Origin of the sequence: Ornithinibacillus xuwenensis, assembly GCF_039614845.1 — a bacterium.
Classification (GTDB): Bacteria; Bacillota; Bacilli; order Bacillales; family Amphibacillaceae; genus Ornithinibacillus; species Ornithinibacillus xuwenensis.
Genome location: NZ_JBDIML010000001.1, coordinates 173,015 through 226,032, shown reverse-complemented (window position 1 = coordinate 226,032; position 53,018 = coordinate 173,015). Strand labels below are relative to the sequence as shown.

Here is a 53,018-nt window from a genome sequence, read left to right as displayed (position 1 = left end):
AAACCTTGTGAGAATATATTTAACATAGGTGTTTCGAAAGATGTTACAAAATCACCCCAAAAAGATTTGAAGCTATTTAATGACTTAATAAAACCTTGTTGGCTTCCACTTAACTTGTCATAGACTGCATTTAATTCCGCCTGTGCTTTGGCTCGTTCTTCTGCAGTATCGGCTTTAGCTAGTTTCTCCTCGGCCTTAGCTATTTCGTTTTGCGCTTTTGCTATACGAGACATAGTTGGTATTGCGATTGTTCCAAATGCAGCCAATCCTGTTCCCGCAACACCAAAGGCAGCTGCCAAACCTAATGCACCGCCTCCCATTACCGCCAACATTGGTCCTAACATAGCAAGTGCTGCTGTTAATCCTGCTAATACTGGTATAGCACTAGGACTTAATGCAATTAGTCCACCCTTTGCCATGTTTCCACCTATTGTTTGTAATGTTCGTATAGAATTAGCTAAGCGATCAAGTCTTTTCTGCGTTTTGTCTACCCTTGCTTCGACTTCAATCACAATATTTTTTGGTAATGCCATAGCAGTTGCCTTTACTTGCGCCATTTTACGTCTAAATTCACTTATTTTAGCACCTACTATGGCATTTAAACGCTCATTCATGGTTATCCCCCTTTCTTCTTGGGAATAAAGTTAGGTTCAAAGCCTTTTAGTGCTTTATTTAATCGTGAAGAACGTTTCATTTGTTCTAAATCATAATCCTGACCGGTTTCTAATTTCTTTCTCATTCGTTTTGCATCAAATATGCGTTTCTCTTTTGGTCGTTTTGCTCTAGAAGCATACCCAATAGCCATTGCACTTTTAGCCATGTATTCGTAATCATCTATTTGTCGGTATTGTGCACCTTTCAAAAATGCTCGATACTCTTTCGGTGTCCAAGACAGAATAAGGTCTGTATCAAAAACACCTAAATATCTAGCAGAATCCTCGAAGACTTTTTCTATGCTAGTAATTGCTCTCTTTTGCTTTGGTACATTTCCTTCGCTACTTTCGCTTGTTCTTTTTCTTCCTCGTTCTTCGCTAATCTGTCGATTAAATCTAGATTGTTCCAAAATTCTCTTAGTTGTAGTCTGAAAAAACCCGATTCATCAATCGTTCGGAACGCATCTTTAAATAACTGTTCCACGTCTCCATTTTCGATTTGTTCCTCAAGTGCATTTTCGATTTTTTCGACACTAGGTTGATTCTTTCCATGATGAGAAGTAGCACAATCCCAAAACTTAAGTAATGCGCCTGTCTTATATGCCATTAAATCTTGATATATCTTTTCTAACGCAGAGTATTCCTGTTTATCATCACGATATTTCTTTTCTGCGGTGCGTTCGAATTTAAAACTAGCTTTAGCTTCAACTTGTTTTCCATCTATCTCTAAATACATTAGTCATCCTCCTAAATTGAATTGAGGGGATTTCTCCCCTCTTATACTGCTGGTTTTCCTGATTCTCCTGGAGATTCAAATGGGTAAGGTGCATCTGTTAGTGCAGTCGGTAAAGTTGTGATTGTTCCTTCCTGCGATTCTCCACGCACTTGTAAGGTAGCTGTTACTTCTTGGAATGAATCATTAGGGTTTGACTTTTCAACAGATTCCACTAAGCAATAAGCAAATACTGCATCATACGTACCTGTTCCATTTGCAAGCGTATCAACTTCCCATACTTTTAATTCAGTTTTATTCTTAATTGCATTCAAGATTGCCTCTTGCCCAGGATCTCCTTTTTCTCCATAAGCTGTTAACTCGAATGATTCAGAGTTTTGCCCATATGCAAGAATACGACCCATTTTTGTCATTTCATCAATTAGTTCATTCTCAATTGAATAACTGTTTTCTGTAAGGTTAGCTACTACTAATCCTGGGTCACCTATTGTATTATCAATCGGCTGAACTAGTAGAACTGTGTCTTTACCATTTATCATGCAATTCCCTCCTAATCATTAACATAGAGCCTCAGTTGTAAGATTCCATGTCTTGTTTCACCATCGATATCTGTTATGACATTCATGTTGACTATTTCCATACGAAAAAGAGTAAACCCATCCACAGTTAAGGGGGATTTACTCATTGCTTGAAGTATTAGATTTAGTATTTCATAAGTTTCCTTCTTACCTTTATAACTGGACCAACAATGCAACGTCCATATAATATTTTCACCAGTTGAGGTTTTCGTATCAAATGGGGTCACATTGGGTTCTCCGATAGTTACATATGGTTTTATTGCCTTCTTTGATACATCGTCATAAATACCTGTTATCTTATCCATTAAAGCTGTATCTGCTCTTAATGTATCAATAAACATCTTTTGCAAGGGCAAGAGTGATGTTTTCATAATTATGCCCCCAACTTGTTCAATTCGCTTTTAAAGTGTTGTGCTCCCACTTCAATAGAAGGGCGATAGAAAGGCTGTGCACTCATTCCACGAGTCCATATATAGCGGTTTAATTTCGTATCAAAATACACCCATGGAGTCTTGCGTCCTTTTCCTTCTTCAGCGTAGATACCTGTACCAAATTCAACATAAATAGCGTATTCTGCACCTACAGTGACAATAGCAGTAAGACCATGATTGTAATATCTAACATCAATAGATCTTTTTAGGTTTCCACCGTCGATTTCAGCTACTGGTGCAAGAGCAACCATTTGGCTTGCTATTATTTCAGCAGTTTCAGCAACTATTTCTTTAATACGCTTGATAAAGCGTTTCTCGAACTTATCTACTGCATTTTCAAATCCTATAAATCCGTAATCTGTGATACTCATTTGAGTTCAGCCTTAACAAGAAGAATTTCACCCATACCGCCCTGGTCCAATGGTTTGGACCGTAATACCAGTGTTTTCCCATTCCATAACACTCTCATGGAGTCTGTCACCCCTTCTCGAAAGGGATAAAAGATATTGTGGTCAATTGGACTGGTTAACTGCTGTGCTTGAATTTGTTGGTCAGAATTAATTGGCTGTACATTTGCTTCTGTAGTAATTAGGTCAATCCATTGTTCTGTATATCCTCCATATCCATCATCTACTTCTGTGAGTTCTTGAAAGATTATTGTATGTGGAAATTCATCCATCAGTTGAACCTCACTTTCTTATAAGGTTTCAAATGATTCATTACCCTATCTGGTAGATCTGTATCATAGGAGTAAGAAATTTCTCCCATAGTACGTGAAGCCAATCCTTTTGAAGATAGTTTATGCTTGATAGACTCACTGATAAATAGTTTTACACCCGCTGGAAGATTCATTTGATCATTATCATCTAGCTGACTGAATGTATTATTACAATTATGTTCTGCATACTCGACAAGAATCGGAATCATAATTGTTAAATAATCCATGTATTTTGTCTTATCTATTTCACCCATCTTAGCTATTTCATCGATTAGAGTCATGGAATCACCTACTTCTTATCAGTCTCTTCCTCTACAAGGTGCCAACCATTACGTTTATAGACAGACTGATAAGTTTTCTCTAAAACTTGAATAATCTTATTGCCCTTCTTGATTTTAATGAGCTTTTTAGCTATTTTATTCTTGGCCATCTTGTTCACCTACAATCAAAGCAATAAGTTCGTCTTTGTTTGCATTAGATTCATATTCAATTTTCTGTTCATCAAGATATTCTTTGATATCATCCTTATTAATCTTTTTTAAATCTTTAGCATCCATACCAGATAAATCGACAGGATCCTTAGCTTCCTCTTCTTCATGAAGAAAGCCTAATTCTTTTAAAATAATTTGCTCACGCTTAACATCTGTATTATATTCTCCGTCTTCAAATCGGCATAGTATTTTTTTGTTTTCTTTGTCCCATACAAGACCACTACCTTTAAAAATCATTTTACCCCTCCATTAATCCTGCATCACGCAGTTTTTGTAATAATGAATTAAAATCAGCGACTAGTGTTGCCACATCAGCTGCAACCGAATTATCTTGTGCTGGCATTTTAATAACTTCTTTTAAAATTGGATCAATGCGCACGTCTTCTTGTAACTTACCCAAAGTAATCACTCCCTAAAATAGATTAAGAGGGCGTTCTCGCCCTCTATTAAACTGCTAATCCAGTGATGGAACCGTGTAGCGATGCATGACCATGAGCTAAACCAATTTGACCAAATAATTGCCCTTCTTCTGCAGCACCTGTTTTCGCTAATTCTTCATAAAAGAAGTTACCTTTCCCTGGTACCGGTTGAAGCACAGGAGCAATCTCGCTCATTTCAAATAAACCAATTGAAGAAGCTGGTACCATTCGGTCAAGCACAATTCCAATGTTTCCGAAGTCTGTTTCAATTTGTTGAATGTTTACCCCACCTACATTACGGTCTTGTGGTGCATACCCGTATACACTAGAGATACGCTGTTTTTGTGAACCGTTAGTGAATAGAACCATATTTTCAAACTTTGCACCGTTATTGAACATTTCTAGAAGTAATTGGTCAATTAATGCTTTAGAAAGATTTGCACCAGCTGCTGCTAATGTATTGATGGTTGCAGCTAATTCGAACATACCGCGTGTTTTATTTGCAACGTTAGCAGCTGTTGCTTTTTGGAATGTTCCGTTTAAAAATGTGTGGTTTACATCACGTGCAACTTTTTCTAGTTTACGCGCGATTTGGAAGTCTTTTTCAGAAGGTACGTTGTTTTGTTGACCTGCAGTATTAACTCCTTCTAAACGACCTCCATTCGCTTGTTTTACATAAGAAATAGAAATCTTCTCATGGAATATTTGTGTTACGTTTGTTGCTTGGCCCCTTGTAATTTCCTCCGCTTGTGGAGCAGTTAAAGACTGTTGCTCTGTGATAGCTGGTTGCTCTGCAGCAGGAAGATCATAATCAGAGTACGTAGGGAATTCAAAGTTTGCTGTTTGCTTTCCTCCGTTTGTTAATCCTCCAATCATTGTTAAGAAAGGTGTATTAATTTGTGAAGCAGTAAATAGTTCTCCTGAATAGTTTGGTAGATTCCAAGTTGTTCCTGTTCCAGTTACGTTCGTTGGCATTTATAATCACTCTCCGTTTTGATTTAGTTGAAATAATTGATTTTTTAACGAAACAGCCATAGCCATATTTCCACTTTGCATTGCTTCATCATACTGTTTCTGTAAGTTTTGAGCTCTACTTGGCTCCTGTTTACTTGCTGGGTGTGGCTCCCTACCTTTTAACCCTGCTGGTCTATCATCACCAAATAGGTAGGACTCCTTTTCTTTCAATGCTTCCAATTGTTCTTCTAATCCTAATAACTTATCACCATCTAACTTGATATTTTCTGTATCAAGTAAGGCTCTTACAGCTTTAGGATTACGTGCTTGAGCTTGTGTAATTGCTCTATCTAGTGCATAATCAAACGTCTGCTTTTGTAGCTTTTCTTTCCACTCATCAGCAACCTTTTTATTAGCACCCTGCAATTCTTCAATTTGCTTTTGCAGATCGTCATTCCCCACCGCTTTCTTTGATAAGTCTTTTAATTGCTTGTCACGTTCCTCAATTTGTTGTTGATAATCTTGAATCTGAATTTCCAGCCCATCAACTTTATCAGCCTTATCTTTAATGGAATTCACGGACTTGCCATGTTCTTTCATGATTAATTCAATATGTTCCTCTGTAATCTCTAAACCTTTTAAAAACTCTCTATTCATCTATACCTCTCCTTACATTGTTTAACGTGGTTAAGTCCACGATAGGATAGTTATTTAACGCATAACTGCGGACGATAAAAAAGATAGTTTAATGACATATCCAGGTCATATAAAAAAGCCACCTCATCTTGTTAGATGAAATGACTTTAATCTTTATATTTTGTCATTATTTTGTAGTTCTTTTCTACGATGTCGTATAGCTCTTTTTCATCGTAATACCAACCCGAATAATCTTCTCTTATTCCTGGGTGAGGTTCATACAATCCACACGCTTCAGATACATCACCTATCGCTTCAAGTAATGTGTCATCATAACCATGAAATTTTCCTTCTCGAACTAAGTCAGGGAAATCATACGAAAAGGTCTCTGGATCTAATTTTTTATTAAGATACTTTTCTATAGTGTTAAGCATTTCATATAGCTCATTCATCAATTTCCCTCCAATTCGATTTAGGATTTGGTCTATCTACTATAGTGATAATCTGATTGTTATCTATTGCTTGAAGAACTGCTACATTATTCTTATAAAAAACTCTCGCTGGAGGTTTCTCTGGTCTTTCCTCTAAGTATTGTTTACCAGTTCTTAGAGTATCCAAGATGTCCTCGTTTGTGAATTGTTTTTTATTTTTCCCCTTCTTTTGACCAAGACTTCGATTAACAGCATGTTCAGTAAGTAAATACCCTTCACTTTTAAAAAAGTCAAATTGTGCTTGCAATTTCTTACGATATGACATGGAATAACGTTTCACATCTCTAACAGATAATTCATTTCCGCTCTCTACTTCATTAGTATACCATTCCTCATAACTCTGATAAGGTATAACTTTTGTTTGGCCACCTACTAATCTAACTCTTCTGAGCTGTGGCTTTTTACCATTCACCAAATAATTTAGTGTACAACGACAGTTTATATTTTCTCCTGCAGATGACATTAATCCAGGTGCTGGACCACTGCCAGTTAATCCATTAAAAATACCATGTAATTCTTTAACAGCTCCATCAAGTTTACGATGTGACAATCTTGTGTGACTATCGAGAGTTCCATCCCACATTTTCTTTAGGCTAGCATGTTTTGAAGCTTGTACTGCACTATCCATTCTCCCTTGTACTTGCGCTCTATGTGCCTCAGTTCGCGCTACCATCTTAGCCTTATGGGAGGAAAATTCTACCGAATACTTAATACGCTTGGCCATCTTGCTATAATCTTCTCCAGCTTGTAAACCCTGTGTTATTTCTGTACGTATACGCCTAATAATCTGATTGCGGTTATGTTCCATCAATTTAGGTAATTCCAAATCTGGAATAGGATTTGATATTGCTGCTTGTATGGTTGCCTTACTTAATGCTCCATACCCTAAAAATTGATGTGCAGCAAAACCATATAAATAAGCACTTTGAAAATAGTTATCCGAATATTGTTGTTGCATCAGCTTTAAAATATCTTTAGCTAAGTATGAATACATCGTAATAAACTCTTTCGCCATGAACTCTAACTCTTTTTCGATACGGTTGTATTTCACCATTTCCGCATATGTTAGCACACCATCTTTGGTATACTCTCTAAACATCTTTTCAAGCCTGTTTAAGAGTATTTTCATCCGTTTGGCATGAACAACTTCTATATCTTCTTCGGCTTTGTCTATGATATCGTCTAAGTTTTTATCAATATCATTCTGATTCATCTTCATTCACCTGTATCTCTGGATAGGTGGATTCTCTTTTTTTCGCTTCTTCTTCCATTTGTAATTCCTCTTGTTGTGCATCTGTCACCCATGGATGGTTAGCACGAATGGTTTTGTTACTGATAACACCCATAGAGTCTTTCGCCATGGTTACTTTTTCAGCTTCATTCGTAATCATGGACTTATTAAATGTGAAAGAGTAGTTTTGGAAATCCACTTCTGTATTGTTAGCGATACTCAAATACTCACATACAAACCACATAAGCTGTTTTAATGATTTGGTGAACTTTCTTTCTAAGATGTTCGCTTTCATGTTCAATAAAGAGTATAAAAACTCTAAAGCAACACCAGAAGGACTGTTCCCAAACTTATCCGTATTCACATTAACACCTTGACCAGCTTGATAAATCATATCTACCAATCTGTTTAACTGTGCTTCTACTGCTTCGATAGGAATCTCTGCTTTTACTGTATCTACACCAGCGCCTTGTTCATCTGATACGGAAATAACCTTGTAACGCTTCAATTCGGTAATAAATTGGTTTAAGTCTGTACCTTCATATCCTTTCAACACGTAAATAAAAGACTGAATATCCTCTAAAGTGTTGGTAGTATCCGATATGATAAGTTCAAAGGCATCTATAAGCTGTTTGTAGAAGGTTAGATCATTTACTTCTTCTTCATTGTTCGCGAACTTAATAAATGGTATTGCAACTTTCCCATCCTTACTCCATGGATAGCCTGTATCTCCATAATAAAAATGCGCTTGCGGATTCACCTCCACAGACGCATCTATTACAATTTCTCCATCTATTTTTTCGAAGAATGTTACTTGTTTATCATCCCAAAACTCAATTTTAAGCGTATCATCATCTAGTGGAATTAATCGTATCCCCGCAATTAGATTCTTACGCTTTGTATTGTCATATATCGGGATAAACTGCTGTGCTGGGATAATCATGTAATCAAAGTTACCTTGTTCATCTACATAAACGTGCAACCACTCTTTCCCCTTATTACTAGCATTCTTTACTAACTCAGGCAATGTGTCATCTAACTCATCACCCAATACCTCATTTATTTCTTCTAATGAAGGATCATTTTCTTCTTTACTGTTAATTGATATAGGTTGACCAACGAGATAAGAAACCTTTTGATCCACAAGTGTCTTATGCCATCCTGTAGGTATTTTATTATTTGTTGCATCTTCATCCAAGACTTTCTGATCATTTTCATAGGTGTATATCTTACGTCTTGTAATATCACTCTTGTTAAAGTAATAACGTACACCTTCTTCCATTTTCGATGTGTCGTGCTTATCAATGTATTCCTTTAGGATATCTGTAATCTTTGGAGAATTGGACTTGATTAATTCAATTAGTTCTTCTGTATGAGTCGAGGTATCTGGATACATGGTTTCACCTACCTTATTTTAATATTCCAACTCCAGGTCGACGTTTTGGTTCAATTGCGTATCTAAGAGCTGCCATTGCATCGTCAAAAACATCTACTGGTTCATCTGTATATTCATTTAATTTCTCATCTTTTTTCCATTTCCACTGTTGAATTTCTTTAATGGTGTTAACACAAGAAGGATGGATGTGTATTTTCATTTGTTTTAAGAAGTCAATCTGGGCATTCACGCTACCTGGTTTCTTTTTAACACCCTTCGCTCGATAACCAGCACCTTTCCACATTTTAATGCGATCAGGTTCAGCAGAATCACACCACATTTGTAACTTCTTATCAATTCCTTTTTTATTGGCCATTTCTATAATTTCATTCGTATCTTTCTCATGAACATAAAGTTCATCGCAAATAAAAAGCTCACCATCTTTATATCCAACAGTGAGTATTGCATTCGCATGGTTGAAACCAAAGTCTTGCCCATGGTTCATAGAATCAAATCGTTCAAAGTTTGTATCGAACTCATGAATAGTAAAGTTTTTGAGAATCAATCCCCCAACTTCTCCCCATTCACCAAGTCCGTATATTTTATATCCTTCAGGATCTTGTTCTTTTCTTCGCATCATACGTCTATGATAAGCATCATCAATAAATCGATTTTGTAAATAGGTGGAATGATGCGTATATATATCTTTATCTTGATAATCAAAATATTTCTTCTTAATCCAATGCGTGGCGCTAACTGGGTTAAATGTGAATGTTATCTGGTAGTACAGATTGGAATTTTCTAATATCCCACGTAACCGGTCATCTAATATGTCAATATCAGCTTCATATAGTTCAGTAGCTTCTTCAATCCATATCCAAGTAAGTTTACCCTGTTCAAATGTAATAGACTTTAATTTTTCTCTATCCTTTTCATGTTGCACACCTCGGAAAATCACGCTATTTCCTGTTGGAATACATTTCAAGGTCATAGTTGATTCATTGATTTTCCATACATTTTCGTATTCAGCACCAAACAATCGTATTATAGCTGCCTTTAGTTCAGAAAAAGTGGAGTGTCGATTGGTTACATCTACTTTACGTACACATAGCAAGTTTGCACCTTTATATTTATTGTTAGACAACTTTTTGATGTAGTCTTGAGCTATGTTTGTGGACTTTCCACTACCAGCAGAACCCTTTAACACTCGATAACGTTTTTTACTTTCGTTTACTTCTCTAAAGGTTGGATTCCATTTTATTTTAACTTTCTTCTTCATCACCGTAGTCATCTTCAAACACCAACTCTATATTTCCTTCATGTTGTACTTTGTTAGTCCATAACATATAGCGTTTACCTAGTAATTCAGCAGCTTTTGTTCTAGCTACAGTATCAGATCGCTTCTCATGCCTTTCAACTTCTGTCCCTATTTCATCACCAACAATCATTAGCATTTCATCTTGAGTTTCCCCACGCATAACAGCTGTTAGGTATTCCATTACTTCTTGTTGATCAGCAACTTTTTCAGTCTTGATTTCTTCCAATCGCTCATTGATATATTCTTTGATACTCACATTTGCAACTAGTTTATGTGCATTACCTCTTGCGTAAGACTTACTATAACCAGCTTTTATTGCTGCCTTCTCAATATTCCCAGTGATGATGTACTCATCAGCAAATTTTTGTTGTTTTAATGTTAACTTCTTCTTACTCATGGCATATCATCACCTCACTAAAGTAATATTATAAAAAAGTAAAGGACACCCATATAGGTGTCCAAAAAATTATTCATTATCTTTACTATCAATATTGACTTTCATCTCTATAACTTCGTCTAACAAGAATTTTAATTTCAGGGATCTACTGTATCTAATATAATGCCATAAATAATAGATACCTATAATAATTACAACCGCTCCGAATAAGCTGAGATGGTCTTTTAAATTATTAAAATATAATGAATCAGATAATTGATCAAAGTTATCGATAAATTCCTTATCAAAATTCTCTTCGAAGAATCTACTAGATTGAAACATTTCTAAGTACAAGTTAGTTTCTCCATATAGTTCTTCCATATCATTAATTTCCATATCAATTGCTTTAGTAAGTACATGCGTACCTAAATTAACGCTAGCCAGAACGTACATTGCGATAATTGCAAAAAAGGTAGTGAGGATTAACGTTATCATTGCAGATTTTGGTGCAAAATGTTTAAATCGTTCATTTTCCGCTGAGAGAATGGCTCTTAACACTCTTAAAGTGTTATAATCTTCTTCTAATAATATATTATACATTTCTTTCATATTTTTATTGTCGGTGGTTTTAGAAAACATTCCTCTTTTGGTAATCTTAAATATTTCAAGCCTTCCACCGTATTCGAAATCATTCAAGTTCAATTCTATCCCTCCCCTCATACATTATCGGTTAAATATCATATTAATTAAGTTATTGATTACGTTAAAAAATTGAACTGATAGGATTAAAAAAAGCACCTCAGAGGGTGCATCATTTTGGAAAATAATTAACCTTTTCAACTATTTTATTTATGGCTTCTAATTCTTCAATACTATAATCCATTGTACTATTTAACAATTGACTTTCTAGGAAGTTACATAAATCATTCTCATTATCAAATACCTGCGGTGAATTAGTTTCAGTGAAATCTTTAAATTTTTTTTCTTTATGTCCAAAGTAAATAATTGGTGTAATAAATATATTCATATTGTACTCTTTCAACAGTTGATTTAATGTCCAAGCAGTCTTTTTAACTTGTTTGGCAGGATCATCATAAGATACTACTTTCATTTCTCTATCATTCGTTTCACTGTTAGAGTCTATAAATACTATTGTTTTTTCCTCAGTATCATTAATTTCAGGGTATAAAGAATCTAAAATAAACCCAAAGTCCATAGAATGTTTCTTACATAAACCATACATAATATTCCCTCGCCAATATTTACTCTCTATTATATATATTCCTTTATTCATAATAATTAAGTGATCAATTTGTCTAGAATGAACCTCTCCATTATTCGCTCGAAAAGGTACAAATACATTACTTAAAATCCTCATCTGAGAAGATGTTATTTTATTTCTATTAATTAGATCTTTTTTTAAATCAGTTAATATTTTGTGGGTATTTATTTCCCCGAAATTTCTAAATCTTGCCTCAATATTTTTGATATAACTATTTAAATCAAAAATCTTTTGCTCGTACTCGATAATAGTATTATTTTTTTCTTCTTTCAATTTATTTAAGGCTTCTATTACAACTTCCTTAGGATAAAATTTTTCAATTTCTCTATTAAAATTTTCATTTTGCTTTTCTAAAGCTGCAGTCATTTCACCCTTAGCATCTTCGAACATTTTGCCGGTTCTTTTACGTTCTTGTTTGTGTTTTACTACTATGTAAATAAGAATCATAATTAAAATACAAATAATTGATATATAATATATCCACATAATTCATTCCTTTTCTCCCCATCATTCAGATAACGGAACATTTTCCTGCTATTAATAAACAATTTTAGATTATTCAAGAGCCTATGTTATTGCTCCGTTTCTTCTTAAGTTTGCCATAATATTTGGATTATCGTTTTCTACACTGTAAAAGAAAACTTGATCTACATGATTTTCAATGTCCCAGTTGTCAATACTCCATTCGTTTGTAGTAATTAGAATAATTTTTCTTGAATCAGTTTTCTTTAGCTCTTGAAGAAATTTATCATACCTTTTGGGATTACCTAACACTGTCTGAACAGGATGGAATAAAGTAAAGGTATTATCGTTACCTTTAGGGTTAGATTTTGTATGAGTTACATAACTATTTATATTAACCTTCATTCCTCCTAATTTGTAAGTGGTTGTAGACTTTACGTTATAGGGTAATAAATCTCTATTAAAAGCACGATTAATATGATCGGATATATCTGCCATGGAGCTAGTTCGAATAATCCCTAAACTGAATACTTTATTCAAACAAGAAATTACTGCGTTCACCTTCGCATCATTATCAAAACCTCTAACTAAAAAAGTTCTCTTCGTCTCATCGTGTAGAAAATTCATTATAGCGTCTATTGCGTTTTGTTTATCTATCACTTACAATCCCCCCTTTGTATTTATTTTACACTAAAAGGAGATTTTTTCCTGCTACTATATAACATTTTTATTATTGCTTATATCGTTCTAAAAATAATTACTTACTATTAAAAAGAGCTCTATATAAGAGCCCTTTCACTAACTAAGAACACTGTACGACATTTGTACGACAAAATATTTTTTCCTTTGCACGTTCGATATGTTTTTGAACAGTGCTTCTGCCAATCTTTAACTCTCTTGATATATCGGAATATGATAATGCATAAACAGTATGCAAAAGAAAGCATTGCCTTTGTCTTGGGGTCATTTCCGCAAGAATATTAAAAATAACACGCTTTTCATCTTCTCCGAGTACTCTTTCCTCTGGAACAATATCCAAAGATGGAAACATATCCATATCCTGCATTGCTACACGTTGATAAGCTGCTCTTTTATCAATTCCTCGCATTTTTCCAGTTTCTCTTCCAGTCGCCATCCAATCTATTGCTTCTGATACGGTACCGATCATGCTATTGATTTGCGATTTATCTAATTTATCAATTTCGGAACTTCCTAAGTTGTTCTTCATGTTGTATAATTCTCTCTTGCTTTGCTCATATTCCATGATCAATTTGTCTGCCCAGTTTTCCATATTACCGCCCCCACAGCGTTTGTTATTTGAAACTAAAAAGGACACCAAACAATAGCAATTAAGCTATCATTTAGTGTCCTCCAGTTGGCTGGTAGAACATAAATATTATACTCTTTTAAATTGTAAATAACCCCTTGTTACTAAATTATCTTCCGTTAAAAATTGACTGTTTATATATGTCTCCCCTATAAACTCAAACCTTCTTCTTATTCCTTCAATATTGTCATATCCAATTCTAATTATTAATTTTGGTATACACTCTTCATAATCAAATTCTCTAACCTCATTGTTTTTTAAAGAATTCCAACTAATATTGAATGCTATAAGAGAAAAAACTATGAATTGGTCTAGTATTTGAATGTTTATTCCATCATTTTCATTCTGTAATGCCATTACATAATCCTCATAAATCATTTTATTCTCATTAGAGATAAATTGATTATCTATTTCAGTGAAATAAGCATTATAATTTAATTTTATGTTATTCATTGGGATTTCGTATTTATTAATTAATTCATGAATTTTTGTAACATACTCATGATTAACTGAAGTAGAAACCTCAATATTTATATCTTTTGCAACACCTTTTCCTATATTTTTAATTTCCGTACTTAGTTCATTATCACTCCAATTAAGTGGTAATACTCTTTCTGCTTTTGATTTCATTTCAAAACTTACTCTTTTAATATGAAATACTGGATTATTTTCCAGTGAACTATTTTTAACTAGAAAATTAAATTGTCGCTCATTATAATCTAGAGCGTTCTTGGTAAATCTAATGTTAATAATAGCTATAATCCCTACTACAATAGTGGATAATGATACTAATATAGAAAATACTTTAATAAAAATATCAAAAATAGCACTAATCGAAAATAATACTGTTAGAAGATCAATCAAAACTCCTCCCCCTCATCAAACATAACTCTCTTCACCTTCCCCTGATGAGTTATAACCTTCGTTTCACCATGTTCAGGTAGATACGTTATTTTAGCTTCTCCCTGACAATATACGACAATAAAGGGGGATTTTCCTTCTTTTATGTCAATATCTAGTTGTATTTTTCCGATTTCCACATCCACCGGAATAGGTATTAATCTCACTTGACCGCCCCCACTGTTGTAAGTTATAAAGCTTTCCTATAACAAGAATCACACAAGCAACTTTTCTTATTCTGTGGCTTTACCCTGCACTCTTTACATGGTTTCATTCCTCAACCCTCCCCTTCGCTCTCTTATAAACTGCAACATAACCTCCAATTGAAGCTACGAATAATACGGTTAGTGCTGCATAGAAAATAATTAGATAGTTCATGATGTCACCTCGCTAGTTTCTTATAGTTATTGTTAGGTTTCTTAAGTTTGTTTAACTCTTCTAATTCAATCCAGCCACCGAAACGTTGGTCATACGTCATTAATTTCAGTGGCATGGAATATTTCTTATCGAACAACTTACGCTTGATAGCAAAATCCTTCGTAATCATTCCCTTTACATCGATTACCTCTGTAGATCCGTCATTCAAATAAACTTCAAAGTCTGCGACGTACTCGATTTTCCGATGTGTTTTACCATACTTTTTGAATGATTCTTGGAGTATGTATCTAGGTTGTAAGATGAATCCTTGTATTTCTCCAGCTCGTTCTAGTAGCTTTAAGTGTTGGTAATATCGTGCCTCTCTTTTGCTATCAAACTTATGTCCATCTACCGTTACTTTCTTGTTGCTGTACTTGTTTCGACTCATACGGTTTCCCCATAAGCCTTTGCAGCTTTATTAATCTCCTCAACATACATCCACTCCAAAGAGTATAAGGATAAATCACCTAGGCTTCGACCATCTTTCGCCTTTTCAATTCCCATTTTCCTAAGTTGGCCGATTAAATAATTCTTTCTAGCCTTAACCTCTGAATCTCGTAAACACTGGTCTATGGATTTGAGAGTATTCATTATTCACCCTCCCTTAGATCGCCTTCTTTAACAAATACACCGTTTACCATTTTCCCTTTACGGTCTTTGATTTCACCATATGCTTGTTCAATACAATCTCTAATATCTAAATCCATTTGCATTGCTAGGACTGTTAGAACTACATACACATCTCCAATTGAATCTACAACTTGATCTAGATTTCCTTTGGCCAACCCTTGTGACAACTCACCAACTTCTTCTACCATTTTCAGCATTTGCTTTTCTGGTTGCGCTTCGTCCAAACCTTTCTCAATTGCCCACATTTCAATTCGGTCTGTTAATTTGCTTATATCGTTCATGGGTATCCTCCTTTACTTTCAATAATTTATAATTAATTGTTTCCAAGACAAGTGTATCCTGCATAAGATTAAGTGTGTCTTCCTTTCAATTAAACCCTCCAGAGATAAGAGCACTCGTGTTGAGTGTTCTTTTGCTGTAGATTTAAAATTTTTCACTTATTCGAAAGCCTAATTATTAGCAATCTGTATCGTTGTCTATTGCATCGTGACAGTAGCATGCATAGATATAAGTAACATTCAGCTCACCACTGAACTCGGCACTCGATATGAGTGCTTTTATAAATTTTTAATATGTTGTATAAAATTGTTTAAATAGACACATTAATAAAGCAATAAAAATATTAGATTGGTGATAATGCCTTGTCTGGAAAATACGAAAACCTCCACAAAGTAAATGAACTCGAAAAAGAAGCACTACAATATGATATTGATGGTTGGTTGCAGTATGATTTATTCACATTTGATTGGTGGCTTCTAGTAATATTTTTTATCTTGCCATGGATAGTATGGATCAAATTAGTTGATCGCAATCGAATGGTTGAAATATTTTTATTCGGAATGTTTATTATTAAAATAACTACTATCACTGACATACTAGGAACAGAATTAGACTTTTGGCAATATCCAACATCTTTACTCCCTATGTTCCCAAGAGCATTCCCTTTCGATATTTCAATGGTTCCAGTTGCGTTTATGCTGATATACCAATTTTTTACTACTTGGAAAACTTACACTTATGCATTACTTACTATGGCTACTATATATGCTTTCGTTGGTGAACCATTTTGTGTATGGAAAAGGCTTGTCATATATCCGAATTGGAATTACTTTTATTCTTTTATCTTTTATTTAGTTGTTGGAACTGCTATAAGAGCATTCATTATAAAACTGAAATCATTAAGGAACTAATTAACTCTGATATTTATTCCATAATTTCCACTTCAAGTTCCTGAACTCTAAACTCCAATGCATCCTCTACATAAGGCATATAATCATCTATCCGATTGCCTTTGATTGCTCCACCTCGATCATGACAGATACGCTTTCCTAATCCTTCAATCTCGACTACTGTGTATAATGAAATTTCTTTCGGACATGCAGCAGTCACACCTTCTTGCACATATTCACCACTTACAGTAATTCCATATCCCGCATCACCAGGACTCTTTCCAGTAGATTCTGGTCCTGCAGTGTAAGCTGTAATCATGTATTTCTCTAATTCTATTGTTTCCTCTGCAATCATGGTTTCTGGTGCTTCTAACACGATTGGCTGCATATACATTGGGTACATGAGACTGATTAACATTATTCCTGCCATATTTTCACCTTCTTTTATCCTCTGGTTCATACACATACCTTCTACTGCTAACATGAAGCACGGTTGGTACTTTACCTTTAACTTTCTTAATGGTGACTAATGGACGATATTTGTCGTCTTTGTTGAATGTTCTAGTCATTTTCATTACTCCAAATATTCGTCTTCTTCGAGAATTTCAAACGCCATGCTTCCATCTTCGTTTTCTGTTTCTCCTAATGGTTCATCATCCAACATTGCAAAATATCCAGTTGGATAAAGCGATACACAATCTTTGTGGTAAAACTCGTTTTTCACTTCCACAACATCATCATCCCAATTAAAAGGTTCTTCACAAGCCTTACAACGCTTTATTTTTTCAGTCACCTTTAACCCTCTCCAACCTCAACATTTTCAATTGCTGGCATTTCACCACAAGTCTCTAAAGACTTCTCTTTCATTTGTTCAAGTGTTTTATTAAAGTCGAGTTGCGTAGTAATAATTTTCACGATTCGCTCCCCTACTTGATAAAAGTATTTAATCGTATCCTCTCTGGTTGACGTGATTAGATAAGTTGTTAAATCTACTGGGATATCGAAAAATTTCATTCCGGTGGTTACTTCGGAAATATTGATATACTCATCCCTTGGAATCGCACAGAAGCGATATTCCCCTACTTTGATTTCATGCCCAGCCATTTGTTTCCAACCATCATTAAAAGCTAGTGGAAACAATTGTGCTTGCTCATTTACTGTGATTTCCATCCTTACCCCTCCTATAAGCAAATGCTCTCGTAATCTTTTCCTCATCAGCTTGATGTAGTAGTGCCATGATGATCTCCATTACCGGCCGATTAAATGTTTCAGCTAAGTCCTCCACTTCATAGCCTTCTTCATAGAGTTCCGTTATTTCTTCTAGTAGACTTTCAGAAAACACATTTTCATATTTACCAAGTACGTAAACTAGACCACTACGTCCATTCTCCAAGAATTCCTTACGACTCTTTTTCTTACGCTCGATGATAGCCATTTAGCTACCACCAGCTCTTTGTTTATAACTTTCTAGCATTGCTGCCACATCTTCTTCTGTCTCTTCTGGTTCATTCGGTAACTTGTCAGATGGCTTTTTACGGTTAGCAAACCAATCAGGTACAACCTCTTTTGATTTTGGATGATAAGATTTCCTATTAGCTTGTTGGTTTTGAAAGTTGACTTCCTCAGCTTGCGCTTGTTCAATAGTTTTGATGTTCTTCTTATTCCAAGATTGAAGAATACTCTTGGCATATCCCCAACTAGTTTTGTTTCGTTCTAGAGTTCTACTTAATGCAAGAAGCACCATGTCCTCACCTAAATCATTTATCCATGAGATCATTTCCTCAGACACAAATGGATTTATTACTCCAAAGTTATTTTGATAAAAAACAATTGCATCTGAAGTAGTAGTTGCCGAGTCTTCTTTTTCTTCTACTTTCTCTTTACTTTCCTTTCCTTTACTTTCCTCTACTTTACTTTGTGTACTAATGTCATCATCTATCGAGTTAATGTTGACAATAACTAAGTTCTTGTATGCATTAACCTCTTTTTTGTCCAATAATAGGTAATTTGCATTTATTTCTACTTTCTTCCTTCTAGATGATGCTTCTAAATATCGCTTTTGAATCCCTTTAGAACTAAGGATTTGTTGTTTTTCATATAGCAATTCTGAAAACAATCCCCATTTAATACAATCATTAATGATGACATTAACTTGGTTTATGTTGACATTAACTCTTCTAGAGAATAATAATTGTTCCTTTTCTCCCCACTGATAGAAGTAACTGTTGTCATAGATTTTCATTAATATCTTAATCACTACACCAAAACCCTCTAGTCCATGGTTGGCTTCAATTAATGCGATTTTGTCGTCCTGATCTATGTCAACATCTAGTGGGAAGTAATCAAGACCTTCCTTTATTGGCCTAACCATTACCTCACCCCATTACCTGTTAATCTCACAAACTGCAAATCTACCTTTTACTTTTTTGATGGTATATCCTGGATAACGCTGCATATACTTTAGTACAAGTTGTTTCATATGCTCTTGGTCACGTGCTTGCTCCCAGATCCATTCTGGGAGCTTTACGTGTGATATGTTATTATTCATTGTCATCAAAGTTTATTTCTTCTTGGTTTGTTTCCTCAGTAAACTCTGCGTCAATAATATTGTCATCCTCAGTTGTTATCGTTGTAACTGGATCACGTTCATCTTCTACATATGCCTTTTGCATATCAATAGAAAGAATGCCCCATTTGTTCAGCATGTTTCGAATAACAGTTTTCTTTGCCATAGCATCCCAATCATTCTTCCAACCAAAATCAGACTTACTAAAGCGCTTTTTGTGCTTTTCTACTTCCTCTTTAGACCAGTAAACAGTCTTTCTAAAGCCATTTACGAGCTCGAAATATCCTGTATAACCAATTACCTTGTCCGAATCTCGCGCTTCAAAATCAAGCTCTATTTCTTCTGTAAGCCTGTTCCACTTCTTTAACTCACCTTCATAAACTTCAATGACGTTGATATTCTTGTATTGACCAGTTCGTAGAGCTAATTGAATATATCCTTTGTAACCAAGTTGAAAGCTTGCCTTACCACTGTATGGAACTATCCATGCATACCCTAAGTTTTTATCTACTGGTAAATCAAGCGTAGCTGCAACAAGCGCACTAGTTACTACAGACATTGGTTCGGTTTTTTGAAGGTAAGAGTCATTTGAATATAGATTCAACAAGGAAGACATGAATTGTGGTGCCTTCTTATCAAGCACATCTTCAAACTTCTTTTTCATTGTCGGGGCACTTAGTAATTGTTTTAATCCAAGGTTGTTAGGGTTAACTTGGTTACCCCCTTGACTTTTATTTGCTATTTGATTTTTAAGACTGTTGTTTGTAGCCAATTTAACCAATCTCCTTTACATTGAATTTGCGATATGACGAAGGCTTTAATACTTGTTCATAGATGTTAGGAAAGTCATTCTTTAATCGCTTGCTATCAACACGATTAGAAGTGATTTCCTTCCAACTAACCTCATAGTTTTGAACAAATCCAACCTCAGCATCCTTCAATTCATATTTGATTTCATTTTCTGTTTGCTTCGCTAATTCCTGCAGCTGTTTGATATTAGCTTTGATTTCCTGTAAGCTGTCAAGTTTCTCCTTATAACTGAATGATAGGTCAATCGTTTTACCTTTCTCGGCTTGCTCATATCGTTCTTTTAGAAACTTTTCAGCAGCACTAGATCCATCCAGTGCAGGAGGATTTTTCTCTAATACATGATGGTTCCAGAAGTGAATTTCGGCATCGAATATCATTTTGATTAGTTCGTCATCACGCTCGATTTCTTTCCAGATGAAGCGTTGTCCACCAATTAAAACTGCAATATATGCTTTGTTATATCCTGTTACACCCAAATAGTGCTGAACTTGGACCAGATAACTATCTGGTATTTCCTCGCTCTCCCAGTCCTTCGCTAGATATACACTAGCCGTTTTACATTCCAAAATTGCATTCTCGCCTACAACTTTACGGTCAATGTTTGCCATGATGAATGGGTGCTCTGGATGTTGTAACATGAAGTTGTTTCTTCGTACTTTTTTACCTGACCTAATTTCAAACTCTTTAGCAACCATATCTTCGAGAATGTTTCCAAAGTATGCAGCTTCTCTTGCCGAATCCTCTACTATGGATTGACCGGTTTTCTCAAGCCATAATTCAAACGGCGTTTTCCATTTATTAAGACCTAGTATGATAGAGGCATCACTACCACCTATACCTTTTGTTCGTTCTTGGAGCCATTCTTGATGGCTCATTTCTACTGTACTTTTTACCACTAACTGAACCTCCCTTGTCTTTATTACAAAAATTGCTTATAATAAAGGCATAAATCTAATTTGTTACAGGTAGACCATTTGTCCGAATGGTCTATTTTTATGCAGCAATTTTGTAAGTTGCTCCATACATTTCAAGAATCTCTTTGCTCTGTGCTGTAAGTTCTTCAACTAAGAAGAAATCATCCTCAAGCACCATAATCTCCTCACCTACAAACACTTCATTCCCTAATGCATCTGTTCCATACTCTTCTCGTCTAGGACTATATGGTGGCATGCCTGTCCTTTCCATTAAAGCTACTGCCGGATGATCCATACGCTACCCTCCTTTCCTATGTATTTGACTTTTAACAGCAGGTATCGAACGCGCTGTGGGTTAGTCAACCCTTCCAGAGAAGGAACGCGGGGGATAGATGCCAGTCTAAACGCTCCTATGCTCTGGAAGGAAGGACTAAAGTCCTTGCCTTTTAAGGGGTAGAGTAGTAAAATTAAAGTAACCTCTTGTCAGGTTAGCAATTTCCCTAGATTTAATAATTCGTGTTCCCGCACGAGTTATTTTTTTGTCTTTTTTTACTCATAACTTTGTCCCTCTCAATTTAAAGTGCACTCAACTTGCTACATATTAGAAAGAACACACATGCTGCGATAAATGCTCCTACAATAAACCAATCTCTATATTTTTCTATCACTGTAGACACTCCGCATTATCTGGAATTGAATAGCATCATGATGCATTTGTTTTACAATTTCTCTGTGACGATCTACAATCTGCTTTTTATGAGCTAATTGTGACATCTCATGTAGTGACCTAGTTAAGTCAGTAGAACGATGTTTTGCTAGTTCAATATCACCCTTTTGAATATCCTTGGTAATAACTTCGAGTAAATCAACGACACACCAGTACTCTTCACTAGCTTGTTTTAAATCTTGTGGTAAAAAATGTTGATGTAATTTCATTTCACTACCTCCGTTGCTTTCCACTTTTTTAATACTTGATTGTTCATTTCTCTAGGCGAGAAATCATAAGCTTCTGATAACCTAGCACATAGGTTATAAAGTATATCTGCAGCTTCTTTCGATTCCTTATATACTTTCATTGCACTTTCTCTTTCTTGATTTGTTGCTAAATTTGGATTTCGTAAAAACCTCTCTAGCTGCATTACTTCTTCTACTTCATCAATTTCTTTTCGAGCTGCGACCATTACTGCTAAGTGATTAGAGCGATCTATAGCATCTCCACTGATAACTGGCGCTGTATATCCGTTTGAAAATTCATGAGTTATTTCCATGTTGTATGTAGCATCTTCATACACTTCTAGTGAACGCTTCGCTAAGTCTCGTTGCATATTCCGTTTACTATGCTTCATGGCTGATATGTTCGAACTGCTTGTATACAAGTCCATCGCCATTTGTTCACCAGTTAATCTCGTCCTTTCCATTAGTCCTTTAATTGCCTTGCCTACCTTCATTCATTTTTCCTCCTCATTTTGTGAAACTTACTGTATTTAGTTTTACAAGCATTGATAGTATGCTAGATTTATACCTGTTAGATTGCCTTATAAGGAAATCTCATACTAATTTCTGCCGAATTAGCCGACCAGCTTAGCCACTCAAAAAAGTCTTTAGTTATAACTCTTGGGTGACCAAGCTCCCTTGTTACTGGGAAATCAGAACGGTTGAATAGCTCATTGCATTTTGTTGGACCAATATCGACTAGTTCCATAAACTGCTTCCTCGTGAGTAATGGTGGTAGGTGTTTTTGTTGTAATTCTTGAAGCAAGACTGGCACTACTTGTTTTTTAATTTCATTTGCTAGATTTTGTATTTCTTCTTGACTGAATGTTAGTGCTGGCATTAGATCACCTCACGAATGGTTTGTTGATTATTTGCATTCTGTATCTCAATTCTTAAAGTTGTTGATGGTTGCCACATACCGATAAAACGGAGAGCATCTTCAAAATTCTTTTTAGGTAGATCACCATATCTAGGTAAACCATAGTGATTCTTAAATTCACGCCAGAACTCTGAATATGCTTTTCTGCTTAATTGTTGGTATGCAGGTGAATTCTTACCACCAAGAGTTTCAATGACAATTTGGTTAACTTTCTTACGTATGTGGAATTCCTGTCCTCCATCAATTCGCATAGTGTTTTCTAAGTTGGTATTACGCTTGTCCTGAGAAGTTAATTCATTAACTGCAACTTGTAGTATTTCTAGTTGGTTCTTAGGCTGTCTGATTTGTTTTTCCATTTCTTCAAACCTTGTTACATATTCAGTTGTAAATAAAACGCCTTTCTGTCCAGTCATTTTGTTAGCAACCATATCGCAACCCTTACGAGTGATTAGAAAACATGGTCGAGATTGGTTGTTACTATCTTTGTATGAAGACTCAATGAAAAAATCGCCCAAGTGAAAATTCCCTTCGGCTAAATATGCCGAGTATTTTCTAATGTCCTTAAGTAATTCATAATGTGGCTTTCCAACCATTGCTGAGACTTCTTGACTATTTGTTACTAGTTGACCATTGATTGGAACTACTTGTAATTGATTCATTTGATTACCTCCTAAATAGCTTTTTTATTATTGGACACTTCGTCCAAATTAGAATTAAAAAAAAGTTCATCTACTGTATGATCTAAAATATCAGCTATTTTTTTAGCTAGGACAATTCCTGGTGTTCGTTTTCCTTGCTCGATTTTATAGTAATAAGATGCTGATATTCCAATTTTGTTGGAGATTTCTTCTACATCTTTATAGCCTTTTCCAAGGCGAACATTTCTTAACTTATGTCTCATTTTCTCACCACCTTGAACTGGACGTTTTGTCTTGTTGAGTTAATATTAATGGACATTATGTCCAATGTCAACACTTTTTTACCCGTTTTGTCCAAAAATATTTAAGAATTGGACAAATAGTGTAATATATAGGTATTGAGTGTTCTGGAGGAATTAATATGGGTTTTAGTAGTAGATTAACTAGTTTAAGGAAAAATAGAGGATTGAGTAGAGATGACTTGGCAGAAAAATTAGGAGTCTCCTATTCTACTATCTCAAAATACGAGTCTGGATCAAGGGAACCCGACTTTGGAACATTGCAAAAAATATCAGATATATTTGATGTTACGACTGATTATTTGATAGGTAAGTCAAATAATACTAATACATCTGATAATAACAACAATCCAAACAGAGCCTTCCACAACTTCGAAGAGATTTCAGAACAAGAGAAAGAGTATTTAGAAGAACAACTACGAATCTTCCGCAAAATAAAAGACAACAAGTAAAGGACCTGAAAGGTTCTTTTTTATAAATCAAAAACAGAACATACATTCGTTCAATGGAGGTAATCTATGTTTGACTCTTATCAAAAAACAGAATTAGAACTAATGTTAGAAAACTTATACAAAAAACATGCCATTCTGTCTCCATCAGATTTATCAATCGAAAATGTAGCGAAGAAATTAAGAATCAACATTGTATATATGGAAGGTGCAAGAGAAGTTGCACTATGGGATGAAGATGATGCAGTAATTTTCTTAAACCCTAATAAGCCTAAAACAATAATGAGAAAAATATTCTTTCATGAACTATGCCATCCTCTTAGGCATTATGGTGATCAAGCTGGGTTTGTTGATACGTTTATTACATTGCAAGAAAGACAGGCAAATCAATTTATGTTATATGCAGCAATGCCTTTTTTCATGATAGAACAATTAGATTTGCCAATTTCTGAGGAGCATATAAGCTCTCTTTTATCCTTTACGTTTGATGTTCCCTTGCAACTTGCGAAAAAAAGAGTTGAACAAATTAAACGAAGAATTCAGCAATCTCTATACGACAATGAAATAAAGAAGCAGCAATCTAATTATGAAAAGAGTTATGATCCAGCAAATTGGTCTACGGAAACCAAAAAAATAATGAACCAATTGTATAGTCAACTTCAGGGGGCTCAATAATGAATGATTTAACAGTCTACTATGAACATATTAACAATGAGAAAGTACCAGTTTGGCTAGTTGTTGAGAATGTTGACTGATCAAACTCGAATTTATACTTATCAACAACATCTTTTCATGAATGTGATATAAGTTATTTTCATAATGAAGACCTTAAGGTTTCTGTATTATTAAGCGACTTATTATTAAATTCTGCTACAGATGATAATCATTTTGGTATAAATCTAGCAAATATTGAGGGCCGCATTATCGAACATGGTTACGACAAGAGTAATATAAACGGATTGGTAATAAGAGTTGTTGATGTAAAAGAAGTTATATATATGGATAGAGTAATAGTTTAATAAGGGAGGTATTATTATGTATTGCAGACAAATAAGGATAAAGTCCGGACAAGTTCGATGGGAATGTGTTTCTGATGGACCGCCAAAAGCAAACGGAAGCAGAAATCAAATAACCAGACGCGGTAAAACAATGAAAGAGGCAAAAGTAAAAGTTCTAGATGAGATAAAAAGACAAGAGCATACCCAAATCGATAGCAAAACTGCTAAGACCTTCTCCTTTGAATCAGTTGCCTCACAGTGGTATGACCTATACAAATTAACAGGTATAAAAAAAGGCACACTTGCGAAACGAAGAAAGGAGATTAGAATTTTAAATCGTCATTTAGGAAAATTCATTATTGGAAATATTACTCATGATTTATATCAAAAGGTTATCAACCAATTATTCGAACACTATGAAAGTACTACTTTACAAGGAATTCATAGTGCAGGAAATATGATATTTAAGTTTGCTAAGAAAAGGAAGTGGATTATTGAGAATCCAGCTTCAGAAATTGTAATGCCTAAAAAAAGAAAAACAATAGATGAAATTAAACAAGATAGTATTGAAGAAAAGTTTTTAGACCATGACGAATTAGAAGAGTTCTTACTTGCAGCTCTTAACTATGGACTAAAATACGACAAGGAAAGATTTTACACATTAGCTTTTTCTGGGGTGAGACCTGGAGAATTATGTGCTTTACAAAAACAAGATATTCTATTTGAAACAAATGAAATTGATATAGTGAAGACTCTCTATAACGAAAATAACAATATGAGGGAATATGAATTAATTCCACCCAAAACTTATAAGTCAGTTAGAACTGTGGCAATGGAAAGATATATTATGGACATGCTCAAAAAAATAATTTTGGAAAATGACAAAAGAAAAATGAAATATCGAAATAAGCAAATCACCTATTTCAATGAAACACTTGAGTATCATGATGCAGATTTTGTGTTTTCGCGTTTAAACGGCTATCCCTTTACGACTATTTCTCTAAACAATAGAATGAACCGATTATTAAAGAAAACAAAGATAAAAAAGCCAGCTACTCCCCACATTTTCCGTCATACTCATGTAAGTATGTTAGCTGAAGCTGGTGTTGATCTAGCAACTATAATGAAACGTGTAGGTCATGAAGACGCAAAAACTACAATGAAAATTTATACTCACGTTACAAATAAAATGAAAAAAGAAGCTCCCGTTAAAATATCAAATTTATACGGGAACATCTTAGAAAAAGTATCTCTATAATATTTTGTGAGGTTTCTGTGAGGTTTTTGGAATAAACCAATATTTCATTAATCTCAAACCCTTTTATATCAAGATATTATTGATTTTTTTAAAAGGATTATAAATAGCCTTTTTCTTTTAGTGAGACAAATTTCCGGTCCCCAATAATCAAATGGTCTAATAATTCTATGCCAATCATTTTTCCAGATTCAGCTAGCCTTTTGGTGACATGAATATCTTCTTGAGAGGGAGTCGGATCGCCTGAAGGGTGGTTATGGGCAACGATAATTGAGGCTGCAGAGCGTTTCACTGCTTCACGGAATACTTCTCTGGGGTGGACAATGGAGGCGTTTAGGCTACCAATAAAAATGGTTTGCCTGTGAATAATTTGATTCTTCGTGTTTAAAAACAACACCCTTTACTTATTATAAATACAAAGATAAAAGAGCAGATTATTTTCCGCTCTCTATCTTTGTTAGGAACTCATCTATACTACTTACTTGAATCACATTGACAATATCGGAATTGATTTCATATTTCTTTTCCGTAATCATTAATACATATGGCAGTTTGTCGTAATGAAAATACAATGCTTCATAACGTTTAATTTTCTTATCCATAACCTTTTGTGCATACACATTGCGTTGTACCTCTATAAAGAAAGGTTTTCCTTTTATAACAGTGTATATATCCGGTTCAGCTAATCCCTTCTTGAATTTAGGTTCTAACTCGAATGTTTTAGGCTGCAACTTTACATATATATCAACTAGCGTTAGATAATGAGGAATTTTAGTGGAGTTTTTCTTCATGGTAGATCCAGCAGGAAAATAAACGTAGGGTGAATGATGATGACTCACTTCTATTTGACCATCACGTACAAGGCGTTTTAATACCGAGTTAGCGCTGCTATAAGGGTGTTTGGTGTGTTTGAAGTATAAATCAGCTATGTTATCCCTCGACATTACTCTGAACCGTTCTAAGTCTTTTATAATGGATAAATCACGTTTCTTCATTCCTTGAACAACTCCATAATATCTGGTTCTTTTTGAAATTGAACAACATTAGATTTCTTGTATGGTTCGAGTAACTTTTTCGCTATGTTATTTTCTAATAACGGTGCTTGAATCTCTTGTAGGTGGGAATTGATTCGTAATAACATCCTACCTGGTATGTCGAGTTCTTCGCTTCCGGGAGTACCGATTATTTTAGAATTTATTTTGTCGGCAGTCTTAAATCCCATTCGTACTGTCAAATTTACTTTAAGTTTCCCATCAAGTAGCTGCGCATCTGGTCGCTGCATGGATAGAATAAGAAATACTCCTAATGACCTTCCGATACTTGATATTTCTTCTAATATATCCATAATGTCATGTTCCTTTTTTAATAGTGCTACTTCATCAATACATACGATTATATATGGTGGTTTGTTAGGTAATTCATCAATTGAGTTCACTTCTGCTTCATCTAGCATATCTCCCCTACGCATCATTTCTTTTTTTACTTTCATTAATGGTAAACCAATATCGCCTGCAGAATGATAAACCCCATCAACGTGTTCAATCTTCTTAAATAAATGAAATTCAGAACGCTTCAAATCGCCTAACAATAAACGTAATTCATCTGGATTTTTAGACTTGATTAAGGTTGTTAAAATACTACGTAACGCGCTTGATTTTCCGCTCCCTGTTTCCCCAGCTACTAGCATATGCGGATTCTCTACTAAATCAAAAGAAAACATTGAACCTTCTAACGACCTTCCGCACATAATCGGTAAACGGTGACTAAGGACTTGATAAGCATAGTTGAATTTAGTCGGTAATCCCTTTGGATATACGTTTAATATCCCCCTTTTATTTTCAACTTTTAGATCAATATAATCGTTAAAGTGTTGCTTGAATACATAAGCCTTTTTAATAAAGTCATCTGGATTCACGCCTTTTGGAATAGAGAATACAAATGTCATTTTCTTATCGTTTATTTTTGTATTAATAATGTTTGGCTTTACTTTAATCTTGCTATCCTTTTCCTTACGATATAACTCTCCATTTATAAACGCTTTCCGTAGCTTAGAGTTCTGCGTGCTTTTTTGCATTCCTTTCCATACATAAGGTGTTGAACCATAAACAATTGAGCCAATAAACGTGGTCCAAGCTATTTCTAGTATCATGTTAACCTCCTAGAAAAACGTAATAGTAATGGTGCTTGTGACATACCACACGCCACCAATAATTATGCCAATCATAATTAAATATCCAATAACCGTTAACCATTCATTTTCATAACGTGCCATAGCTAACGATAATAAACCTACTACACTCATAGTTGCCAACCCCAAAGATGCTAGTGTACTCATGTTAACCTCCTATTAATGCTAAAATGTTTTGCCATTCAGAATCAAAACCCTGTTGAATCACATCTACATAATGATTGATAAATTTGTAAGCACCATCTAAACCTAATTTGTCAGCTATCCAACTTACACCATAATCAGCTTCACAAACTAGCTGCTGAAAATCTTGTGTTGTGCAGTTGTTGTAAATTTGTTGTGAAGGTAAATCATAATCTCGCCATTCTAATTCTCCCCACCACTCATGGATGATGGTTGGATATTTTGGAACAACTTCACCCACAGGAACGCCATTAACTTTGACAAGCATCCCCCTCACACTCCCCTTTCAGTCCGTTTCGCTATCGCTCCACTTTAAACAAAATTTATTTTCCTTCTGCAATGCGTAATTCCCCTTGTACTAATGATTCATAAAAATGATTCGATAATGATTTATTAATGATTAGATAAAGGATGTTATATCGTTTGTTTTAACTTGTTCTCGCCTGTTTTCATTCATAGGAATACCTAACATATCCCTAACGATTAAGCCCTTTATATAGCCGCTAAAATTACTCTTAGAAGTGGCGTAATCAAATAACTCTTTTTGTTGTTGATCAGCAATGTTAAATGCCACTCCCTTTGTTTTCAGTTCTACCTTAACCATAACTTCTCACCTATCTTGTAATATCCGATTGCATTTGCGTACTCTGGTGTATACGACCTACCTTGAAATATTGGCGTGAATAAGGCGTATGGTAAATAGTCTTTTAGAACCTTCGCACCACCGCCCAGGATATAAATAAAATCCTTCCAGCCTAAATCAATCACGATATTTTGAATGTTAGCTGCTATTCCCTCGTAATCCTGTTCAATGTTCTCCATGCCTTGTGAAACTGTGGTACTTTGTGAGTTGATAAAACGCCCATTTATTACCGTAGCAAAGTTAATTGTTCCGCTGCCTATGTCGATTAAATGGAGTTTCGATTTCGGATTGCTTAGTGAAGCACTTCCTCCCTCTACACCAACTGCCACATCTTTAATGATGATTTCCTTCTCTTTTCCGTTAACGATTATCCTATGAACGCCATGCACCATTTCAATAATTCGTTCTTTGTCCTCGCTATGTCGGTTTATCGGTTGACCAACGACTATTTGAAAATGTTTATCTGGTAATTGGTGTAATCCGATTAATAACCGTATCAGCGCATCCTCATGTAATTTGGTATCTCCTTTACGTGTGCGATCAAGTGCTGTTTTCTCATCCCTTGCTAGTGTACCAGCTATCCCTTTTCTTCCTTTATACTCGAATAGATAATCATGCTCTCGTAGTGCGTTCGATACTTTGATTTTGCGATAAGAGATAATATCAGATGGATAACTAAACACTTTATCGGATGTGCAAATCTTTGTGTAGGCATTACCCCAATCAAAGCCTACTATCATCTTGTTCACTCCAAACTGTTTGGGTATGGAATTTCTCAAAGCAATAATCATTGAAACAATCCTCGTAACAAAAATTTCCTAATTCGGTTATCTGGTATGGATAGGATAGTTTCTTTTGGCAAAACTCACACACGGTATTCCTCCTTTACATGTGGTTTAAATCTAACCATTAGGCACTCGCCTAGATTAGATGTACTTATAATGTATGGGGGATAGCTTGTAATGTTTCGTAAAAACACGAAAAAAATATCAATTATTTTTGAAAGGGTATTCCAGAAAGGTTGTCGAATAAGGAATAAAGCACTTATAAGGGGAATAATCATGAAATCAAAAATTGGAGAATTAAGACGGAAAAATGGGTTAACTCAGCAGTATGTAGCAAGTAAAATTAATGTAAGCTATCAACGCTTAAGTGAATGGGAACACGATAAGGGGATGCCTAAATATGACAAGGCTTATGAATTAGCAAAAATTTTTAATGTAAGCATGGAAGAATTATACGAACGTAAATAATGGGGTGGTTAAATGGGATTATTATACATAATGGGGTTATTTTTGTTTGCGATTTTAATAAGTGTATCAACAAAGAAAAATACCCGTTTAAAAGAGATGGAACGATCCCTTTGGTATTATTCAGAAGGCAATAATGATAATGGTGAAAAAGCTAGGGAAGCATTACACCTTTATGGGAAAAATGGAATAAAGAGAAAATGGTAGGGAAATAAACCCCAAAGGAGAAATAGCATTGAATCATGTAGAAAAATACATCACCTACCCTATGGCCATAACCATATTTAAACAAGACATAGAGAAGTTTCAGAAAATTAAACTAGGTAACTTATATCAAGATATGTTGGAATCCATTATCGAACGGATGCAAGAAGATTTTTATAAGTTGCAGGATGAATTACGTTCGAGGTATCGTATAGATGTGCAACGGTTAGAAAACGGTAAATATAAGGTGAATGATGAAGTTTTAGAGTATACATCAGAGGAATTAAAGGAATTTACTAGTCAGTTAATGAGTGAATATTTATATGGAGATAAGGCTAGAGAATTTGAACGGAAGGATAGAGCATGGAAACCCTCTACCGATTAAGGCAGAGGGCGTTTTTTTATTTCTTATACACATCAATAAATGAATCAAAGCCTTTTTTCTTTAATTCTGCTATACGTTGCTCGGCATTGGCTCTGTCTTGGAATGAACCTGTGACAACTCGGTAGAATGTACCTTTTTCAATTTTAGGTTCTTCTTTCTTCCCAGGTGCAATATATTTAACACCTTCCTCGCGACAGATAGCCTTAACAACACATTCGTACATTCCTTCGCGATAGGATTTTGATTTCATTTTCGAGAAATTTCCGCCATCTAAGAAGTCATACTCTACGATTGTAGTACGACAATGACCAGTTTCTCGGTGCATGTAGTAATAATCCCAATTGGATTTATTTGGGTATTTGCGTTGGAATTTACGCCTTACTGGATAACCAGCCTTTTTGAATTCATCAATCAAAATATTCTCGAATTTACCATCTGCATAAATGGAGTAAATAAATTCAGCACCTTCTCCACCGCCAGCGTTAAAGTGATGTGAAATTGCTTTATCATATTTACTGACTTTAGAAGTCCGTGCGCTTTGTTCAAGTGTTACATCCTTTGAACGTGTCATGTGACTATACACGCCTAGCTCACCTAAACGCTTGTCTACATATAGACCAGCTTCTAATGTCCATTCCTTTTCTTTTTGTCCGTTAGCAACTGCACCTGGATCGCTTCCGCCATGTCCTGGGTCTTGAATATATTTAACCATTACTTATCACCCTTCCCTTTTAGTACCTCAACAGCCTTACTCAATACACTAGGTATAGGTAAGCCGATTCTTCCTGCGTTTTCCAAAATACTTAACAATTCATTTGCTAAATAAAAGAAGATAACCGCATCTCTAAACATGTGGCTATCTCCCATTGCACCATCTATTAAATGACCAACTGCTACAAGTAAGAAAATCATTACTTTCTTAGGGATACTTCTAAATCCCACGCTAGAGTTTAGTTTCCCTTCTTTTCCTGCTGCAAGAATACCTGTGATGTAATCAATTACAACAAATGTTAAAAGGATAGATAACAATTCACTCCAACCTCCCCACAGGTATCCTACCGCCCCGCCTAACCCGACTGAACCGTATTTTAATATTAAATCAAATCTCTCCATTGTTTGTCCCTCCAATAAAAAAAGACTGAATTATCAGCCTTCCCTCTTCTAAAATGTATTTACCTCCTATATAATGAGTAACAAGGAGGTGTCTGTATTGATAGAACTCATATTTAATGAGTTTAAAGCGTGGTTTTACGTTATATTTGCCGTGCTCATATTCTTCGTTGCAATGGTAATTGGTGATTTTATCACAAGTGTTATGAATAAAGTCTTTGGAGGTCGTAATCGTGAATAAAAAAACCTTTATTTCAATTCTAATTCCTGTTGTTATTATTGAAGTAGCATTAATGTTTATAACTGCTCCAACAACTTATGTCGATAAGTTTGGAATGGAAATCACAAACCCAGATTATTATGGAGTGAAAATAGTAAACCCACTTTTAAACTACCACTATATAAAGTTTGGAATTGTAATTCTTGCTACTTTTTTAATTAGTGGATTTATATTTAGTTCACTCCGCCAAAGCGACTCTGTGGTCGATTCTGATTAATTTCATTCATAGTAGGTGGTCTCATTCCTGTTTGTTGTTCAATCCAATTTATTCTATCCTGCAATCGTTGAAGTTCGTTTAATCGCTCATAGTATTCAGACTTAACAACATCATATTCTTTTAGCATGGATGAAATGCCAAGTGATGGTGTTCTAAACTTCGTGTCTTGGTTTTCTTCTCCTGGTCTTTGCAAGTAATCAAATGCATTTCGTCCAATTTGACCAGTTAAATTTTCAAGAGCATAAGCCTGTTTAGCTGGCAAACCAAAATTAACATCAGTACCTGGGATATTCATTTGTCGTTGTTGCCCTTCATAACTTTCAATCGGATTGTTATAGAAGAAGTTTCGATTTAATGTTAATTCAATAGGCAACTTTGCAAATGGCGATAAGGAATCTACAAACGTTTTACCTGGGTCAGCAACTCTTGTTAGGTCACCAACAGGAAGGTTCATACTAACAAATTGACCACTGCCATCATCTTCACCCGTTACAGGGATAGCGAATTGTTCAGTCATCCAATCAGGTATATTTTCTTCATTTATCCCCATAGACGATTGCATATTTCTTCTGAAATCATCCACTCGAATAAATTTTCTTGGATCGTTAGCAAACTGTTTCATTTGGTATGGAATGTTGTTACGCATCCAACGATAGAACGGAACTAAACGTGTCATAAATTCACGTTCAAAGTTAGTTAAGTTGTTATAATCGAATTGGGTTTGTCGCACCTTAGATGCTGCCTGTTCAGGTGACATCTTTTTCTTTTCTCTCGCCCATTTGTAAGCTGCATAACGGTTTGTCTGGTCAATAAAATCACCAAATTGTCTTGAAGTCTCAAATGGCCTTAGTATTTTTCCTGCTAACCTTTCTCCACCTGTTTTGCTTTCGTTTTTAACAAGTCGTTCAAGTTCTTGGGCCGCATCATCACCCATTCGTGCAAATTCAATTTTGCTTTGTGAATTAGCTCCTAGTCCTTGTTGGAGAAATTCATCAAACATTTGAGATGGTTTACCCAGCACCATAGCTTGGTAAACTTCTTTATCTGCTTGAGATGAGTATTTAGCTATATCCATAGCATTCATACCACCGACATAATTATTAAACTTTGCTCCTACGTCATTTCGTACGTGGTATGGTAACGAGAATAAAGCAGCACGTTTCCACCAACTTTGAGCAGTGTCAAAAGCTTTAAGAAATCCTCGCATTCCTTCATCTGTTGTCAGCCGCTGGAATTTGTCTAGTGCGGTTTTAACTGCATGAGGTACAACGTATTCTCCTCCAACTTCATCCAACATGCCCATTTCGGCTAAATCTTCATCTTTCATGAATTGATAATTTTTTGTGTTTATTTTTGTTGTGCCTTCTGGTACATTCATACCTTTTTGATACTTGATAGCGAGTGATGGGTCAGATAATACTTTCCTTCTGAAATCAACCGCATTCATGTATTCTGTTAGTTGTTTTTGTCCATAGGCAGTTGCAAAGTATGCGTTCGATTCAAATACGTTACGTCCTGCATCTCGATTAATTTCTTCTGCTGAACCAGTATACTTACGTTGTTTTAAAAACTTATCGTTAGGATTTCCAATTCCAAAGTTACCACGATCCACATTATAAACACTCTCACCTAATTCTCTTCTTCTTTTTCGTTCTTCCTTTGAAAGAATATGGCGCATATAACCCTGTAACTCATTTACGTTAATTCCCAATTCCCTAGCTTGATTACGTACTAAGTCATTCCCTCTCATTAATTCAGCAGCTGCTTGTTTCAGTTCTGGGTCGTCTGGAAGTTCCATTTTATTACGTGGAATTAGGTTTCCTGCTTCATCAAATTGTTGTAAGGAATCCTCCATAATTCGACCAACTTGTGAACCTGTTTTATATCCGCCTGCGTTCTTGGCTGCTTTCAAAATATTATTCATGTTTTGGGTGTTTTGATAGTCGATACGATTCTGTGTTTCTTGAATCATAGGTGTAAGTTTATCGTCACCTTTAACAAGCCTACCGTTTGAATCAAATTGTTGATTTCTGCCATGTCTAGTGTTAAACATTGCGTTAAACGTATTCTTTGTACCTTCTAATGCAGGTTCAATCTTACGTTGGATAGATTGCGGTGTCATGACATTAAACGCTTTTTTAGTTGCGTTGGCGCCTGTTCTAAGTCCCTTTGCAAATACACCACCAGGAATTAGCATGGTAGGGTCTGTAAGCACTTCTGCTCCAAACCCCAGTACACCATTTACAACCTTGTTATCAGTATCTACTCCTAAATTATCGAGTATATCTGTTCCTCTTGTGTTTACTTGACCGCTAAAGCCTTTCCAAAGGCTGTCGCCCAGGTCATCTCCTCCGCCATCTATTGCGGTACGGATAGCGTTACCTGGTCTATCAAGTAAATCTAAGGTATCGAAGAAAAAGTTTTGACCTTCTGGCAGATTCGTTGCTTTTTCAAACCAATTTCGATTATCTTCTTTTGGTTCAAACCCTGCATAACGTATACGAGTTTCAGCATTTTCGATTTGGCGATTGACACTACCTGTATCGTATTGATTACCAAATCGAGAACCGCCACCTCCTCCGAATCTGTTACCTTGTTTATTCTGTGCGAATCTGTTTACCATCTAATCACCCTTTATAATCCTGCGCCATATGGAAGGTAGTTACTGAACCCATCCATTGAAATGTCATCCCATGTTTTGGGGGTAGACTTATTGTTATTATTAGAACCACCAGGAGTACGCAATGAATTCAAGTAGTTTTCTAATTGATCTGCTTCAGATTCATCATATAGCATTCCGTTTGCATATTGGGTGTTTACAAACGAGCGAATATCTTGTGCGCTAGCACTTCCTAAATCTCCGCCAAATTGTGATTGGAATACTTCTAAATCACGTTGTCCGAGTCCTCCGTTTGACTGCAACCCACTTACATTACTTCCTGCTCTACCTTTAGATGCACTAGCAGCGAATTGTTTCTCAGCCATAGCATTCTCCCATGCTTGTTGCTGTTGTTGTGCTTGGAATCGTCTTTGTGCGAGTGCTTGGGATGCAGCTGCCCTGGCCGAAGCCGCCGCTGCTTGTTGTTTTTGGAAGTTGAATTGTTCCATTTGGAAGTCTTTCGCCCATTGTCGTTCGAGTGCATCATCCACTAATTGGCGTACCTTGTCTGGTGCTTGTTCACGCATCATATTCAGTGTACTCATGGCTTGTTCACGTGACATACTAATTTGGCTCAGTGCTCGTTCTCTTGCTAATTGATTACTTTGTTCAATCTCTGCGTTACGTGAGCCTATTTCAGATTGAAGGTTACCTGTTGCTTGTTGGGTAGCACGTTGATTTTGTGCAAGGAAGTAATCTGTACCACCGCTATATGTCATACCTCGTCTGTTCATCCAGTTAATCGTGTCTTGGTCAGCAACTACTTTTTGGTCTTGCAACTGTGCGATTTGATTAGACAAGTACTCGTTATTACGGTCAATCGTTGCTCGTCCGCTTGCTTCTAGTCGAGAGATTTCGTCATTGATACCTTTTTCATTACGTTGCAATTCATCACGTAATTGTTTTTCGTAGCGATCTAATTCGTTCTGGATTTGTTTCTCGAACTTATTTCGATATTCCTTCTCATGGTTCTTCTGATTTTGTTCCATGGTTGGCGTACCACCAGCAGCTGCGCCTACCGCACCACCTCCGCCACCAGATGAACCACCGCTTGAAGGTGTACTTGTTTTCGGAGTGCTTGTTTTTGGTTTGCTACTAGCCTTTTTAAACCCTTCTGTAATACCAATTAATCCCCCGACTGCTTGTGTTGGCATAGAACCTGGTGCGGTTTTCATTTGTGGAGATTTAGTTGATTTGGAATTTTTGTCTTTCTTTTTTCCGCCACTTGTATTCATTAATTGATAACTTGATACTGCCATGTTTTCACTCCTTTCTTATTTCCATCTTCCGATAGCTGTATAGTTAACTTTCAAATCTGTAGCCCCTGCAACATCATTACGGACATATAAGTTAAATGATGCATTAGCTACTGTCCCAGCTGCAGTCATCCTTAAATTAGGCACTCCTGTTTCTAGATTGGTTGTTATAGAAGGCTTATCACTAAAAGGAAGTGGAAACGTGACAGGATGAGTAACTACATCACTTCCGTTGGAGGAAACAATTGCAGTGCCATAGTAAATTTGAAGTCCGCTATCAAATCTCCAACATTCCCCTTGTGAATCGCTTGTAACTTTTGGAAGCGATTCATCGTATTGCGTTTGAACATGATTACCCCAAGCAGGATCCATAATATCGCCAGCGTTAACTAGTTGTTTTTCGTATGCCATTTCAACCCTCCTAATAAGGTCGCATAGCGCGAACTTCTAATGTGATGTTGTATATTTCAATCGGTTCATCACGATTGTTAGATATTTTTATTTGCAGATACTTCCCTTTTTGGAAGAATCGAATCCGTTTTGCATAGTTTACGTAGTGTGTGAGATTGATAGATGGCCATTGTGTTTGTCCCCATACTGTATCGCCCCACACCATCATTTCTGTTTTTAACTGACCATTAAGAATCATTTTGGAATCGTATGTGTTTAACTCTAAATCAACCGTTGATTTATGAAACTGTTGCTTAGCTTCTACGATAACAACATCCCAAAAGTGGTCGAATCCCGTTACTGCTGGTGTGAGTAGGTTAGAATACCAATACATATTAATTGGTGTTCCTGTTGTACGGTTCTTATCATCCCAATCACTAAATAATGAATCGTCAATTTCTTTTACATGACCAGAATCACTAGCAAATAGAAACATATCACTATTATCAAAGAAAGCATGTGCATCTATATTGTTAATGAAATACCAGTTGCTAAATACTGTGTCGAATACTAATCCTTCCCACTTGTCACCCTTTGGGTAGATAAGCCAGTATTTATCATCATAAAAATGCGCTACCGCTCGTTGCCATTCTTCCTTCGTAACACCTAGCTCTTTCCAATCAATTTGAGTACGTGACACGCTTCTAGTTGAGTATCTAGCTTGGCTATCAATCAACACTGTATCAATCGTATATACCGCTTGTATGCCATTATCAGATAGATAGAATATCTCTTGTTTACCATCCGGGAACGTTACTTGTTGTACTGTTTTAGGATTGATACACCCTTCCTCTGTGGAAAGGAAGTCTTGTTGCCAGTTTTCAATATCTTGACCGAATAGAACTGCTAATGAGTTGCGCAAGAACACTAGTAATGCTCCACGATAAGTTACGCATGTTTGGATGTAGTCGCCTTTACGCACAAAGCGTATGAAGTCTGTTTGTGGGAAGTAATCGTAATAACCTACTTTGGAGTGCCATATCGTATCTGAACCATCCCATACAACAACCCTTGCACCATGCACTAAGCATCCAATCGGTTTATGATTGGCGTTAATATCGTTTAGATCATTCTTAGGGAGTGGGTCGGCATCATCCGCAGCAGGAACGATTTCTTTTACATCTGTTCCGTCGTAATATTTAAGATTACCGCCATCCGCAATGATGAGAACCTCTTGACCGTTTTCATCCTTGAATTGCGCTTGGTCTACTTCACTACTGGACAATGTTCCGGTCTTGGCGGTTAGTGTATCACCTGTTAATTCAAATAATTGATTGTTTGATACTGCCATTACATGGTCCTGTTTAGTTTTACGATAACTAAATATGCCAGTTATTGGAGTTGCCAACGCACTTGCGGTTACGGGTATTGTTCCGGGTCTCTTTGCTAAACTCCCTAGGCTTCCAGGTAATCCATTCATCACCTTTAGGGCCTCTGTATTTTTTAATTCAGAAAAGGCTAGCGCAGTGTTCACACCATCAAATTTGGCTATTTGCATTGTTTGGGTAGCTGTGCCACCTATATCCATTTGACCTATTGGAATCACCACCTAGCTTTATGATTTGCTCGTCTACCTATACTAGCTTTATTCATGAACATATCATCAACGAATTGAGATTGTCCGTATTGATTATTATTCATTAATGCAAAACTGATTGCCTTGTAACATAATGCAGTTTCTGCCACTGTCGGTATTTCTGGTTTATCGCCTTCGTTTGCTAGACTTAGTTGGTTAGGGTAACGTATATACCTTAATTGGAATGTGCGTGGCGCTTTCATTAAAGGAAATGTGATAACAAACTTACTTCCTCTTTGCATTATTTCGTATCCTGGTCTATATGTTTGTGAACCAGAAATATCAATGCCGTTATTACGATAGGCGGGTATTAGTTGATTCTGTTCATCCTTTAATTCAACTAATGAGTAATAATTTTCGGGTAAATCGTATTCATTTACTCCATCTATAAACTCAATGGAAATATCTTCATTAATTTCTAAGTCTTCCACCATAGAGAATAAAGCTTCATTAAAAAAATCAATCCACAATTCATCACTTTCAATACCAGAGTTGTTATATTGATTTATGCTCTTCGCTCTATTTACTAATTGTCTTACAGTTGATAGGCCTATTGAAAACACCTCCAATATAAAAAAAGAAGAGGATACATTAAATTCCTCTTCTAATACACTTTCAATTCTTTGTTGATACTTTGTTCAATGCGCTTGTTTGCTGCTTTTGTTTTTTGATAACTCTCTTTCCAGATATCACGAATTACCACAGGGACCATAAACTCTTTTCCTCTTGGAACTGCATAGATAATTCCATTCCAACCGATAGGAACAACTTCGTTTGGGTTGTTCGGGTCTTCTGGGATTTCTAAAGGTACTTTTTTCATTTTTTCCAACTTAGCTTTTAAACTTTTTTCATTTTGATTAATTTCTTTTTCTAAGCTTTTTTCATCTTTAACTTCTACTTCTTTATTTTCTTTAACTTCTACTTCTTTATTTTCTTTTTTTGCCGCCATTTGGTTTCCTCCTAAATATTAAAGGGGGAATAACTCCCCCTTAGTTAATTAAACTGATGCCCCAGATTCATAACGAACGATACATAATTCATTTAAACGAACTGAAGTAAATGCTGCTTTCCAAGCCACTGTATTGAACTGGTTTAGTGGGTCAGATAAACCACCGCTACCTGCAGGGTGTACAATGATTTCAGGTTTAGAAGAACCTTCCACATCAGGTACACCATAAGCACCTTTACCAAGGAAGATAGTACCGTAAACGTCAGCTCCAGTAGCACCTTCGCCAGCAAATTTCACGCCCATATCTACCTCTTTGAAATAAATCCCGTACATTTTACCAAGAATACCGTTTTCACGATTCTTTGTGTCAACATAAGTGTTTTGGTCTTTCCACTCTTGCGTTTGCATTAAATCAGTCGCAACGTCAGTGTGAACTAAAGCCAAGTAACCTTTTCCACCACCAGGTAATGAAATAGGCTTAACTTTGTTACGTTTTAGAGTACGTCTTGCGCGTAGAATGTCTAATGCATTGATTTTGTCAGTTGGACCAAGTTCAACACGAGCGGACTTAGAGTTGGCATAAAGAACGTTAGTTCCAGATGCAACGATATCACGAATGATGGAGTCAATAGATTCCCCAGCGTTTTCACCCATTAATTCAGCAGTTTCAGTTAGTAATGGGTCAAGACCTACAAGATCAATAAAATCTGAAATCTTAGTCCAGTTACCGTATTGTTTAACAGTTGCAGAAATAGCAGTAATATCCAGGTTTACACCATCAGGAGTTACACCCTCTGTTAATTCTGTTGTGCTTACCGCAAGACTATTTAAACGTCTGAATTGCGTAGTGGCACCCTTACGCTTTGGAATGTTTTTCTTTTCACCATATTTATACCAATCTAGTTCCGGAATTAGTCTGTCTAGCATTGCTGTTTGATAGAATGTTGCTTGCTCTGCGGTTAACGCATTAACGCCAGTAGTAGCGTTATAACCTTGTACTGATGTTGCCATTTAATCATCTCCTATAAATGTTTTAATTCTCCACGTTTTACTTTTTCAATAATCTCTCGTTGTTGTTTTTTGGACATTTGAGAGAATCCAACTTGTTCCATGCCTTCTTCTTGTCCTAATGCTCCAGTAGAAGAAGCTTTGTTCTTTTGAATATTCTTTATGGTTTCTGCTTCAATTTCCTTCTGTTTCTTAGCATTATCCTCATTAATCTTAGCTATCTTCTTGTCAGCAAGTTCACCCTTGGCAATACGTTTTAGAACTTCAACAGTTAACCCTTCTTCTTCCGCTTGTTTTCGTAGATTAGAAAGGTATTCATCATCTGCTAAATCCTCATACTCTGCCTTTAATTCACTCTCTAACTTAGATAGCTCGGTATCTAGTACAGTTGAATTGTACTTACCGTTTACATCTTCTAACTGATCTTTTAATCGTGCGTTCTCTAGTATCAAGTGATTAATATATCGACCACTCGATGACTCGTTTATCACTTTGTCTAAGGGTTCTAACGGTAACACGCTCGTTTTCTCCCACTCATTAAGAACGTTCATTATCTGTTCTTTTAGATATGGGTTATTAGTCCAGTATTCCATCCATTTTTGAGTTGGTTCATACTCTTCTTGCTGTGCTTCAAATTGCTTTTTCTCGTCAGCTAACTCTTGCATTTTTCGAGTATAATTTTCACCTTTAGAATAATTTTCTTTTAGGTCATCGATGGAGACTTCTCTTTCTTCCCCATCAACCTTAACAGTGAATAATTCAGATTCTTGCGCGCTTTCTTCCTCTGTTTCTTCACCTGTTTCATTGTCTGTTTCAGACTCAGATTCCCTTGTGGGTTGATCGTCAACGTCGTATTCAGAAGCCTTCACCTGTTTTATTTGTTCACGTATTTCATCTATGTTAGGTTCACTAGGTTCAGGTGGAGATTCAATCTCCTGTACTTCTTCAACTTTTTCAACAGACTCTTGTATTTCTTCCATTTCAATTCTCCTCTCGAATCCCGTTTGGGTTGTTCGATATAATAAGACAGTTTAACGACTTATCTAGGTCGAGATATAATGACCACCTATCCTTTCTCCTTTAGTAAGGTAAATGACCATTAAAAAACGCCTAACGCTTGTCAGTTAGACGTGTAAATCCCCAAGGGATAATTCCCTTCGGGTAGGTTAACATAAATTGGCTTCATTTTAATTTTTCTAGTAAGTCAAATTTAAGTCTCAATGCTTGAATGTAATCAGAATGATTCATGTTATTTAAATCATTGTTGGTTACTTTTTCAATATGCTTAATAAAGGCTTCTGTCTTGGTATACAACTCTTGATAATGATTTCTATATTGTTTTGACATTAAACCATTCCATTGGGTTGTTGTGGTGCTTGCTGCATAGGTTGTTGTGGTTGCCCTTGTGATAGTCCACCTTGACCTATTTCTTGCATTAGTTGTAACAATGCTAAATCATCTAGTTGTGCTGCTTCGTGTCCACTTTCTACTAACATCTGTCTAAACTGGTCAACCATAGCCTGTAGCTGTGGGTCTAGTCCGCCTTGTTGTGGTTGACTTTGTGGCATTAGTGCGCTTTGTTGCATAGGTTGTGCTTGTGGTACTTGTGGCATTCCTCCGGCTTGTGGTAATGGTGGCAATTGCGCCATTGTCATTCCCCTTTCTTCTAGTCGTTTTAATAATCTATCTTTAAATGGAATTACATTCTGTGGTGCAAACTCTAAATAATCCTCAAGTGTGATGTGTTGTCCATCAAATAGCTTATCTAGAGAAGCCATCATAAGTTCTTCTGAATAGTTAGATGATGGTCCAATATCTATTTTCAAGTACATTGGAGTGTCTTTGTATTCTGTACCCTTGAAATCCCTAGCTTCTAGTTTTCCTTCATCATCTTCAACATTTATCTTTCTAGTTGTGTTGTACTTGGTTTTCCAAAATTCCGCCCAAATGTTCCCTACATCTTCCATAGCACGATAGAACCGCTTCTTAATTGATTCAATCGGAACGCCAGAAGCTTTTTGCAATAACATGATGGCGGTAGCGTTATAGTCGCCAGAGCCAACTTCACCAGTAGAAACATCAGTTGCAGAAGCTAATGTTTTAGTATGGTCCATAAATGCTTCTAATAGTTCTCCTGCTAACTTGTCAACTTTACCAGGAACAAGATATCTTACACCTTCGACACCTGGTGGAGAGCTATCTTCAATAGGCTCACTAGGATCGTTGTTAATCTTTCTTGGATTTACCGCACCCGTTTTATATACCAACTTAGGCCATCCAGTTAATTGAACACTTAATAATTGCATAGCCATTAAGAAGTTAATCCCTTTTTGGTTTGGTATCAATCCTTCAGTATCACCAATACCAAAGATAGACTTCTTTCTACGTTCATATTGCATTACCGCAACAGGGTATAAAGTTAGTTCAGTATCGGTCTTATCTTTAATAACAATACTGGAACATACTTTAGTAAAGAAAACCTTACCATCTTCTTTCCAATACTTTGTTAGAATGGTTGTCTTGTCTGTTCCCTTTACTTCAATTTGCGCGTTATCGTATCCTTCATCCTGTGTATCGTTATCTGATTTGATTTGTAAGATAAGTTCTTCTTTCACACCGTTATCCTTAGCTTGCTTCCTTACGCTCTTTACTGTGTCTCGACTTGAAATGATGATATATGGTTGCTTTTGAACGTCTCTTTGCTGGGGATTGCCAAAGAATATATTTATTGGGTCGATAGTTTCTCCACACAATTCACCTATATATGGTTGAGTAATTCCACCTTCAACGGAATCATCCCAGTAGTAATGCCATATGCCTGTACCTAAACTAGATCCACTTTCCAACGCTTCTTCATTCAACCTGTCTTGCTTCACGTTTTCCCATGTTGTATCGCTATATCGAGTAAATAAGTCAGCACCCTCAACAGCCTTCTTCAATTCCTCGTTTTCTTCATCTTCAATATGTTCTTGTGGAGTGAATATCATCTTGATGTTCTCATTCATGACAGTTGATACTTTGTGGTTCTGAATGTACTTTATTACATTAAACACAGGTCTCGGTAAGTGTTTAGTTTTCTCTGTAGCTTTTGGCCACTGATCCCCTGCTTTAAAACGTTCATACTCTGGCCATTTATCTATAAATCCCATTTGGCGTTTGTATTGTAAGCCTTCTTGGTATTCCTCTTCTACTTTAGTTGCACTTACTTGGCTTTTTACTTCATCCTGGACTTTTTCTTCTTGTTCCATCTAATCACCTACTCTCAATTAAAGGTATCTCAATGAAAAACTTCTCTTTCAATCTTCTAATGATTCGTTCCATCAAGTTCATATACTATCCTTCCTTTTTTTCTGCGCCATTTATCCACTCACTTAACATAGAAGCTAACTCTGTGTTTTCCTGTGGTTCTTCTTGTTCTTCTTCTTCATCCGCTTCTTTGTGAATTATTTTAGGCTCTTCTGTTCCCAAGCCTACCTTTACCCCTTTTAACGTAAAATAACCCGTTACAAACGCTGTAACAGGTACACAAATTGCTAGTATTAATGCTACCATTCTACAAATCCTCCTTCGCCTTCATTCTCACTTTGGAATGGGAATGGAAGTGGTTTTTCTTTTGGTGGTGGCAATTCTCCATAGTAGTAATATAATCTATTTAAAGCTTGTGACATGGCATCTACTTGGTCGTCATGCTTCCCGCTAGGGAATGAAGCACACTCTTCTACAAAATCATGGATCCATTTTGTTCTAGGAATATACACATTACCAGCTTCGATATAAGGCGTTACCGCATTTACCCTTGCCACTTTCCCACCATCTGGTTTAACTGGAATAATACCCGGTAACTTATTAGCTAGCATGGATATAATTGCAGGACCATTTGCTTTGTCCTCGATAAAGATTCCTCTAACATCCGAATGTTTCGCTCTCATATTTTGAATTGCTTGTATAGTTGCGGTAAAATCCATTCTAGCTTTGGTCTGGTCAATTAAGAATGAGTTAACTCCGCTTTTCCCCCATACTTGAATAGATACAAAATCATTATCATCACCATCTTTGAATGTTGCATCTATACTCATAATCTTGATAGCAACTGGAGGCAGTTTGTTTTCATCATAATACTTCCACCAATGCCTTTTTATGATATTACCCTCTTGTGAAGTAGGTCTGCCTTGGTATAATGAGTTAAATGAAGAAGGATAACGTTTCCTTTCCTCGATAAACTTATACCCGTATCTCTCTTCCCATAATGGTTCGCCTATACTTCTACCTAATAGATCGTCTTTCTCCGCTTCTAATGGGAAGTTGTATACTTGCCAATCTAAAGGTTCGCCATATTCTGAACTAAGAAGCCTACCCTGTAAATCATCTTCATGCCATCTTGTTAGAATTAGGATAACAACTGCGCCAGGATGTAAACGTGAACTAAATGAATCCACCCATTCACCCCATATCTTTTCTCGGTGCGTTTCGCTATCCGCTTCTTCCCTGTTCTTGATAGGGTCATCAATAATCATAAGGTCAGCACCTTGACCAGTTATTCCAGATAAAACACCTCGGCTAATCATTCCGCCGATATTATTAGATAAATTCCATTCATCAGCAGCACTGCTGTCCTTAGATAACTCAATATTGAACAACTCTTTGCCAAATTGTCTTACTTTTTCCTTGTTCTTTTTCCCAAACTTCCGAGCGAAAGTGTCATTGTAAGATATCTCGATTACTCTGTCCTCTGGGAATTGCCCTAAATAATAACTCGGTAGAGTTTCGGTTATTGTCATAGATTTACTATGTCTCGGAGGCATATTCAAAGCTATATATTGATTCTCTGTAGGAATAACCCCTTCACGCATTTGTTGTTTCTTATCAATTGCGTGTTGAATAATTCTAGCGATAAATTCAGTATGTGGAGCTTTCTTATATCTTCCTTCATGAGAATAAACGACATACTCTATATAATCACTTCTTGCATTCTCTTTTTGTTCTGCTTTCAAGAGATATTCAAGTTCCATTAATTCTTTATCTGTAATCATTGCTCTAACTTCGCTTTCAACTCTTTAATCCGCTTCATTCGTTGTTCTGGAGTTAATTCAGTTACAGTATTATGAATTTCACCACTGTGCTCTTGTTTATCAATAAAAGCAGCATTAGTCTTGGCTATATACTCAGATGCTTTTAAACGGTCTTTTAAATCACGTTGTTCATCACGCAAGGTATTAGTCCAAAATTGTTTTACTTCTTCCATATCAGCTATTCTATTGCTTTCTAGTCGCTTGTTCCGTTCTTCGATATATTTTCTTATTGTAGTATTTTGTAGTAATTTTGTTGTATTACCTCTAGCGCTATAGCCTGCTTTTTTTGCACTCTCTTCTGCATTACCACTAGCTATATAATAATCAGCAAATCGTTTCTGTTTCTCGGTAAGTTTCAACTCATTCACCTTCCTCCTCATCAAACAAATCCATAAAGTCAACTAGTATTCCTAATTCCTTTAAATAATCAAAGAATACCTGGCATATGATTTCTAATTCTCTTTCCTCTGGTACACATCCATGTTTAATTAGATTCTCGTATATAAAGTTACGTATATCATCATCTGTTATGAACATGGGAATCACCTACACAAGTTTCAGACTATTTGTGATATAATAAAAATGTCACTTTATTTAGCGACTACACTATTTAAGGAGGTGATCGCTATGCTACTTATTGACTCAGTAGCAGAAGGAGTGACATATGAATGGAAATCCAAGTTATTATTGAATTTCAGCACGTAGTAACATTACTTCTATGGATTAAGGTAGCTAGGCTTCTTGAAAAGGGGGCTTAGCTCCCCGTTCTTTTATACATAATGAATAGATTCTAATGTATCTTCACTATACTCAAATAACTGAAATCGTTTATTCTTTCCTACATATCCATTTTGATCGTGCCAATCATCTTCTAAATTCTGTGTTGGTAATCCTCTTACCATAATTCCGTAATGGTCCTGCGCTTTTTCCTCGTGTAGATGCGCTTGATGTATTTCTCTTACCTTTGCTTTTGCTATCTCAAGTCTAAATTTAGTATTGAATATGTTAGCGGTGTTCTTTCTGTTCTTCTCTCCATGCGTGAATCCTAAGAATACATCATGGAATGAATGTCCTTTATGTTCCTCGAATGAATCATCAAACTCTAGATTCGGGTACTTTGTCATTAGATTTTTCACAAACGCCCATGACATGGATTCATCATGATTACCGCGAACATATACTATCTTAATGTGGTTAGCGTGTTCTTTCGCTTCATCAATAATTGTGTAGTAAAACTTCTCTGCATCTGTCCAGGCTTTCCCCATATCAACCTTTTGTATTTCCCTTCCAGATGATGTTCTGCCTCTGAAGTCGTCATTGTGAAATAGGTCATTCCCAACAGGTATTACAATTTGTTCCCAGTGCCTTAATTTAATCTTGTTGATGATTCGTACTATATTCGGTCCATAGTATTCAAAAGATGATATTCCGAAGTGTGTATCTACTGGCGCTATCTCTAAGAGGTAATGCTTATCTAACGGTTTATAATTAATTTTTATGTTAAATGGTTTTCCACTCTCGATAGTTTCAATTAAGTTATCATATTCATTATTCTTTTTTGACTTAGGTTTTACTTTTATTTTGCTTGAGAACAATGTTACAGTTCCATCTTGTTTATTATGTTGATTCCAAGCAGAATTGTTCAATTCTACAATATCCCACTTCTCTGGATCAAAGCCATGAGCCATTAACATATATTCTTCATCTTTTTCTTGCGCTTCATTTAATTCAATGAAATCTTCTCTATCCCAAGTACCATCTTTATTTCTCTTCAATGTTCTGTCGATAGGTGGAAGTTGGTTTGTTTCCTCTTTTGGCTCCCAATTACCCTTCACACGCATATATTTTGTTCTTACGCTGGAATATGTTTTGTTTATACCAAATTCCTTGTTAATCATCTCGGTGACTTTAGGCAGTTTATGTATTTTTGCAAGGTTCAGCATACGTTCTATTATTTCGTTAGACCATTCACTTGTATGTTGATTTGCCATTTTCCTCACCCCTTATTTTTACGGTCGCCCCTCCACGTATCCGTAGTCCCTTGAACGCTTCTCCGTTTTTTCCCCTAATATAAGCGAAAACGCCATCCACAATTGTGAATGACGCTCTCTATATAAAGGGGAGGAATATACTTGCTATAAGTTAATTATACAATAAGACTTTTTCATTCTCGTAATTTGTTGAATTTGTCGCACTATTTTGTGGATAACCTTTTATTCTACGTGCTGCTCTTTCCAATAGCCTATATACATTCGACCGTTCCATTCTTAGTATTTCGGCTATATCAGTTACTTTATATCCATCTAGTCGTAAGCTTAATACCTGTGCTTCTTTTTCGTTTGTAACTCTGCTCCAGCGTTGTTGAATGTATTTAATGTCGGTTATCATATTGGCGATAAATCTATTTTCTTGAATTTGGCGCATTACTTCTCGTTCCACAACACTTGATATTACATTCCCTTTTGGTAAAGTTGCTTCTATTCCGTATTGTGCTACTCCTACACTTTTGATGTCGTTACCAAATTCATTTACATTTTTAATGTTGATGTGATAATTCTTGATGATGTCTAATATTCTACTGATCGTGTAGTATTCTTCGTTTCTAGTTTTCACATCATCGCCCCTTTAACATGTTATATACTTTCTCTCCCTTGTGTACTTCTGCGTGACAACCTCTACACAATAATTTCAAGTTATTAACCTCATGTTGTCCGCCTTCTGAAAAATATTTTATGTGATGAAAGTGTAACTCTTCTTTCTTTTCGCACTCGGTACACTTGCCCTTATCTCTTTGGTAGACTCGTAGTTTTACCAGCTTAGGAATTTCCCTATCTTCAACAACCTTGTCCGACTTACCTTCCATGATTTCTCTAAGTTGTATGATGTGTCTCTTTTTGATATTTAGGTGTTCTCGATAAATCGTTTCAACATATTTTGGTATTTTTTCATTTAAGGATTCATAATATTTTATTTCACTTACTCTCATGCGGCTCATTTTGGAGAAAGACATGGTGTTCTTTCCTCTGTAAATCCTCATAGCTTTTAAATCAATACCTTTTAATTTTGAATAGGCTGTTTTATCTGTAGTTTCTCGGATTAATCTTTCGTAGTTGTCTACCTTTTTACGAATATCTTCTCTTGCTCGTTCTAATTCCTCTAAATCATATAACCTACGACCATTCACTACCTCGAAATCAACTTGATACATAGCAGCCACAAAAATATTTGGTAAGTTTTCTACCCTAAAGGTGTAATCATCCTTTGGTTTAAATTTGTTTTCCTCGTCTTTTTGCTTGCTAAATGCTTTTCTCTCATCTCTTGCTATGGCTATTCCATCTAAATCCCTTATCGTGTCACAATATTCAACTGCAGTAATTTCATAATGTTTGAGAAAATCTTCAATAGGTATACTTTTTCCTTGTGACCTTCTCATTTCCCTTATTTCTTCAACAGTCAAATCGTAAAACGGTTTGTCAATGTACTTGTTTTTCATTTCTACACCCTTCCAATATCCTTGTTAGCTTTATTGTAAATGGTTGTTAGGTGTCAAAACGGACATAAAAGTGACATTTTGCTATTGTCGATTACTCCCGTCCTCAATATCAATCTTCACTTTATATTTCAGTGCGTTTATCTCTTCTTTGGTACTATCAAATGCGTTATTCCAACGTTTCATTAGTCCGTATGCTTCTGCTTCTTCTTCTCGTATTTCAGCTACTGCTAATTCTGCACGAGCTTGTCTAGGTGGTTGAGCGTTTATTTCAGCTTCTGCATACATTCGTTTACGCTTGGCATAGATTTGTTTGTAATTCTCGGAAAATGCGCTTGCTAGCCTGCCGATAAAGACTAATTGCTTGGATAGTAATTCGATACGTTGTATTTTCATATCTTCGCCTAGTTTGTTTAATTGATCTTGGTAAACAAGGATGTGTTTTAGGTGTTCGTCTATTTGTTCCTTTTTCATTTACTCACCTTCTTCTTCAAAGGTATTTAACCACGCTTCATCAAACCGCCCTTGCTTGTAAGCATTTTTGTAATGTCGCTTCCGTACATTGTTAAATATTCGACTATAAAAGATTCTTCTTAACAAGTCCTGTATCATTACTTCATCACTCGCCTTCTTTAAGTTCGACACGTTCTAATTGTTCCATCAGTTCCCAAAGTTTCTTTTTCTCTTGCCTAAGGTTGACAGCAGCCGAATTAAGATTGCTTTCCCATTTTCCGATTTCTTTTTCAGTTAATGCTATTTTACGTTCTAGCCATTTCTTTTTTACTCCCATCATCCCAACTCCCTTATTACAACTTCAACTCTAGGATTCTCTTTATCTACTTGGAAGAAGTGAGCCACACTCCCCACTTCTCCCCAACCATCATTAGCCATTACTCCAGCTTTTACTAATCCATCAAATATGAATTTCTGACCGGTCATGATGTTATCCTTATCTTTTCGTTTGTCCTTGCAATACCATGTGATTTCAAAGTCTGATTTTTCGATTTTAGGAAGCTTTTGCGCGCGAATCATTACTAACGCTGTATAATCTTTCTTCATGTTTGCGTATGCCATAGGATGTGATTTACTCGCTTTGATGATTTCGTTCATGGTTGGCAAAGTTCCTGGTATTGTGAATTTAACCATGCATTATCACGCTACCAACAAGAAATATCCCTACCACGATCGTTACGACATTAAAGAATATCAACAGCTTACTAAATTGTTTTTCCTCTGCTAACTCCAAGTCTTTATTTTGAATTTGGTTCTTTAATCCTTCGTTTATTTGAAGCTGGTAATTGTATTTCGCTTTAAAGTTATCCATAATACTTCCTCATCTCCTCTAATAATTCTTCATCTGTCATTTTCTCGTAATACGATTCAGCGTAATGTGTCATGATGGATAGTTGTGCTATTATTTCTTCTCTGTCTCGTTTAGTCATTTAAATCACTCTCTTTTACGAATACACCATTAATCATTTTTCCTTTGCGGTCACTAATCTCCCCGTAAGCTGCAGCTATGCATGCGGTTAAGTCTAAATCTAATTGCATTGATAATATTTTAAGAACAACATACACATCACCGATTGAGTCAATAACTTGGTCCCTGTTACCTTTAGCTAACCCTTGTGCTAATTCCCCAACTTCTTCCATAAGCTTTAACATTTGTTTTTCTGGTTTAGCTTCGTCTAACCCTTTTTCTTCCGCCCATTCCGCAATTTTATTAGTTACTTGTGTTAGATTCATAGTTTCCTCCTATTTCAAGTCGATATTAAAGTTTTGTTTAACTGAATCAATAGGTATAGTAAATTCGTATTCCGTGATGTACCATGCAGGGCTCAACCACTGTATAAAATCATTTTTAAACTCTTCTTTGTACAGTTCCACTTTTGGAGTGTCGTTGTCAGTTTCGTTGATGAAAGAATGATTAGCACTAGCTGATTGCATTTGTAATCCTCTACCCGTTTCAATCATGTAGTAATATTTCATTTCCCCTTCTACACTTCCAGAACCCAAGAAGAAGTTACCGTTAATTGAATTGTTATCTTGTAGGGCGTATACTTGTTTTTCATCATATTTGACTGACTCTGTGTCGAACAAGTAAATAACTAACCCCATATAACCTAGGTATACAAATACCCCAATACACAAACCCCCTAGAGAGCAAAGAATGGAATATATAAGTTTATCTCCTAAATCCCATCCGTCGTAAACGCCTTTACACACCCCAACTACCAATGCTATAACTATTAAAAATAAAATTATCATTATCCATTCCTCCTAAAAGAACTTATTTTCATCCTTCGATATATCAATTTCCATTGCCTTGATCGTTGCTAATTTATGTTTTAATTCGTTATAAGTAAGACCTTCTGTTTGGTAAAAATTCCTCTTGTGGAGTTGTTCAATGAAGAAATTCTTTTTCATATCTAGCTCTGATAATTTCACTTCATACACTCCTTTTTCGTAATGGTCTTGTAGCTGCTTCTTCATAGTCCCATCCGTAAGAGTAAACTCTGCTATTAAATGCAACTACATTGATTCCGTTGTCAATAGCCACCTTCAACCATTTAGCACGTTCTGTTTTCTTTTCTGTTGGCTCTGTTGTTGCCCGTTCTTCATCCCATCCGCGAGATAATCTGATTCGTAAAGTTTCTTGGTTGATTCCGTTCTGTTTTGCTTTATGAATCAGTTGAGGCGTTAACATTCCCATATCACCAACTCCTAAAACAGTCATAATATTGTTTTTGCCAATACTCCGATAATTTTGGATTGAAATTGCTTGTTACATCCTTACGATATTTGTTTATTGAGAATTTGATTTTCATATCCTAATTCCTCTCTAATTTTCCGTTTTGCTTTGCGAATTAGTTTCGCTACGCTTGTATCACTATTGAATCCGATTTGATTGGCAATCTCGTTTAACTTATATCCGTTATTTTTCATAATCATTGCTACTCTTTCATGCTCTTTTAGAAACGATAAACACTGTTCAAGTTCTAATTTACATATCACGTATCGTTCTACATTAAAAGGTGATTGGATTAAATAATCATCTAGCGATTCACCTATTACCTTGTTGTAGTTGGCTGCGCTTTTATATAATTGTTGGTCCTTGATAAGATTCATGAATTTATTTCGCAAAATATTAATTGCAAAGGTTTTTGGTGTTGTCTTACCAGGATTAAACTTATTAATGCGCTTGTGTATTTCGATTAATCCAATTTGCAGCAAATCTTCGTCATCTATGGATTTAATATTTACCGATTCTGCAGCGTATAAGATGTAGCCATTTAACATGTTCCGATTCATCATTTCTTCAACCACCCCACTCAAGATATGAGTAGGGCAATCTTTTTCATGGTTGAAGATACATTTTAATTGTTCGTCTGTAGCTAAGTGGTATTTCATGGTATACCTCCTTAGAATGGTAAGTCGTCCGAACTCACATTGATTGGTTCTCCAGCATCTTTAAATGGATCATCACTCGGTTGTGAGTTTGATTGATTGCTAGATTGTCCTTCTTTCTTACTCTCTAAGAATTTAACTGAATCCGCTACTATTTCTGTAACGTATACCATCTTTCCATCTTGTCCCTCGAATGAACGTGTTTGTATTCTGCCATCTACTCCGATTAATGCGCCTTTCTTTTGGAAGTTAGCTAGATTCTCTGCTGGTTTCCTCCAAATAACACAGTTGATAAAATCA

The 53,018-nt window shown here is 35.9% G+C and carries 88 protein-coding genes and 1 pseudogene (2 of these 89 running past the window's edge); 9 read left to right on the top strand and 80 right to left on the bottom strand.

Annotation, left to right across the window (positions count from 1 at the left end):
- The 27 genes from ABC228_RS01440 to ABC228_RS01310 form a co-directional block, all read right to left on the bottom strand.
- Positions 1-614, bottom strand: partial view of a phage tail protein gene (locus ABC228_RS01440; protein ID WP_345823310.1) — the start only. Its footprint begins 1,669 nt before the window's first position; the window shows 614 of its 2,283 coding nt (coding positions 1-614); its start codon is at positions 612-614; its stop codon lies beyond the left edge, outside the window.
- A 2-nt stretch (positions 615-616) separates the two neighbouring features.
- Positions 617-1,063, bottom strand: a complete 447-nt coding sequence (locus tag ABC228_RS01435; protein ID WP_345823309.1) for a hypothetical protein — start codon at positions 1,061-1,063, stop codon at positions 617-619.
- Entirely contained in the window at positions 952-1,389 is a 438-nt protein-coding gene (locus ABC228_RS01430; RefSeq protein WP_345823308.1) for a tail assembly chaperone, read from the bottom strand. Before ABC228_RS01430 ends, ABC228_RS01435 begins: the two co-directional genes overlap by 112 nt.
- 41 nt (positions 1,390-1,430) lie before the next feature.
- On the bottom strand, positions 1,431-1,925 hold the full coding sequence (locus ABC228_RS01425; protein WP_345823307.1) for a phage major tail protein, TP901-1 family: 495 nt from the start codon (positions 1,923-1,925) through the stop codon (positions 1,431-1,433).
- 11 nt (positions 1,926-1,936) lie between these two features.
- The gene (locus tag ABC228_RS01420; RefSeq protein ID WP_345823306.1) at positions 1,937-2,335 is read right to left on the bottom strand and encodes a DUF3168 domain-containing protein; all 399 of its coding nucleotides are present in this window, start codon (positions 2,333-2,335) and stop codon (positions 1,937-1,939) included.
- Between the two features lie 2 nt (positions 2,336-2,337).
- Positions 2,338-2,766 carry an HK97-gp10 family putative phage morphogenesis protein gene (locus ABC228_RS01415; RefSeq protein WP_345823305.1) on the bottom strand — a complete coding sequence of 143 codons (429 nt, stop codon included), beginning with the start codon at positions 2,764-2,766 and terminating at the stop codon, positions 2,338-2,340.
- Positions 2,763-3,074: a phage head closure protein gene (locus tag ABC228_RS01410; RefSeq protein ID WP_345823304.1), complete on the bottom strand. Its 312-nt coding sequence runs from the start codon at positions 3,072-3,074 to the stop codon at positions 2,763-2,765. Before ABC228_RS01410 ends, ABC228_RS01415 begins: the two co-directional genes overlap by 4 nt.
- Positions 3,074-3,394: a phage head-tail connector protein gene (locus tag ABC228_RS01405; RefSeq protein WP_345823303.1), complete on the bottom strand. Its 321-nt coding sequence runs from the start codon at positions 3,392-3,394 to the stop codon at positions 3,074-3,076. The genes ABC228_RS01410 and ABC228_RS01405 overlap by 1 nt, the downstream gene beginning before the upstream one ends.
- Before the next feature lie 8 nt (positions 3,395-3,402).
- The gene (locus ABC228_RS01400; RefSeq protein WP_345823302.1) at positions 3,403-3,543 is read right to left on the bottom strand and encodes a hypothetical protein; all 141 of its coding nucleotides are present in this window, start codon (positions 3,541-3,543) and stop codon (positions 3,403-3,405) included.
- The gene (locus ABC228_RS01395) at positions 3,530-3,841 is read right to left on the bottom strand and encodes a hypothetical protein (protein WP_345823301.1); all 312 of its coding nucleotides are present in this window, start codon (positions 3,839-3,841) and stop codon (positions 3,530-3,532) included. Before ABC228_RS01395 ends, ABC228_RS01400 begins: the two co-directional genes overlap by 14 nt.
- A gap of 1 nt (position 3,842) precedes the next feature.
- Complete coding sequence (locus tag ABC228_RS01390; RefSeq protein ID WP_345823300.1) at positions 3,843-4,004, bottom strand: head fiber protein; 162 nt, start codon at positions 4,002-4,004, stop codon at positions 3,843-3,845.
- A gap of 46 nt (positions 4,005-4,050) precedes the next feature.
- Positions 4,051-4,998 (bottom strand): SU10 major capsid protein, encoded by a 948-nt coding sequence (locus tag ABC228_RS01385; protein WP_345823299.1) that lies wholly within the window; start codon positions 4,996-4,998, stop codon positions 4,051-4,053.
- Between the two features lie 6 nt (positions 4,999-5,004).
- Positions 5,005-5,634, bottom strand: a complete 630-nt coding sequence (locus ABC228_RS01380) for a phage scaffolding protein (RefSeq protein WP_345823298.1) — start codon at positions 5,632-5,634, stop codon at positions 5,005-5,007.
- 146 nt (positions 5,635-5,780) lie between these two features.
- The gene (locus ABC228_RS01375; protein ID WP_345823297.1) at positions 5,781-6,065 is read right to left on the bottom strand and encodes a hypothetical protein; all 285 of its coding nucleotides are present in this window, start codon (positions 6,063-6,065) and stop codon (positions 5,781-5,783) included.
- The gene (locus ABC228_RS01370) at positions 6,058-7,317 is read right to left on the bottom strand and encodes a phage minor head protein (RefSeq protein ID WP_345823296.1); all 1,260 of its coding nucleotides are present in this window, start codon (positions 7,315-7,317) and stop codon (positions 6,058-6,060) included. Before ABC228_RS01370 ends, ABC228_RS01375 begins: the two co-directional genes overlap by 8 nt.
- Complete coding sequence (locus tag ABC228_RS01365) at positions 7,304-8,731, bottom strand: phage portal protein (protein WP_345823295.1); 1,428 nt, start codon at positions 8,729-8,731, stop codon at positions 7,304-7,306. Before ABC228_RS01365 ends, ABC228_RS01370 begins: the two co-directional genes overlap by 14 nt.
- Before the next feature lie 13 nt (positions 8,732-8,744).
- The gene (locus ABC228_RS01360) at positions 8,745-9,989 is read right to left on the bottom strand and encodes a PBSX family phage terminase large subunit (protein WP_345823294.1); all 1,245 of its coding nucleotides are present in this window, start codon (positions 9,987-9,989) and stop codon (positions 8,745-8,747) included.
- Positions 9,973-10,425, bottom strand: coding sequence for a terminase small subunit (locus ABC228_RS01355; protein WP_345823293.1), 453 nt, complete (start codon positions 10,423-10,425; stop codon positions 9,973-9,975). The genes ABC228_RS01360 and ABC228_RS01355 overlap by 17 nt, the downstream gene beginning before the upstream one ends.
- A 69-nt stretch (positions 10,426-10,494) precedes the next feature.
- On the bottom strand, positions 10,495-11,106 hold the full coding sequence (locus tag ABC228_RS01350; RefSeq protein WP_345823292.1) for a hypothetical protein: 612 nt from the start codon (positions 11,104-11,106) through the stop codon (positions 10,495-10,497).
- 109 nt (positions 11,107-11,215) lie between these two features.
- Positions 11,216-12,172, bottom strand: a complete 957-nt coding sequence (locus tag ABC228_RS01345; protein WP_345823291.1) for a nuclease-related domain-containing protein — start codon at positions 12,170-12,172, stop codon at positions 11,216-11,218.
- 81 nt (positions 12,173-12,253) lie between these two features.
- Positions 12,254-12,808 (bottom strand): hypothetical protein, encoded by a 555-nt coding sequence (locus ABC228_RS01340; RefSeq protein ID WP_345823290.1) that lies wholly within the window; start codon positions 12,806-12,808, stop codon positions 12,254-12,256.
- A 142-nt stretch (positions 12,809-12,950) separates the two neighbouring features.
- Positions 12,951-13,439, bottom strand: coding sequence for a sigma-70 family RNA polymerase sigma factor (locus tag ABC228_RS01335; RefSeq protein ID WP_345823289.1), 489 nt, complete (start codon positions 13,437-13,439; stop codon positions 12,951-12,953).
- 105 nt (positions 13,440-13,544) lie between these two features.
- Positions 13,545-14,339: a hypothetical protein gene (locus tag ABC228_RS01330; RefSeq protein WP_345823288.1), complete on the bottom strand. Its 795-nt coding sequence runs from the start codon at positions 14,337-14,339 to the stop codon at positions 13,545-13,547.
- The gene (locus ABC228_RS01325; protein ID WP_345823287.1) at positions 14,336-14,542 is read right to left on the bottom strand and encodes an XtrA/YqaO family protein; all 207 of its coding nucleotides are present in this window, start codon (positions 14,540-14,542) and stop codon (positions 14,336-14,338) included. The genes ABC228_RS01330 and ABC228_RS01325 overlap by 4 nt, the downstream gene beginning before the upstream one ends.
- Before the next feature lie 215 nt (positions 14,543-14,757).
- Positions 14,758-15,180 carry a DUF1064 domain-containing protein gene (locus ABC228_RS01320; protein ID WP_345823286.1) on the bottom strand — a complete coding sequence of 141 codons (423 nt, stop codon included), beginning with the start codon at positions 15,178-15,180 and terminating at the stop codon, positions 14,758-14,760.
- Positions 15,177-15,383: a Fur-regulated basic protein FbpA gene (locus ABC228_RS01315; RefSeq protein ID WP_345823285.1), complete on the bottom strand. Its 207-nt coding sequence runs from the start codon at positions 15,381-15,383 to the stop codon at positions 15,177-15,179. Before ABC228_RS01315 ends, ABC228_RS01320 begins: the two co-directional genes overlap by 4 nt.
- A complete protein-coding gene (locus ABC228_RS01310) occupies positions 15,383-15,703 on the bottom strand; it encodes a MazG-like family protein (protein WP_345823284.1) in 321 nt (106 codons plus the stop codon). The genes ABC228_RS01315 and ABC228_RS01310 overlap by 1 nt, the downstream gene beginning before the upstream one ends.
- Positions 15,704-16,063: 360 nt before the next feature.
- Between ABC228_RS01310 and ABC228_RS01305 the strand changes: the two genes are divergently transcribed.
- Positions 16,064-16,612: a CBO0543 family protein gene (locus tag ABC228_RS01305; RefSeq protein ID WP_345823283.1), complete on the top strand. Its 549-nt coding sequence runs from the start codon at positions 16,064-16,066 to the stop codon at positions 16,610-16,612.
- 13 nt (positions 16,613-16,625) lie between these two features.
- Here the strand turns inward: ABC228_RS01305 and ABC228_RS01300 are convergent, their stop codons facing one another.
- The 15 genes from ABC228_RS01300 to ABC228_RS01230 all read right to left on the bottom strand — a co-directional run bounded on the left by ABC228_RS01300 (position 16,626) and on the right by ABC228_RS01230 (position 23,655).
- The gene (locus ABC228_RS01300) at positions 16,626-17,021 is read right to left on the bottom strand and encodes a 3D domain-containing protein (RefSeq protein WP_345823282.1); all 396 of its coding nucleotides are present in this window, start codon (positions 17,019-17,021) and stop codon (positions 16,626-16,628) included.
- Between the two features lie 4 nt (positions 17,022-17,025).
- Positions 17,026-17,160 carry a hypothetical protein gene (locus ABC228_RS01295; protein ID WP_345823281.1) on the bottom strand — a complete coding sequence of 45 codons (135 nt, stop codon included), beginning with the start codon at positions 17,158-17,160 and terminating at the stop codon, positions 17,026-17,028.
- A gap of 5 nt (positions 17,161-17,165) precedes the next feature.
- Positions 17,166-17,384, bottom strand: coding sequence for a hypothetical protein (locus tag ABC228_RS01290; RefSeq protein ID WP_345823280.1), 219 nt, complete (start codon positions 17,382-17,384; stop codon positions 17,166-17,168).
- 2 nt (positions 17,385-17,386) lie between these two features.
- Positions 17,387-17,761, bottom strand: a complete 375-nt coding sequence (locus ABC228_RS01285) for a hypothetical protein (RefSeq protein WP_345823279.1) — start codon at positions 17,759-17,761, stop codon at positions 17,387-17,389.
- The gene (locus ABC228_RS01280; protein ID WP_345823278.1) at positions 17,742-18,026 is read right to left on the bottom strand and encodes a hypothetical protein; all 285 of its coding nucleotides are present in this window, start codon (positions 18,024-18,026) and stop codon (positions 17,742-17,744) included. The genes ABC228_RS01285 and ABC228_RS01280 overlap by 20 nt, the downstream gene beginning before the upstream one ends.
- Positions 18,027-18,962: a Lin1244/Lin1753 domain-containing protein gene (locus ABC228_RS01275; protein ID WP_345823277.1), complete on the bottom strand. Its 936-nt coding sequence runs from the start codon at positions 18,960-18,962 to the stop codon at positions 18,027-18,029.
- A 12-nt stretch (positions 18,963-18,974) separates the two neighbouring features.
- Entirely contained in the window at positions 18,975-19,148 is a 174-nt protein-coding gene (locus ABC228_RS01270; protein ID WP_345824167.1) for a hypothetical protein, read from the bottom strand.
- The gene (locus ABC228_RS01265; protein ID WP_345823276.1) at positions 19,132-19,929 is read right to left on the bottom strand and encodes a recombinase RecT; all 798 of its coding nucleotides are present in this window, start codon (positions 19,927-19,929) and stop codon (positions 19,132-19,134) included. Before ABC228_RS01265 ends, ABC228_RS01270 begins: the two co-directional genes overlap by 17 nt.
- A gap of 1 nt (position 19,930) precedes the next feature.
- Positions 19,931-20,887: a YqaJ viral recombinase family nuclease gene (locus ABC228_RS01260; protein ID WP_345824143.1), complete on the bottom strand. Its 957-nt coding sequence runs from the start codon at positions 20,885-20,887 to the stop codon at positions 19,931-19,933.
- Positions 20,888-20,960: 73 nt separating this feature from the next.
- Positions 20,961-21,176, bottom strand: a complete 216-nt coding sequence (locus ABC228_RS01255; RefSeq protein ID WP_345823275.1) for a hypothetical protein — start codon at positions 21,174-21,176, stop codon at positions 20,961-20,963.
- Positions 21,177-21,532: 356 nt separating this feature from the next.
- Positions 21,533-21,817 carry a hypothetical protein gene (locus tag ABC228_RS01250; RefSeq protein WP_345823274.1) on the bottom strand — a complete coding sequence of 95 codons (285 nt, stop codon included), beginning with the start codon at positions 21,815-21,817 and terminating at the stop codon, positions 21,533-21,535.
- Complete coding sequence (locus ABC228_RS01245) at positions 21,814-22,329, bottom strand: hypothetical protein (protein ID WP_345823273.1); 516 nt, start codon at positions 22,327-22,329, stop codon at positions 21,814-21,816. The genes ABC228_RS01250 and ABC228_RS01245 overlap by 4 nt, the downstream gene beginning before the upstream one ends.
- Before the next feature lie 77 nt (positions 22,330-22,406).
- A complete protein-coding gene (locus tag ABC228_RS01240) occupies positions 22,407-22,715 on the bottom strand; it encodes a hypothetical protein (RefSeq protein ID WP_345823272.1) in 309 nt (102 codons plus the stop codon).
- Positions 22,715-23,413 carry a Rha family transcriptional regulator gene (locus tag ABC228_RS01235; protein WP_345823271.1) on the bottom strand — a complete coding sequence of 233 codons (699 nt, stop codon included), beginning with the start codon at positions 23,411-23,413 and terminating at the stop codon, positions 22,715-22,717. The genes ABC228_RS01240 and ABC228_RS01235 overlap by 1 nt, the downstream gene beginning before the upstream one ends.
- A gap of 11 nt (positions 23,414-23,424) precedes the next feature.
- On the bottom strand, positions 23,425-23,655 hold the full coding sequence (locus ABC228_RS01230) for a helix-turn-helix domain-containing protein (RefSeq protein WP_345823270.1): 231 nt from the start codon (positions 23,653-23,655) through the stop codon (positions 23,425-23,427).
- Between the two features lie 158 nt (positions 23,656-23,813).
- Between ABC228_RS01230 and ABC228_RS01225 the strand changes: the two genes are divergently transcribed.
- From ABC228_RS01225 to ABC228_RS01215, 3 genes are all read left to right on the top strand, one after another.
- A complete protein-coding gene (locus ABC228_RS01225; RefSeq protein WP_345823269.1) occupies positions 23,814-24,143 on the top strand; it encodes a helix-turn-helix domain-containing protein in 330 nt (109 codons plus the stop codon).
- A 66-nt stretch (positions 24,144-24,209) separates the two neighbouring features.
- Positions 24,210-24,815 carry an ImmA/IrrE family metallo-endopeptidase gene (locus ABC228_RS01220; protein WP_345823268.1) on the top strand — a complete coding sequence of 202 codons (606 nt, stop codon included), beginning with the start codon at positions 24,210-24,212 and terminating at the stop codon, positions 24,813-24,815.
- A gap of 360 nt (positions 24,816-25,175) precedes the next feature.
- Positions 25,176-26,396, top strand: a complete 1,221-nt coding sequence (locus ABC228_RS01215) for a tyrosine-type recombinase/integrase (RefSeq protein WP_345823267.1) — start codon at positions 25,176-25,178, stop codon at positions 26,394-26,396.
- A 97-nt stretch (positions 26,397-26,493) separates the two neighbouring features.
- Here ABC228_RS01215 and radC read toward each other — a convergent pair.
- The 7 genes and pseudogenes from radC to ABC228_RS01180 form a co-directional block, all read right to left on the bottom strand.
- A pseudogene (gene radC / locus ABC228_RS01210) lies at positions 26,494-26,787 on the bottom strand (RadC family protein); the annotation flags it as partial.
- A gap of 40 nt (positions 26,788-26,827) precedes the next feature.
- Positions 26,828-27,388: a replication-relaxation family protein gene (locus ABC228_RS01205; protein WP_345823266.1), complete on the bottom strand. Its 561-nt coding sequence runs from the start codon at positions 27,386-27,388 to the stop codon at positions 26,828-26,830.
- The gene (locus tag ABC228_RS01200; RefSeq protein WP_345823265.1) at positions 27,385-28,542 is read right to left on the bottom strand and encodes an FtsK/SpoIIIE domain-containing protein; all 1,158 of its coding nucleotides are present in this window, start codon (positions 28,540-28,542) and stop codon (positions 27,385-27,387) included. The genes ABC228_RS01205 and ABC228_RS01200 overlap by 4 nt, the downstream gene beginning before the upstream one ends.
- 9 nt (positions 28,543-28,551) lie before the next feature.
- Positions 28,552-28,728, bottom strand: a complete 177-nt coding sequence (locus tag ABC228_RS01195) for a hypothetical protein (RefSeq protein ID WP_345823264.1) — start codon at positions 28,726-28,728, stop codon at positions 28,552-28,554.
- Position 28,729: 1 nt separating this feature from the next.
- A complete protein-coding gene (locus ABC228_RS01190) occupies positions 28,730-29,032 on the bottom strand; it encodes a hypothetical protein (RefSeq protein WP_345823263.1) in 303 nt (100 codons plus the stop codon).
- Positions 29,033-29,164: 132 nt separating this feature from the next.
- A complete protein-coding gene (locus tag ABC228_RS01185; protein WP_345823262.1) occupies positions 29,165-29,368 on the bottom strand; it encodes a hypothetical protein in 204 nt (67 codons plus the stop codon).
- Positions 29,356-30,147 (bottom strand): ParM/StbA family protein, encoded by a 792-nt coding sequence (locus tag ABC228_RS01180; protein ID WP_345823261.1) that lies wholly within the window; start codon positions 30,145-30,147, stop codon positions 29,356-29,358. Before ABC228_RS01180 ends, ABC228_RS01185 begins: the two co-directional genes overlap by 13 nt.
- Positions 30,148-30,468: 321 nt before the next feature.
- Between ABC228_RS01180 and ABC228_RS01175 the strand changes: the two genes are divergently transcribed.
- From ABC228_RS01175 to ABC228_RS01165, 3 genes are read left to right on the top strand one after another with little or no spacing between them, the layout of a single operon-like run.
- Entirely contained in the window at positions 30,469-30,660 is a 192-nt protein-coding gene (locus ABC228_RS01175; protein ID WP_345823260.1) for a helix-turn-helix transcriptional regulator, read from the top strand.
- Between the two features lie 12 nt (positions 30,661-30,672).
- Positions 30,673-30,864 (top strand): hypothetical protein, encoded by a 192-nt coding sequence (locus ABC228_RS01170; protein WP_345823259.1) that lies wholly within the window; start codon positions 30,673-30,675, stop codon positions 30,862-30,864.
- Positions 30,865-30,892: 28 nt separating this feature from the next.
- Positions 30,893-31,246 carry a YhjD family protein gene (locus tag ABC228_RS01165; protein ID WP_345823258.1) on the top strand — a complete coding sequence of 118 codons (354 nt, stop codon included), beginning with the start codon at positions 30,893-30,895 and terminating at the stop codon, positions 31,244-31,246.
- A gap of 16 nt (positions 31,247-31,262) precedes the next feature.
- Here ABC228_RS01165 and ABC228_RS01160 read toward each other — a convergent pair whose 3' ends face one another.
- Entirely contained in the window at positions 31,263-31,958 is a 696-nt protein-coding gene (locus tag ABC228_RS01160; protein ID WP_345823257.1) for an N-acetylmuramoyl-L-alanine amidase, read from the bottom strand.
- A complete protein-coding gene (locus tag ABC228_RS01155; RefSeq protein WP_345823256.1) occupies positions 31,958-32,359 on the bottom strand; it encodes a phage holin family protein in 402 nt (133 codons plus the stop codon). Before ABC228_RS01155 ends, ABC228_RS01160 begins: the two co-directional genes overlap by 1 nt.
- A gap of 97 nt (positions 32,360-32,456) precedes the next feature.
- On the opposite strand from ABC228_RS01155, the gene ABC228_RS01150 reads away from it, so the two are divergent.
- Entirely contained in the window at positions 32,457-32,597 is a 141-nt protein-coding gene (locus tag ABC228_RS01150) for a hypothetical protein (RefSeq protein ID WP_345823255.1), read from the top strand.
- A complete protein-coding gene (locus ABC228_RS01145) occupies positions 32,590-32,853 on the top strand; it encodes a hypothetical protein (protein ID WP_345823254.1) in 264 nt (87 codons plus the stop codon). The genes ABC228_RS01150 and ABC228_RS01145 overlap by 8 nt, the downstream gene beginning before the upstream one ends.
- On the opposite strand, the gene ABC228_RS01140 is transcribed toward ABC228_RS01145, so the two are convergent.
- The 29 genes from ABC228_RS01140 to ssb form a co-directional block, all read right to left on the bottom strand.
- Entirely contained in the window at positions 32,810-35,476 is a 2,667-nt protein-coding gene (locus ABC228_RS01140; RefSeq protein WP_345823253.1) for a hypothetical protein, read from the bottom strand. The genes ABC228_RS01145 and ABC228_RS01140 overlap by 44 nt on opposite strands.
- Before the next feature lie 11 nt (positions 35,477-35,487).
- Entirely contained in the window at positions 35,488-36,771 is a 1,284-nt protein-coding gene (locus ABC228_RS01135; protein WP_345823252.1) for a hypothetical protein, read from the bottom strand.
- Positions 36,772-36,786: 15 nt separating this feature from the next.
- Positions 36,787-37,179, bottom strand: a complete 393-nt coding sequence (locus ABC228_RS01130) for a hypothetical protein (RefSeq protein WP_345823251.1) — start codon at positions 37,177-37,179, stop codon at positions 36,787-36,789.
- Between the two features lie 10 nt (positions 37,180-37,189).
- Entirely contained in the window at positions 37,190-38,764 is a 1,575-nt protein-coding gene (locus ABC228_RS01125; RefSeq protein WP_345823250.1) for a hypothetical protein, read from the bottom strand.
- Positions 38,761-39,357, bottom strand: a complete 597-nt coding sequence (locus ABC228_RS01120) for a phage adaptor protein (RefSeq protein ID WP_486651789.1) — start codon at positions 39,355-39,357, stop codon at positions 38,761-38,763. Before ABC228_RS01120 ends, ABC228_RS01125 begins: the two co-directional genes overlap by 4 nt.
- Before the next feature lie 41 nt (positions 39,358-39,398).
- Positions 39,399-39,743: a hypothetical protein gene (locus ABC228_RS01115; RefSeq protein ID WP_345823248.1), complete on the bottom strand. Its 345-nt coding sequence runs from the start codon at positions 39,741-39,743 to the stop codon at positions 39,399-39,401.
- A 48-nt stretch (positions 39,744-39,791) separates the two neighbouring features.
- Positions 39,792-40,754 (bottom strand): N4-gp56 family major capsid protein, encoded by a 963-nt coding sequence (locus ABC228_RS01110; RefSeq protein WP_345823247.1) that lies wholly within the window; start codon positions 40,752-40,754, stop codon positions 39,792-39,794.
- An 11-nt stretch (positions 40,755-40,765) separates the two neighbouring features.
- Positions 40,766-41,731 carry a hypothetical protein gene (locus ABC228_RS01105; protein WP_345823246.1) on the bottom strand — a complete coding sequence of 322 codons (966 nt, stop codon included), beginning with the start codon at positions 41,729-41,731 and terminating at the stop codon, positions 40,766-40,768.
- Between the two features lie 202 nt (positions 41,732-41,933).
- Positions 41,934-42,098, bottom strand: coding sequence for a hypothetical protein (locus ABC228_RS01100; protein ID WP_345823245.1), 165 nt, complete (start codon positions 42,096-42,098; stop codon positions 41,934-41,936).
- A complete protein-coding gene (locus ABC228_RS01095) occupies positions 42,098-43,999 on the bottom strand; it encodes a hypothetical protein (protein WP_345823244.1) in 1,902 nt (633 codons plus the stop codon). Before ABC228_RS01095 ends, ABC228_RS01100 begins: the two co-directional genes overlap by 1 nt.
- Positions 44,000-44,084: 85 nt before the next feature.
- Positions 44,085-44,303: a hypothetical protein gene (locus ABC228_RS01090; protein ID WP_345823243.1), complete on the bottom strand. Its 219-nt coding sequence runs from the start codon at positions 44,301-44,303 to the stop codon at positions 44,085-44,087.
- The gene (terL, locus tag ABC228_RS01085; protein ID WP_345823242.1) at positions 44,297-45,781 is read right to left on the bottom strand and encodes a phage terminase large subunit; all 1,485 of its coding nucleotides are present in this window, start codon (positions 45,779-45,781) and stop codon (positions 44,297-44,299) included. Before terL ends, ABC228_RS01090 begins: the two co-directional genes overlap by 7 nt.
- Entirely contained in the window at positions 45,778-46,188 is a 411-nt protein-coding gene (locus tag ABC228_RS01080) for a terminase small subunit (protein WP_345823241.1), read from the bottom strand. Before ABC228_RS01080 ends, terL begins: the two co-directional genes overlap by 4 nt.
- Positions 46,181-46,357, bottom strand: a complete 177-nt coding sequence (locus tag ABC228_RS01075; protein ID WP_345823240.1) for a YozD family protein — start codon at positions 46,355-46,357, stop codon at positions 46,181-46,183. Before ABC228_RS01075 ends, ABC228_RS01080 begins: the two co-directional genes overlap by 8 nt.
- A 233-nt stretch (positions 46,358-46,590) precedes the next feature.
- The gene (locus tag ABC228_RS01070) at positions 46,591-47,811 is read right to left on the bottom strand and encodes a hypothetical protein (RefSeq protein WP_345823239.1); all 1,221 of its coding nucleotides are present in this window, start codon (positions 47,809-47,811) and stop codon (positions 46,591-46,593) included.
- A gap of 151 nt (positions 47,812-47,962) precedes the next feature.
- Positions 47,963-48,433 carry a sigma-70 RNA polymerase sigma factor region 4 domain-containing protein gene (locus ABC228_RS01065; protein WP_345823238.1) on the bottom strand — a complete coding sequence of 157 codons (471 nt, stop codon included), beginning with the start codon at positions 48,431-48,433 and terminating at the stop codon, positions 47,963-47,965.
- 1 nt (position 48,434) lies between these two features.
- Positions 48,435-49,313: an HNH endonuclease gene (locus ABC228_RS01060; RefSeq protein WP_345823237.1), complete on the bottom strand. Its 879-nt coding sequence runs from the start codon at positions 49,311-49,313 to the stop codon at positions 48,435-48,437.
- Positions 49,314-49,394: 81 nt separating this feature from the next.
- Positions 49,395-49,784, bottom strand: a complete 390-nt coding sequence (locus tag ABC228_RS01055) for a hypothetical protein (protein WP_345823236.1) — start codon at positions 49,782-49,784, stop codon at positions 49,395-49,397.
- Positions 49,785-49,955 (bottom strand): hypothetical protein, encoded by a 171-nt coding sequence (locus tag ABC228_RS01050; RefSeq protein WP_345823235.1) that lies wholly within the window; start codon positions 49,953-49,955, stop codon positions 49,785-49,787.
- Complete coding sequence (locus ABC228_RS01045; RefSeq protein WP_345823234.1) at positions 49,930-50,103, bottom strand: hypothetical protein; 174 nt, start codon at positions 50,101-50,103, stop codon at positions 49,930-49,932. The genes ABC228_RS01050 and ABC228_RS01045 overlap by 26 nt, the downstream gene beginning before the upstream one ends.
- Entirely contained in the window at positions 50,100-50,420 is a 321-nt protein-coding gene (locus tag ABC228_RS01040) for a RusA family crossover junction endodeoxyribonuclease (RefSeq protein ID WP_345823233.1), read from the bottom strand. Before ABC228_RS01040 ends, ABC228_RS01045 begins: the two co-directional genes overlap by 4 nt.
- A gap of 28 nt (positions 50,421-50,448) precedes the next feature.
- Complete coding sequence (locus tag ABC228_RS01035; protein ID WP_345823232.1) at positions 50,449-50,634, bottom strand: hypothetical protein; 186 nt, start codon at positions 50,632-50,634, stop codon at positions 50,449-50,451.
- Complete coding sequence (locus ABC228_RS01030; protein ID WP_345823231.1) at positions 50,627-50,752, bottom strand: hypothetical protein; 126 nt, start codon at positions 50,750-50,752, stop codon at positions 50,627-50,629. The genes ABC228_RS01035 and ABC228_RS01030 overlap by 8 nt, the downstream gene beginning before the upstream one ends.
- Positions 50,745-51,056, bottom strand: coding sequence for a MazG-like family protein (locus ABC228_RS01025; protein ID WP_345823230.1), 312 nt, complete (start codon positions 51,054-51,056; stop codon positions 50,745-50,747). The genes ABC228_RS01030 and ABC228_RS01025 overlap by 8 nt, the downstream gene beginning before the upstream one ends.
- 9 nt (positions 51,057-51,065) lie before the next feature.
- A complete protein-coding gene (locus ABC228_RS01020; protein ID WP_345823229.1) occupies positions 51,066-51,578 on the bottom strand; it encodes a hypothetical protein in 513 nt (170 codons plus the stop codon).
- 12 nt (positions 51,579-51,590) lie between these two features.
- On the bottom strand, positions 51,591-51,758 hold the full coding sequence (locus tag ABC228_RS01015) for a hypothetical protein (RefSeq protein ID WP_345823228.1): 168 nt from the start codon (positions 51,756-51,758) through the stop codon (positions 51,591-51,593).
- 1 nt (position 51,759) lies between these two features.
- Positions 51,760-52,023 (bottom strand): hypothetical protein, encoded by a 264-nt coding sequence (locus tag ABC228_RS01010; RefSeq protein WP_345823227.1) that lies wholly within the window; start codon positions 52,021-52,023, stop codon positions 51,760-51,762.
- 80 nt (positions 52,024-52,103) lie between these two features.
- Positions 52,104-52,721, bottom strand: coding sequence for a sigma-70 family RNA polymerase sigma factor (locus ABC228_RS01005; RefSeq protein ID WP_345823226.1), 618 nt, complete (start codon positions 52,719-52,721; stop codon positions 52,104-52,106).
- Positions 52,722-52,732: 11 nt separating this feature from the next.
- Positions 52,733-53,018, bottom strand: partial view of a single-stranded DNA-binding protein gene (ssb, locus tag ABC228_RS01000; protein ID WP_345823225.1) — the 3' portion only. Its footprint extends 137 nt past the window's final position; only the last 286 of its 423 coding nucleotides appear in the window; its start codon lies beyond the right edge, outside the window; it ends in the stop codon at positions 52,733-52,735.

Bases quoted from the DNA above. Each gene is read 5' to 3' on its own strand.
- ABC228_RS01375 (WP_345823297.1), bottom strand. From the start codon at position 6,065: ATGAATGAGCTATATGAAATGCTTAACACTATAGAAAAGTATCTTAAT.
- ABC228_RS01365 (WP_345823295.1), bottom strand. From the start codon at position 8,731: ATGTATCCAGATACCTCGACTCATACAGAAGAACTAATTGAATTAATC.
- ABC228_RS01025 (WP_345823230.1), bottom strand. From the start codon at position 51,056: ATGAATCTAACACAAGTAACTAATAAAATTGCGGAATGGGCGGAAGAA.
- ABC228_RS01310 (WP_345823284.1), bottom strand. From the start codon at position 15,703: ATGAACGATATAAGCAAATTAACAGACCGAATTGAAATGTGGGCAATT.
- ABC228_RS01070 (WP_345823239.1), bottom strand. From the start codon at position 47,811: ATGGCAAATCAACATACAAGTGAATGGTCTAACGAAATAATAGAACGT.
- terL (WP_345823242.1), bottom strand. From the start codon at position 45,781: ATGATTACAGATAAAGAATTAATGGAACTTGAATATCTCTTGAAAGCA.
- ABC228_RS01105 (WP_345823246.1), bottom strand. From the start codon at position 41,731: ATGGAAGAAATACAAGAGTCTGTTGAAAAAGTTGAAGAAGTACAGGAG.
- ABC228_RS01275 (WP_345823277.1), bottom strand. From the start codon at position 18,962: ATGGTTAGGCCAATAAAGGAAGGTCTTGATTACTTCCCACTAGATGTT.
- ABC228_RS01425 (WP_345823307.1), bottom strand. From the start codon at position 1,925: ATGATAAATGGTAAAGACACAGTTCTACTAGTTCAGCCGATTGATAAT.
- ABC228_RS01180 (WP_345823261.1), bottom strand. From the start codon at position 30,147: ATGATAGTAGGCTTTGATTGGGGTAATGCCTACACAAAGATTTGCACA.
- ABC228_RS01060 (WP_345823237.1), bottom strand. From the start codon at position 49,313: ATGAAAAACAAGTACATTGACAAACCGTTTTACGATTTGACTGTTGAA.
- ABC228_RS01230 (WP_345823270.1), bottom strand. From the start codon at position 23,655: ATGAGACATAAGTTAAGAAATGTTCGCCTTGGAAAAGGCTATAAAGAT.
- ABC228_RS01195 (WP_345823264.1), bottom strand. From the start codon at position 28,728: ATGAGTACACTAGCATCTTTGGGGTTGGCAACTATGAGTGTAGTAGGT.
- ABC228_RS01140 (WP_345823253.1), bottom strand. From the start codon at position 35,476: ATGGTAAACAGATTCGCACAGAATAAACAAGGTAACAGATTCGGAGGA.
- ABC228_RS01315 (WP_345823285.1), bottom strand. From the start codon at position 15,383: ATGAATACTCTCAAATCCATAGACCAGTGTTTACGAGATTCAGAGGTT.
- ABC228_RS01415 (WP_345823305.1), bottom strand. From the start codon at position 2,766: ATGAGTATCACAGATTACGGATTTATAGGATTTGAAAATGCAGTAGAT.
- ABC228_RS01320 (WP_345823286.1), bottom strand. From the start codon at position 15,180: ATGAGTCGAAACAAGTACAGCAACAAGAAAGTAACGGTAGATGGACAT.
- ABC228_RS01225 (WP_345823269.1), top strand. From the start codon at position 23,814: ATGGGTTTTAGTAGTAGATTAACTAGTTTAAGGAAAAATAGAGGATTG.
- ABC228_RS01185 (WP_345823262.1), bottom strand. From the start codon at position 29,368: ATGGTTAAGGTAGAACTGAAAACAAAGGGAGTGGCATTTAACATTGCT.
- ABC228_RS01335 (WP_345823289.1), bottom strand. From the start codon at position 13,439: ATGGAAAACTGGGCAGACAAATTGATCATGGAATATGAGCAAAGCAAG.
- ABC228_RS01020 (WP_345823229.1), bottom strand. From the start codon at position 51,578: ATGATAATTTTATTTTTAATAGTTATAGCATTGGTAGTTGGGGTGTGT.
- ABC228_RS01245 (WP_345823273.1), bottom strand. From the start codon at position 22,329: ATGAAGGTAGGCAAGGCAATTAAAGGACTAATGGAAAGGACGAGATTA.
- ABC228_RS01110 (WP_345823247.1), bottom strand. From the start codon at position 40,754: ATGGCAACATCAGTACAAGGTTATAACGCTACTACTGGCGTTAATGCG.
- ABC228_RS01115 (WP_345823248.1), bottom strand. From the start codon at position 39,743: ATGGCGGCAAAAAAAGAAAATAAAGAAGTAGAAGTTAAAGAAAATAAA.
- ABC228_RS01360 (WP_345823294.1), bottom strand. From the start codon at position 9,989: ATGAAGAAGAAAGTTAAAATAAAATGGAATCCAACCTTTAGAGAAGTA.
- ABC228_RS01160 (WP_345823257.1), bottom strand. From the start codon at position 31,958: ATGGTTAAATATATTCAAGACCCAGGACATGGCGGAAGCGATCCAGGT.
- ABC228_RS01170 (WP_345823259.1), top strand. From the start codon at position 30,673: ATGGGATTATTATACATAATGGGGTTATTTTTGTTTGCGATTTTAATA.
- ABC228_RS01380 (WP_345823298.1), bottom strand. From the start codon at position 5,634: ATGAATAGAGAGTTTTTAAAAGGTTTAGAGATTACAGAGGAACATATT.
- ABC228_RS01030 (WP_345823231.1), bottom strand. From the start codon at position 50,752: ATGACTAAACGAGACAGAGAAGAAATAATAGCACAACTATCCATCATG.
- ABC228_RS01345 (WP_345823291.1), bottom strand. From the start codon at position 12,172: ATGTGGATATATTATATATCAATTATTTGTATTTTAATTATGATTCTT.
- ABC228_RS01055 (WP_345823236.1), bottom strand. From the start codon at position 49,784: ATGAAAAAGGAACAAATAGACGAACACCTAAAACACATCCTTGTTTAC.
- ABC228_RS01205 (WP_345823266.1), bottom strand. From the start codon at position 27,388: ATGAAGAAACGTGATTTATCCATTATAAAAGACTTAGAACGGTTCAGA.
- ABC228_RS01130 (WP_345823251.1), bottom strand. From the start codon at position 37,179: ATGGCATACGAAAAACAACTAGTTAACGCTGGCGATATTATGGATCCT.
- ABC228_RS01295 (WP_345823281.1), bottom strand. From the start codon at position 17,160: ATGACTAGAACATTCAACAAAGACGACAAATATCGTCCATTAGTCACC.
- ABC228_RS01430 (WP_345823308.1), bottom strand. From the start codon at position 1,389: ATGTATTTAGAGATAGATGGAAAACAAGTTGAAGCTAAAGCTAGTTTT.
- ABC228_RS01035 (WP_345823232.1), bottom strand. From the start codon at position 50,634: ATGGATAACTTTAAAGCGAAATACAATTACCAGCTTCAAATAAACGAA.
- ABC228_RS01190 (WP_345823263.1), bottom strand. From the start codon at position 29,032: ATGCTTGTCAAAGTTAATGGCGTTCCTGTGGGTGAAGTTGTTCCAAAA.
- ABC228_RS01135 (WP_345823252.1), bottom strand. From the start codon at position 36,771: ATGGCAGTATCAAGTTATCAATTAATGAATACAAGTGGCGGAAAAAAG.
- ABC228_RS01090 (WP_345823243.1), bottom strand. From the start codon at position 44,303: ATGGTAGCATTAATACTAGCAATTTGTGTACCTGTTACAGCGTTTGTA.
- ABC228_RS01215 (WP_345823267.1), top strand. From the start codon at position 25,176: ATGTATTGCAGACAAATAAGGATAAAGTCCGGACAAGTTCGATGGGAA.
- ABC228_RS01040 (WP_345823233.1), bottom strand. From the start codon at position 50,420: ATGAACGAAATCATCAAAGCGAGTAAATCACATCCTATGGCATACGCA.
- ABC228_RS01400 (WP_345823302.1), bottom strand. From the start codon at position 3,543: ATGGCCAAGAATAAAATAGCTAAAAAGCTCATTAAAATCAAGAAGGGC.
- ABC228_RS01250 (WP_345823274.1), bottom strand. From the start codon at position 21,817: ATGAAATTACATCAACATTTTTTACCACAAGATTTAAAACAAGCTAGT.
- ABC228_RS01045 (WP_345823234.1), bottom strand. From the start codon at position 50,103: ATGATGGGAGTAAAAAAGAAATGGCTAGAACGTAAAATAGCATTAACT.
- ABC228_RS01095 (WP_345823244.1), bottom strand. From the start codon at position 43,999: ATGGAACAAGAAGAAAAAGTCCAGGATGAAGTAAAAAGCCAAGTAAGT.
- ABC228_RS01155 (WP_345823256.1), bottom strand. From the start codon at position 32,359: ATGGAGAGATTTGATTTAATATTAAAATACGGTTCAGTCGGGTTAGGC.
- ABC228_RS01420 (WP_345823306.1), bottom strand. From the start codon at position 2,335: ATGAAAACATCACTCTTGCCCTTGCAAAAGATGTTTATTGATACATTA.
- ABC228_RS01255 (WP_345823275.1), bottom strand. From the start codon at position 21,176: ATGGATCATCCGGCAGTAGCTTTAATGGAAAGGACAGGCATGCCACCA.
- ABC228_RS01175 (WP_345823260.1), top strand. From the start codon at position 30,469: ATGAAATCAAAAATTGGAGAATTAAGACGGAAAAATGGGTTAACTCAG.
- ABC228_RS01220 (WP_345823268.1), top strand. From the start codon at position 24,210: ATGTTTGACTCTTATCAAAAAACAGAATTAGAACTAATGTTAGAAAAC.
- ABC228_RS01005 (WP_345823226.1), bottom strand. From the start codon at position 52,721: ATGAAATACCACTTAGCTACAGACGAACAATTAAAATGTATCTTCAAC.
- ABC228_RS01405 (WP_345823303.1), bottom strand. From the start codon at position 3,394: ATGACTCTAATCGATGAAATAGCTAAGATGGGTGAAATAGATAAGACA.
- ABC228_RS01355 (WP_345823293.1), bottom strand. From the start codon at position 10,425: ATGAGTAAGAAGAAGTTAACATTAAAACAACAAAAATTTGCTGATGAG.
- ABC228_RS01410 (WP_345823304.1), bottom strand. From the start codon at position 3,074: ATGGATGAATTTCCACATACAATAATCTTTCAAGAACTCACAGAAGTA.
- ABC228_RS01395 (WP_345823301.1), bottom strand. From the start codon at position 3,841: ATGATTTTTAAAGGTAGTGGTCTTGTATGGGACAAAGAAAACAAAAAA.
- ABC228_RS01300 (WP_345823282.1), bottom strand. From the start codon at position 17,021: ATGGCAGGAATAATGTTAATCAGTCTCATGTACCCAATGTATATGCAG.
- ABC228_RS01385 (WP_345823299.1), bottom strand. From the start codon at position 4,998: ATGCCAACGAACGTAACTGGAACAGGAACAACTTGGAATCTACCAAAC.
- ABC228_RS01075 (WP_345823240.1), bottom strand. From the start codon at position 46,357: ATGTTCATAACAGATGATGATATACGTAACTTTATATACGAGAATCTA.
- ABC228_RS01100 (WP_345823245.1), bottom strand. From the start codon at position 42,098: ATGTCAAAACAATATAGAAATCATTATCAAGAGTTGTATACCAAGACA.
- ABC228_RS01280 (WP_345823278.1), bottom strand. From the start codon at position 18,026: ATGGCTATCATCGAGCGTAAGAAAAAGAGTCGTAAGGAATTCTTGGAG.
- ABC228_RS01235 (WP_345823271.1), bottom strand. From the start codon at position 23,413: ATGAATCAATTACAAGTAGTTCCAATCAATGGTCAACTAGTAACAAAT.
- ABC228_RS01010 (WP_345823227.1), bottom strand. From the start codon at position 52,023: ATGGGAATGTTAACGCCTCAACTGATTCATAAAGCAAAACAGAACGGA.
- ABC228_RS01240 (WP_345823272.1), bottom strand. From the start codon at position 22,715: ATGCCAGCACTAACATTCAGTCAAGAAGAAATACAAAATCTAGCAAAT.
- ABC228_RS01370 (WP_345823296.1), bottom strand. From the start codon at position 7,317: ATGAATCAGAATGATATTGATAAAAACTTAGACGATATCATAGACAAA.
- ABC228_RS01285 (WP_345823279.1), bottom strand. From the start codon at position 17,761: ATGGAAATCACAGTAAATGAGCAAGCACAATTGTTTCCACTAGCTTTT.
- ABC228_RS01200 (WP_345823265.1), bottom strand. From the start codon at position 28,542: ATGATACTAGAAATAGCTTGGACCACGTTTATTGGCTCAATTGTTTAT.